This is a genomic window from Noviherbaspirillum malthae (genome assembly GCF_015352985.1).
In the GTDB taxonomy this organism is placed as follows: Bacteria; Pseudomonadota; Gammaproteobacteria; order Burkholderiales; family Burkholderiaceae_D; genus Noviherbaspirillum; species Noviherbaspirillum malthae.
In genome coordinates, this window is record NZ_JACYXF010000008.1 from 1 (window position 1) to 57671 (window position 57671).

Here is a 57671-nt window from a genome sequence, read left to right on the forward strand (position 1 = left end):
GACGACTCGCTGGCGCTGCGCCGCTCCTGCCGCGAAGGCGTGTGCGGCTCGGACGCGATGAACATCAACGGCAAGAACGGACTGGCCTGCACGACGAACCTCAACGAGCTCTCCGAGCCGATCGTGCTGCGGCCGCTGCCGGGACTGCCGGTGATCCGCGACCTGATCGTGGACATGACGCAGTTCTTCAAGCAGTACCACTCGATCAAGCCGTACCTGATCAACGAGACGATTCCGCCGGAGAAGGAGCGTCTGCAGACGCCGGCCGAGCGCGAGGAGCTCGATGGCCTGTACGAGTGCATCCTGTGCGCCTGCTGTTCGACGTCGTGTCCGTCGTTCTGGTGGAACCCGGACAAGTTCGTGGGCCCGGCGGGACTGCTGCAGGCGTACCGCTTCATTGCCGACAGCCGCGACCAGGCGACCAATGAGCGGCTGGACAACCTGGAAGATCCGTACCGGCTGTTCCGCTGCCATACCATCATGAACTGCGTGGATGTGTGTCCGAAGGGCCTGAACCCGACACGCGCCATCGGCAAGATCAAGGAACTGATGGTGCGTCGTACTGTATAAATAGCCTCGTCGAGGCGGAGGCAGACCTGCTTCCGCCTTGTTTTTTGCTGTATTCCATCAATTCATTGCCCGAACATTGCCTGGGCGCATGCAGGACAGTGGATTGACGAAATAGAGTGAACGGGAAATCCATGTCCAACAATCATCAAGCCGATCCGGCCAAACGTGCACGCCTGCGCTGGCGGGCGCGCCGCGGTTTGCTGGAGAACGATCTGATCGTGACGCGTTTTCTGGATGCGCACGAGGCGAACTTGACCGACGAGGAAGTCGATGCCTTTTCCAGGCTGATGGACTTGTCGGACAATGAACTGATGGACTTGCTTTTGGCGCGTAAGGAACCCGTGGGCGAAGTGGATCTTCCGCACGTCCATGCGTTGCTGGCGAGACTGCGCGCAGCCTGAGAACAACCGGGAAAAGGTTGAAGCAGGCGTGGAGCGGCTGACGGAATGCTGCCCTGACGGACGCATTGCGATACTGCAGAATCAGCATCTTCTGCGGCGTCGCGTGTGAACGGTAGCGGCGGCATTTGCTTCGGCAGGCGCATCTGGAATTCGGTTTTTTTTACAATCGACTCACCCCTCCTCACTAGAAGGAAGAGACATGACAAACTCTGAAACCAAAGCAACCCTTTCGTTCTCCGACGGCTCGCCGTCGCTGGACCTGCCCATCTACAAGGGCACCATCGGCCCGGACGTCATCGACATCCGCAAGCTGTACGGCGCCACGGGCCGGTTCACTTATGATCCGGGTTTCATGTCCACGGCAGCCTGCAACTCCTCGATCACCTACATCGACGGCGACAAGGGTGAACTGCTGTACCGCGGCTATCCGATCGAGCAGCTCGCCGTCAACTGCGACTTCCTCGAAACCTGCTACCTGCTCATGAACGGCGAACTGCCGAACGCCGAGCAGAAGCAGAAATTCGTCGCTACCGTGACCAACCACACCATGGTTCACGAGCAGATGCAATTCTTCTTCCGCGGTTTCCGCCGCGATGCGCACCCGATGTCGGTGCTGGTCGGTACGGTCGGCGCCTTGTCGTCCTTCTATCACGACTCGCTCGACATCAACGATCCGCATCACCGCGAAGTCTCCGCGATCCGCCTGATCGCCAAGCTGCCGACTCTCGTCGCGATGGCCTACAAGTACTCGATCGGCCAGCCGTTCGCCTATCCGCGCAATGACCTGTCCTACTCGGCCAACTTCATGCGCATGATGTTCTCCAACCCGTGCGAAGAGTACAAGGTCAACGACGTGCTGGTGCGCGCTCTCGACCGTATCCTCATCCTGCATGCGGACCACGAGCAGAATGCGTCGACATCAACCGTCCGTCTGGCCGGTTCGTCGGGCGCCAACCCGTTCGCTTGTATCGCAGCCGGCATCGCCTGCCTGTGGGGCCCGGCGCACGGCGGCGCAAACGAAGCTGCGCTGACCATGCTGCAGGATATCCAGCGGCAGGGCGGCGTCGAGCGCATCGGCGAATTCATCGCCCAGGTCAAGGACAAGAACTCCAACGTCAAGCTGATGGGCTTCGGGCACCGCGTGTACAAGAACTACGACCCGCGCGCCAAGCTGATGCGTGAAACCTGCTATGAAGTGCTGAACGAACTCGGCCTGCATGACGATCCGCTGTTCAAGCTGGCAATGGCGCTCGAGAAGATCGCACTGGAAGACGATTACTTCGTTCAGCGCAAGCTCTATCCGAACGTCGACTTCTACTCCGGCATCGTTCAGTCCGCGCTCGGCATCCCGGTATCGCTGTTCACTGGTATCTTCGCGATGGCACGTACCGTCGGCTGGATCGCCCAGTGGAACGAGATGATCTCCGATCCCGAGCAGAAGATCGGCCGTCCGCGTCAGCTGTTCATCGGTTCGCCGCGTCGCGACGTCCCGACCATGGCCCAGCGCGGCTGATCAGGGAACCGATCGGCTTCGGCATCAGCGCCGGCCGATCGGGATTCGCTGAATTTCGAACTAAGTTTCGAAGGTTGAAAGGCGAGCTCCTTTGGGCTCGCCTTTTTTATTTCGAAAGCTGCCCAACGGGGGCAGGGCGGGGGGCTGCATTGATATACACATTCTTGCGACACTGCATCAATGCCCTTATTGGCGGCTGGAGTTCTATGCTATGCTAGCGTTTCCAAAAAATGGAACCGCCTCAGGTCGTCACGTAGCCCTTCCCCCCACAACTTGATGTGCGATCCGCTAACCGGTCAGGCCGTGTCGCGGAAGGTTATATAAACCCGCTAATCTCGCGAAACGCGAAGAAAGGTGAGCAAGATATGCAGCAGTACTTCTCCAATTCCTATCTGTTTGGAGGCAACGCACCGTACGTCGAAGAACTGTACGAAGCGTACCTCAACAATCCCGGCTCCGTACCCGACAACTGGCGCGCATACTTTGATGCGATGCAGCATGTTCCTGCCGTCGACGGTTCGAACAAGCCGGACGTAGCGCACGCACCCGTGGTCGCATCCTTCGCCGAGCGCGCGAAGCAGGGCCCGATCCGCACCGTCGTTGCCTCGCAGGACGTTGAAATGGGCCGCAAGCGCGTCGCTGCCACGCAGCTGATCGCCGCCTATCGCTTCCTCGGCAACCGCTGGGCCAATCTCGACCCGCTGCAGCGCCAGGAGCGCCCCGCGATCCCTGAACTGGATCCGAGCTTCTACGGCTTCACCGATGCCGACATGGACATCGTGTTCAACATCAGCAATACCTACTTCGGCCAGGAAACCGCGACGCTGCGCGATCTGCTGCAAGCCTTGCGCGACACCTACTGCCGCTCGATCGGCGCCGAATTCATGTACATCAGCGATCCTGCGCAGAAGCGCTGGCTGCAGGAACGCCTCGAGTCCGTACGCTCGACCCCCAGCTTCACCGCTGAAAAGAAAAAGCACATCCTGGATCGCCTGACCGCAGCCGAAGGCCTCGAGCGCTACCTGCATACCCGCTATGTCGGCCAGAAGCGCTTCTCGCTCGAAGGCGGCGAAAGCTTCATCGCCTCGCTCGACGAATCGATCCAGCGCGCAGGCGAGAAGGGCGTGCAGGAAATCGTCATCGGCATGGCCCACCGCGGCCGTCTGAACGTTCTGGTCAATACGCTCGGCAAGATGCCGCAGGACCTGTTCGCGGAATTCGAAGGCAAGCACGCCGACGATCTGCCGGCCGGCGACGTCAAGTACCACCAGGGTTTCTCTTCCGATATCTCCACCCCCGGCGGTCCGATCCACCTGTCGCTCGCCTTCAACCCGTCCCACCTCGAGATCGTCAATCCGGTCGTGGAAGGTTCGGTCAAGGCCCGCATGGAGCGCCGGGGCGACAAGGACGGCTCGCAGGTCATGCCTATCCTGGTTCACGGCGATGCCGCGTTCGCAGGCCAGGGCGTTGTCATGGAAACGCTCAACCTGGCGCAGACCCGCGGCTACGGCACGGGCGGTACGCTGCACATCGTGATCAACAACCAGATCGGCTTCACCACATCCGATCCGCGCGACTCGCGTTCGACGCTGTACTGCTCCGACGTCGTCAAGATGATCGAGGCACCGGTGCTGCACGTGAACGGCGACGATCCCGAAGCCGTGGTATTCGCAACGCAGATGGCTCTCGATTTCCGTCTCGAGTTCAAGAAGGACATCGTCGTCGACATCATCTGCTTCCGCAAGCTTGGCCACAACGAGCAGGACACGCCTGCACTGACCCAGCCGCTGATGTACAAGAAGATCGGCCAGCATCCGGGCACGCGCAAAGTCTACGCCGACAAGCTGGCCACGCAGGGCACGATTGCGGCGGACGCCGGCGATGCGATGGTCAAGGCGTATCGCGATGCGATGGACGCCGGCAAGCATACCGTCGACCCCGTCATCTCGAACTTCAAGAGCAAGTATGCGGTTGACTGGATGCCTTTCCTCAACCGCAAGTGGACCGATGCGGCCGATACCGCCGTTCCGCTAGCCGAACTCAAGCGACTGGCCGAACGCATCACCAAGGTCCCGGAAGACTTCAAGGTGCACCCGCTCGTCGAGAAAGTGCTCGGCGACCGTGCAAGCATGGGCCGCGGCGAGCTCAATCTCGACTGGGGCATGGGTGAACACCTCGCGTATGCATCGCTGGTCGCCTCCGGTTACGCAGTCCGCCTGACAGGCCAGGACGCAGGCCGCGGCACTTTCGTGCACCGTCACGCCGTGCTGCACGACCAGAAGCGCGAGCGCTGGGACGCCGGCACTTACCTGCCGCTGCAGAACGTCTCGGAAAACCAGGCGCCGTTCACCGTCATCGACTCCGTTCTGTCGGAAGAGGCTGTCCTCGGCTTCGAATACGGCTATTCGACTGCCGAGCCGAACACGCTCACCATCTGGGAAGCCCAGTTCGGCGATTTTGCCAACGGCGCCCAGGTCGTCATCGACCAGTTCATCAGTTCCGGCGAAGTGAAGTGGGGCCGTGCATCCGGTCTCGTGATGATGCTGCCGCACGGCTATGAAGGCCAGGGTCCGGAGCACTCGTCGGCCCGCCTCGAGCGCTATCTGCAGCTGTGCGCGGACAACAACATGCAGGTCGTTCAGCCGACCACGGCCGCACAGATCTTCCATCTGCTGCGCCGTCAGATGATCCGTCTGTTCCGCAAGCCGCTGGTCATCATGACGCCGAAGTCGCTGCTGCGTAACAAGGATGCCGGCTCGCCGCTGTCCGAACTTGCCAAAGGCCAGTTCCAGACCGTCATCGGCGAGGTCGACGAGAAGATCGATCCGAAGAAGGTCAAGCGCGTACTCGCCTGCTCGGGCAAGGTCTATTACGACCTGGTCAACGCACGCAAGGAGCGCGGTGTTTCCGACGTGGCGATCCTGCGTATCGAACAGCTGTATCCGTTCCCGCACAAGGCATTCGCCGCCGAGCTGGGCAAGTTCCCGAACTTCGCCGAACTGGTCTGGGTACAGGACGAACCGCAGAATCAGGGCCCTTGGTTCCAGATCCAGCACAACATCTTCGAAAACCTCGGGGACGGCCAGAAACTCGCCTATGCAGGCCGCCCGGCCAGCGCATCGCCCGCAGTCGGCTACTACGACAAGCACTATGCGCAGCAGAAGGCATTGATCGACACCGCGTTCTCGAAGCTCAAGGGCTTCGTGCTGACCAAATAAAGACCCGTCGGCGCGCTAGAAGCTGGCGCGCCGATCGAACACACCGAAACGGAGAGTTACATGGCAATTATTGAAGTAAAAGTCCCGCAACTGTCGGAATCCGTCGCAGAAGCGACCCTGCTGGCATGGCACAAGAAGGTCGGCGAAGCCGTCTCGCGCGATGAGAACCTGATCGACATCGAGACCGACAAGGTCGTGCTCGAACTGCCGGCACCGGACTCCGGCGTAATCGTCGAAGTCATCAAGGGCGACGGCAGCACCGTTGTCGCAGGCGAAGTCATTGCAAGGCTCGACACCGAAGCCAGCGCAGGCACCGTTGCAGCGCCCGCAGCCGCTCCCGCACCGGCAAGCACGCCGGCCGCAGCCGCTGCCCAGGCCCAGGGCGACCCCGTTGCTGCTGCCATTTCGGCACTGGCATCGAATGCATCCGCCGGCGTGGCAATGCCCGCCGCTGCAAAAATGCTGGCTGACAATAACATGTCCGCCGCCCAGGTTTCCGGCACCGGCCGCGACGGCCGCGTCACCAAGGGCGACGTGATCAATGCCCTCGAAACCAAGCCTGCCGCTGCTCCCGCACCTGCACCCGCAGCCGCTCCCAAGCCGGCGCTGCAGCAGGTCGCGGCTCCCGGCGCCGTCAACCTCGGCAACCGTCCGGAAGAGCGCGTGCCGATGAGCCGCCTGCGCGCACGTATCGCCGAGCGCCTGCTGCAATCGCAAGCGACCAACGCGATCCTGACGACCTTCAACGAAGTCAACATGCAGCCGGTCATGGACCTGCGCAACAAGTACAAGGACAAGTTCGAGAAAGAGCACGGCGTCAAGCTGGGCTTCATGTCCTTCTTCGTCAAGGCCGCCGTCGCCGCACTGAAGAAGTATCCGGTTATCAATGCCTCCGTTGACGGCAACGACATCGTCTACCACGGCTATTTCGACATCGGTATCGCAGTCGGTTCGCCGCGCGGTCTGGTGGTGCCGATTCTGCGCGACGTCGACCAGATGACGATCGCCGAAATCGAGAAGAAGATCGCCGAATTCGGCGTCAAGGCCAAGGACGGCAAGCTGACGCTCGACGAACTGACCGGCGGCACATTCTCGATCTCCAACGGCGGCGTGTTCGGTTCGATGCTGTCGACACCGATCATCAACCCGCCGCAATCCGCGATCCTGGGCGTTCACGCCACCAAGGAGCGTGCTGTCGTCGAGAACGGCCAGATCGTCATCCGTCCGATGAACTACCTGGCCATGTCCTATGACCACCGCATCATCGACGGCCGCGAAGCCGTGCTGGGCCTGGTCGCGATGAAGGAAGCGCTGGAAGATCCGGCCCGCCTCCTGCTCGACCTCTAATAGGCGCGCTGAAGCGATGCCGGCGCTGCCGATCAGGCCGGGATCGCTCCGAATGCACACGGAACGCGGAGCACCGCCTCCGTGTGCGTTGTCCATCCTGCGGATAATAGGTTACGTATATGTCGAAAAATTTTGATGTGGTTGTTATCGGCGGCGGCCCTGGTGGCTATATCGCCGCAATTCGGGCTGCCCAGCTCGGTTTCAGCACCGCCTGCATTGACGAGTGGAAGAATGCGAAGAACGGCCCGGCACCGGGCGGTACCTGCACCAACGTCGGCTGCATTCCTTCGAAGGCACTGCTGCAGTCGTCGGAACATTATGAGCATGCTGGCCATGCATTTGCCGACCATGGCATCGAAGTCAAAGGCCTGAACCTGAACCTCGGCCAGATGCTGGCACGCAAGGACACGATCGTCAAGCAGAACAATGACGGCATCCTGTACCTCTTCAAGAAGAACAAGGTCACGTTCTTCCATGGCCGCGGCTCCTTCGTCAAGGGCGACGCCAACGGCTACGAGATCAAGGTGGCCGGTGCCGCGGAAGAGTCCATTACCGCCAAGCACGTCATCGTGGCGACCGGCTCCAATGCGCGCGCTCTGCCGAATGCTCCCTTCGATGAAAAGCTGATCCTGTCGAACACCGGCGCACTGGCAATCGATTCCGTACCGAAGAAGCTCGGCGTTATCGGCGCAGGCGTCATCGGTCTCGAAATGGGCAGCGTATGGCGCCGCGTCGGTGCGGAAGTGACCGTGCTCGAAGCACTGCCGGGCTTCCTGTCCGCCGTGGACGAGCAGATCGCCAAGGAAGCGTTCAAGCTCTTCACCAAGCAGGGCCTGTCGATCAGCCTCGGCGTCAAGATCGGTGCGATCACGCCCGGCAAGAAGGACGTCACGGTCGAGTACACCGACGACAAGGGCAATGCGCAGAAGGCCGTGTTCGACCGCCTCATCGTCTCCATCGGCCGCGTGCCGAACACCATCGGCCTCAATGCCGAAGGCGTGGGACTGAAGCTCGACGAGCGCGGCTTCATCGCCGTCGACGGCGACTGCAAGACCAACCTGCCGAACGTCTGGGCGGTGGGCGACGTGGTGCGCGGCCCGATGCTGGCGCACAAGGCGGAAGAAGAGGGTGTTGCCGTCGCGGAACGTATTGCAGGTCAACATGGCCATGTGAACTTCAATACAATTCCCTGGGTCATATATACATCTCCGGAAATTGCCTGGGTCGGCAAGACCGAACAGCAGCTCAAGGCCGAAGGCATCGCCTACAAGGCCGGCAGCTTCCCGTTCATGGCCAACGGCCGCGCCCGCGCGCTCGGAGATACCTCAGGCATGGTGAAGTTCCTGGCCGATGCCAAGAGCGACGAAATCCTGGGCGTGCACATCATCGGCCCGATGGCATCGGAACTGATCTCCGAAGCGGTCGTGGCGATGGAATTCCGTGCATCCTCGGAAGACATCGCGCGCATCTGCCATGCGCATCCTTCGCTGTCTGAGGCGACCAAGGAAGCGGCTCTCGCCGTCGACAAGCGTTCGCTCAACTTCTAAGGAGTTTTCATGCGCCACCTGATCCTGTTGCTGCCGATTGCGCTTGCCGCGTGCGCCACGACAGGATCCGGGGGCACCGCCATCGCAGTCGATACGGCAAGCCGCGGGCAGGCCCTTACCGGCGCGAGCTGCATCGTGCAGACCGGCGCCGGAAGCTGGAACATCACGACGCCGGCCACGGTGGATGTGGGCGCTCCGAGCGGAGACCTGCGCATCGTGTGCAACAGGCCCGGTTACCGGACTTCCGAAACGCTGTATCGGCCTTCCAGGCCGCTCGGTTCCAATGTCGGCCTGGGCGCCGGCGGCGGCGGCGGCCATGTCGGGGTGGGCGTCGGCCTGAACTTTCCAATCAGCGTCGGCGGCGGGCGGTATCCCTCCAGGGTGACGGTCGAAATGAATCCGGAATAGAGAAGCAGACTGTCCTTGGAATCACGGCGTGAAGCCGGGGCAGGCAGGACAGAGTAATGGGCGAGCGAGTCTCGCCCATTTTTACGTCGGGTCGATAGGCCGGTTCGGTGGCTGCCGTGGATGCGGCAGGACAGGAAACCGATCGGCGCACATGAGCGAACAAACATATGAACGTCAGGGAGTTTTACGAGCATGCGCTGGCGCAGCGCGGCTACAAGTCGGATGAGGCGCAGCAGCGCGCCGTCGATCGCCTGCAGCAGGCCTACGACGAGTGGGTGGCATACAAGGCGCAGCGGTCCAACAAGTTCAAGCGCCTGATCAGCCGGCCGGCGGTGCCGCGCGGCGTTTATATGTGGGGCGGCGTTGGGCGCGGCAAATCGTTCCTGATGGACAGCTTCTATTCCGTCGTCCCGGTCGTGCGCAAGACCAGGCTGCATTTCCACGAATTCATGCGTGCGGTGCATCACCAGCTCGACGACCTGAAAGGCGTCGCCGATCCGCTGGATGAAGTGGCGCGCCGCATTGCCAAGAAGTACCGGCTCATCTGCTTCGACGAGTTTCATGTCTCCGACATCGCGGATGCCATGATCCTGTACAACCTGCTCAAGGCTCTGTTCGACAACGGCGTGTCGTTCATCATGACATCCAACTATGTGCCGGATGCGCTGTATCCGGATGGCCTGCATCGCGACCGCATTCTGCCGGCAATCGGACTCATCAAGGACAGGCTCGACGTGCTGAACGTGGATGCGGGGCTCGATTACCGCAAGCGAGCCCTGGAGCAGGTAGAGGCTTACCATACGCCGCTGAGCGCAGCGGCGAACGATGCCTTGCGCGCGGCATTTGCCAAGGTTGCCGAAACTGCAGATGAAGATCCGCGGATTCATATCGAGGCCCGGGAAATCCGTGCGCTGCGGCGTGCCGGCGGCGTCGTGTGGTTCGATTTCGCCACCCTGTGCGGGGGACCGCGCTCGCAGAACGACTACCTGGAGCTCTCGAGCCGGTTCCACACGGTGATTCTGTCCGACATACCGAGGATGTCGGCGGCAATGTCCTCCGAAGCCCGCCGCTTTACCTGGCTGATCGATGTATTCTATGACCACAAGGTAAAGCTGCTGATGTCGGCCGAAGTGGAACCCGACCAGCTTTATACTGAAGGCATGCTTGCCAATGAATTCCATCGCACCGTGTCCCGCATCATCGAGATGCAGTCGTCGGAATACATGAAGAGCGAGCGGCGCGATGTTGCCGGCTCGATTGCCTGACATCCTGCCCGACACGATTCCATGAAAGAAGCGCAGCCGATGATTCCAGAATTGAAGCAGATTTGCCTAACACCGCGACCAGGCGGAATCGGAGCAGGGGCCTTGCTGCTTGCGGCGCTTGCCTTCGGCGGCGTGAATGCCGCATCGGCGCAGGAGACTCGGATTGCGCAAGCCGCGCAGGGCACCCAGACAGCCGAAATCGGTGCCGTTGCCAAGCGTTATCCGCCGGGCTCCATCAGCAGCGTCGAAATCGCCGACAGGGCACTCGCCGAAGTCGGCCGCGAGCGCAATGCAGTGCAGGCCCGCTATGCCCAGGAAGAGCAGAACTGCAATCCGAAATTCTTCTCCAGTTCCTGCATGGAAGCCGCCGACGATTCACGCCGGCAGGCCTTGCGGCAACTGCGGGCCGTCGAGGTCGAGGCCAACACGGTCAAGCGCCAGGCAAAGGCGACCGCCCGCGACGAGGAACTGGCCGTGAAGCGGGAAAAGGAAGGTGCAAGCCGCGAGGAAAGGGACGCGGCGCGCAATGTGCCCGTGCCTAACTCCGGCGCGCAGGACGCAGCGCCCCAGCCTACGGACAAACCTTTGCCTTCAGGCAGGCCGCGCAGCGGCGATCGCGTCGCCGAGCATGAAGAAAAGATGCGCGCGATCAGGGAAAAGGAGGCGTCGGAAGCCGACAAGCGTGCGAAGAGTGTCGCCAACTATGAGCGCAAGGTAAAAGAGGCGGAAGCCCGTCAGCAGGAAGTCGCCAAGCGCAAGGAAGAAAAGGCGCGCAAGCTCGAGGAGAAGAGGCAGCGCGCCGAGGCGGCACAGAAACCTCTGTAGTTTCTCTGTAATTTTCTTGACCCTATATCACCGCCTAGTGGGGGTGAGTTGGAAATTTGTTGAAGGCAAATATGGCGAAATCGGGTCGAGACGAGGAAACAAGCACAGCAAGGTCGAGGCCTTACGCGCATTGTTGACGCGGTATCGGCACGATTCTCGTCCACTATTTGACCAACAAATTTTTAATACGCACCACTAGAGACCTCGGCCGTGCCGCGTTCAACGGCACCAGCCTTGAGCGTATATGGCGCTTATGCGGCGCTCATACGGCGCGTCGCATCCGGTCCACGGTATAGGACTTGGTTTCGGAAGCGGGTTCCACCAGCTTGATGATTGCCATCGTGCAGTTGTCGGCCTCATGACCTTGCGCACGTTCCCGTACCTTGGCAATCAGCATTTCGGATGCCTGCCGCGGCGAGTTCATCGCAATTGCAGCGCCAAGTTCCACACGGGAGAAATATCGCCAAAGCCCGTCGGAACATAGCAGAAAGGCATCGCCGGCCTTGAGATTGGCATGTTTGCCGACCGTGATCTCCGGCTCGCTTTCTGGTGAGCCAAGTGCGCTGTACAAGACGTGAGGCATTTTCTGCTCGCGTGCCTGCCCGTAGGTGAGCTTGCCTTGCTGGACCAGATTCTCTACTTGGGAGTGATCGACGGTGCGTTCGGCGCAGTTCGGCCCGTCGAAGCGGTAGAGGCGGGAGTCGCCGACATGCGCCCACACCGCAGAGCGTTCCGGCGTCAGTACCAGGATCGCCATGGTGCTGTGCGGCTTCTTTTCGGAGGAAATCGAATTGAGCTTGATGAGGGTATGTGCATCCCGGGCAATCGTCCGGAGCAGGGTGACAAGATCTTCGGTCTGGGGCGAGTAGAGATCGAAAGCCTGTTTGGCAGTACGAAGCACCTGCTCGGCCGCCATCGCGCCGACGTTCAAACTTCCCATGCCGTCCGCCACGACGGCCATCATGTAGCCGGGAGCCTTCGGCGCGGTCAGCAGAGCGACGCGGTCCTGTTGCTCGGCGCGGTCCCCAATATGCTGCGCCGTACCTGCCTCGATTTTGTAATGGCTCATGGAATTAGGTCGTTGTACTCCTCGCGGAAATTATTGCATGGCTAAAATATCTTCCGAATTGTTGTAGGTTTTTGTTACATCTCTTCAACAAGATGCCCATGTTGTCCCGAAAACGGCGATACTTGTTTCAAGTCCGCATCGCACATGCAATTTCCGGCGCGGCATGCCAAGCTTTTCCACGCGGCGGTGCTTTTCCCTCTTAAAATAACGGGTTATCGAACTCCAATTGCCGTCCATGATTCCGACAGAAGACATACAGCGACGCATTATCGAGCTGGAAGTAGAGCATCGCGACCTCGATGCCGTGATCGACCTGATGTCGCGCGATGTGCTGCACGACGAATTGCAGCTGCGCCGGCTCAAGAAGCGCAAGCTCCAGCTCAAGGACCATATCACGTTATTGAAAATGCAACTCATCCCCGACGTGCCAGCCTGATGCACCGGGGACCGTTTTCCGATTGCCCGCTTTGACAGAAATCACCGCACCGTCGCCCGTTCCCGAAAACCACGATACCGACATTGATCAATTGTTCAATGTGAATGGCCCCCTCAGCGAGGCGGTTCGCGGTTTTCGTCCCCGCCAGTCGCAAACCGAGATGGCCAAGGCCATCGCCAACGCCATTGCCAACCGGCAGACCCTGATCGCCGAAGCCGGCACGGGAACCGGAAAAACCTTCGCCTACCTGGTTCCCGCTCTGCTCTGGGGCGGCAAGGTCATCCTGTCCACCGGCACCAAGAATCTTCAGGATCAGCTCTACCTGCGCGATATTCCCACGGTACGCAAGGCGCTCAGCGCGCCGGTGTCCGTGGCGCTGCTGAAGGGCAGGGCGAACTACGTCTGCCACTTCCATCTCGAGCGGACCCTGCAGAACGGCCGGCTGACCGCCCGCGAGGATGTCGGCTACCTGCGCGAGATCTCCCGTTTCGTCAAGACCACCGGCTCCGGCGACAAGGCCGAACTGTCGAAGGTGCCGGAAACGGCATCGGTCTGGAATCTGGTGACCTCCACGCGCGATACCTGCCTCGGCAACGAATGCCAGTACTATCAGGACTGCTTTGTCATGAAGGCGCGCAAGGAAGCGCAGCAGGCCGACGTGGTGGTGGTCAATCACCATCTCTTCTTCGCCGACGTCGCATTGAAGGACACCGGCGTTGCCGAGCTTCTTCCGACGGCCAATACCGTCATCTTCGACGAGGCTCACCAGCTTCCCGAGACCGCCACCCTGTTTTTCGGCGAAACCATCTCCACCTCGCAGGTGCTGGAGCTTTGCCGCGACGTGCTGGCCGAAGGTCTGGCACATGCACGAGACGGAGCGGACTGGGCCAAGGTGGTCGCCACCGTCGAGCGCGCCGCGCGCGACTTGCGGCTGACTTTTTCGCAAGATATCGTGCGCTTGGCGGTTAATCAGATCGCGCCGTCGAGCCCGTTCTTCCCGGCGCTGGACAAGCTCAGGGAAGAGCTCGACATCATGATCGGCATCCTCGAGGGCCAGGCCGAGCGCGCCGAAACGATAGAGCAGTGCCGCACCCGCGGACTTGAACTGGCAAAGAAGCTGTCGGACTGGGAAGCTGCACGCCATCCGACGAAGGAGAGCACCGAATATCCGCAGGACTACGTGTTATGGGTGGAGGCGTTCACGTCTTCGCTGCAGCTGCACAGGACACCGCTATCGATTGCACCCATATTCAGCAAGCAGCGCGAGGGCACGCCGCGGTCATGGATCTTCACCTCGGCCACGCTGGCCGTGAAGAACGACTTCAACCATTATGCGTCGCAGATGGGATTGTGGAACGAGCCTGCGCATTCCTGGCCCAGCCCCTTCGATTACGTCAACCAGGGGCTGCTCTACGTGCCGGACAATCTGCCGCAGCCGAATTCCTTCGACTACACCGATGCCGTCATCGATACCGCCCTGCCCATGATCGAAGCGGCCGGCGGTCGCACCTTCCTGTTATGCACGACGATACGCGCGGTGAACCGTGCCGCCGAACGCCTGCGCGAGGAGTTCGAAAAGCGCGGCCTGCCGTTCCCGCTGATGGTGCAGGGCGAAGCGGGGCGCACCGAACTGCTCGATCGCTTCCGGGCCGCAGGCAATGCGGTGCTGATCGGCAGTCAGAGTTTCTGGGAAGGCGTCGACGTGCGCGGCGACGCGCTTTCGCTGGTCATCATCGACAAGCTGCCATTCTCACCGCCCGACGACCCGGTGCTCGCAGCGCGCATCGAAGCGCTCGAGCGCAAGGGATTGAACGGCTTCGTCCATCATCAGCTGCCATCCACCATCATCAACCTCAAGCAGGGCGCCGGACGCCTGATTCGCGACGAGACCGACCGCGGGGTGCTGATGATCTGCGATCCGCGCTTGATCACCAAGCCCTACGGACGCCGCATCTGGCAGAGTCTTCCTCCGTTCAAGCGGACCCGGGATGCCGCGGTTGCAAGGGCGTTCTTTGAGAGGGATCATGTCGCTCAGCTTGAGGATCATGCGGCTTGAACTGAATGCCGGTGCCGCATTGCGATGTTGCATGAATTCTCTCTATACTTGCAGCGTTGAGGGCATCTTGCTCTCGCATGAGAGGTCCCATGTCTGAACCCGTCGTTTCTTTGGTGCCGGTGCGTGCCGCCGATCTAACTGTCGGCGAGCCGCTGTCGCGTCCGGTCTACGACTGGCACGGCAATATGCTGCTCGCACAGGGCAGTGTGATCGAAAATCAGCAGCAGCTGGAGGATTTGCTCGACAACGGGTTCATAAACGACTCGACCTGGGATTTCCCTTCCATACCCATTCCAAGTGTGCCGACCCAGCCAGCGGCCACGGCGGCACCTCCCGTTCGTGAAGCGGCCCGGGCACCAGCACCCATCGAAGACAATACGGTGAAGGACGTTGTGGTCGGCATGGACGATGTGCGGTGGTATGTGGGTGAAACCATGTATCTGCAGCAGATCGACAACCCGTCGATGCGCTATACGGTGCGCCTGATTGGCTTCGTCAGGAACAAGACGGTATTCGTAACGGCGCCGAGCACGGACGGCAAGCTGGACTTCATCCGCGACGGACAGACCTTCATCGTGCGGGCCTTTTCAGGCAAGAAGGCGTATGCCTTTGTGGCGTCGGCCGTCAAGTCCGTCCACACGCCGCATCCTTATCTGCATCTCTCCTACCCGAAGGAAGTCCGCTGCACCGTCGTGCGCAAGGGCGTGCGCGCGGAAGTCAAAATCATCGCTGCGGTTTCGCTCGGTTCCGGAGACAGAACAGGCGCGGCAACGCTGACCGACCTGAGCATGGGCGGCACCTCGGGGACCATCAAGCAGGTGCTGGGTGGGAAAGGCGAGGAAGGGTACATCAAGTTCAAGGTGCGCGCCGCCGGACAGGATGAATTTCTGAACCTGCGCATGGTCTTGCGCTCGGTGGCACCGTCGGAACACGGGGACGGTTTCAAGCACGGCTTCGAGTTCATCGACGTCTCGATTCATGACCGCCTGATTCTCTCGGCCTTCGTGCATCAGACGCTGGCCGAGAGAGATTGACGAGACTGACCCGCTTCACTTCGGCTGTACGCGTCAATCAAAAATATGGTGACGACAGTGTCGGAGGGCCGGGCCGCATGCCGAAAGCAAGGCGGCCCGCAAGACGATTTTACTTCTGCGGCTGTATCACGACCTTGCCGGTGACCTTGCGTGCGGCCATGTCGTTGAGTGCCTTCGGCGTGTCGGCCAGTGCATAGCGTCCCGAGATGTGGGGCTTGATCTTGCCCTGGGCCATCCACTCCATCAATTCACGCATCGCAGCCGCGTTCACCTTCGGTTCGCGCCGTGCGAATTCTCCCCAGAATACGCCGACCAGTGATGCGCCCTTGAGCAGTGCGAGGTTGAGCGGCAGCTTGGGAATCTCGCCGTTGGCAAAGCCGACCACGAGATAACGGCCGCGCCACCCGATCGACCGGAATGCGGGCTCTGCGTAAACGCCCCCGACCGGATCGTAGATCACGTCCGGACCCTTCCCGCCGGTCTCCGCCTTGATCGCTTCACGCAGATCCTGCGTCGTGTAATTGATCGTCGCGTCTGCACCGTGCTCGCGGCAGACGGCAAGCTTTTCGTCGGTTGATGCTGCGGCAATGACCCGAGCTCCCAGCGCCTTGCCGATTTCGATCGCGGCGAGGCCCACGCCGCCGGCCGCACCGAGCACCAGCATGGTTTCGCCGGCCTTCAGCTGGGCGCGGTCGACCACGGCATGATGCGAGGTGCCGTAAGTGAGCGTGACGGCTGCGGCAGTATCGAAGTCCAGACCCGGCGGCATGGGCATGACCGCTTGCGCCGGTACTGCGATCTGCTGCGCGAAGGCGCCCTGGCTGACGAAAGCCAGCACCTTGTCGCCGACCTTGAGGTTGGTGACGCCTTCGCCGACCGCGGTAATCACGCCTGCCAGCTCGCTGCCGGGCGTGAAAGGTAGTTCGGGCTTGAACTGATATTTGTTCTGGATGATGAGCACATCGGGGAAATTGACGCCGGCCGCTTCCACCCTGATTGCAACCTGGCCGGCAGCAGGAACGACATCCGGCAGCTCCTCTACAACCAAGGTATCGGGAAGTCCCCACGTCTTGCAGAGGATGGCTTTCATGCTGTCTCCTTATTGTCAATGATGGTAAAAAAGAACGGTCGTTTTATTCTAGGCTTATGCCGCAAAATGTCAACATCGTCCCGGCACCGTGCTGGAAGACTGAATGGCATCGGGTAGAATTCCGGTATGAAAATTCTTGTTAGTAACGACGACGGTTACCTTGCCCCAGGCATTATCGCGCTTGCAAATGAAATGCGTACATTTGCGGAAGTGATGGTGGTGGCACCGGACAGCAACCGGTCCGGAAGTTCCAATTCCCTGACGCTGGACCGTCCATTGACCGTCTACCGCGCTGATAACGGATTTTATTTCGTCAATGGCACGCCTTCCGACTGCGTGCACATCGCGCTGACCGGCGGGCTGCCGTTCCGCCCCGACCTCATCGTGTCCGGCATCAACCAGGGCCAGAACATGGGCGATGATACGCTTTATTCCGGTACGGTCGCGGCCGCCACGGAAGGCTATCTGTTCGGCATTCCGGCGATCGCCTTTTCGCAGGTGGAAAAGGGATGGGCGCATGTGGATGCGGCGGCGCGCATCGCTCGCGAATTCGTGCAGCGTGACTTCGACCTGCTGGACAAACCCTATCTCCTGAATGTCAATATTCCCAATCTGCCTTATGAGGAAATCAAAGGCCTGCGCGCGACGCGTCTCGGCAAGCGCCACGAGTCCGAGCCCGTGATCAAGACGCTCGATCCTCAGGGACGCGAGATCTTCTGGATCGGCCCCGCCGGCAAGGCCAAGGATTCGGGCGAGGGTACCGATTTTCATGCCGTGGCCAACGGCTGCGTGTCCGTCACGCCGCTGCAGGTCGATCTCACCCATGCCGCGCAGCTCGATGCGCTCAAGCGGAGCATGGCATGAGCGGCAAGGACAAGCGTTTTCCCTTGCCGCTGTCTTCCGTGGTCGACAAGTCGTCGGGCAGGGCGCAGCCTTCCAGGCAGCCGCAGCCTCGCGTCGCAACGCCGCAGACCGCAACGCAAAACGCGACGCTTAACGCGGCGCTGAACGCAGCGCTCAGCCTGAGCAGGTCGGCGCCGGTTGCCGATGCAGTGCAGACGCGCGCCGCATCCCGAACAGCACCCGCGAGTCCGGAGCGCACTGCGCGTCCCGAGCCCATGGTGTCCGATGCGGTGCGCTCGGCCATGGTGGCGCGGGTCGCGAAGCAAGGTGTAAAGGACGCCAAGGTGCTGGCTGCGATGTCCGCCGTGCCGCGCCATCTCTTTGTCGAACCCGGACTCTCGGGGCAGGCCTACATCGACGCATCGCTGCCGATCGGACATCACCAGACCATCTCCCAGCCCTATATCGTCGCGCGCATGATCGAAGTCATGCGCGCCAATGCCAACGGCGGCGCGCTCGACAAGGTACTTGAAATCGGCACCGGCTGCGGCTACCAGGCCGCGGTGCTGTCGCTGGTGGCGAAGGAGGTGTATTCCATCGAGCGCATCAAGCCGTTACATGAACTCGCCAAATCCAACCTGCGCCCGCTGCGCATCGCCAATATCCGGCTGCAGTATGGAGATGGTATGCTTGGCCTGCCGCAAGTGGCACCGTTCGATGGCATCATCCTCGCGGCTGCAGGATTGGAAGTGCCGCAGGCGCTTCTGGATCAATTGAGTATCGGCGGCAGGCTGGTCGCCCCGGTCGGCGCACAACGCCAGGTACTGCAGCTCATCGAGCGCGTCAGCAAGTTCGAGTGGACGAATACGACGCTGGAGGACTGTCATTTCGTTCCCTTGCGTCCGGGCGTCGTCTGAACTTTCCGCCTCCGGCACTGACTGCCGCGAGCTGTCGCCAAATGTAAATTGTATGAGAATGAGAACAACACAATCCCTGTTTATCGCAGCGCTTTCGATGTGGATCGCCGCATGTACGACGCCGCAAGGAACCGCGCCTGTGATCGACCGTCCGGTCGGGCCGAGAGCGGCGGAGGCGCCGAGGCCTGCTGCACCGCCGCCCGCGCAGCAGGCCGCACCAGCCACGCGCACCGACACGCGAGGTTTTTACACCGTGCGCAAGGGCGACACATTGATCCAGATCGCACTCGACTTCGGCCAGAACTACCGCGACATCGTTGCATGGAACAACCTTGCCAATCCGAATGACATCAAGGTCGATCAGGTCCTGCGCGTCCTGCCGCCCGAAGGCGCTCCGCAAACCGGCAGCGTCGCCCCATCGCAGGGCACCGAAGTACGCCCGCTGACGCCGTCCCAGCCGACAGCCGGCGCCGTGCCCAACAAATCCGGACCGCGCGGCGAGAAGCGCCCGTATTCCGACGGCGTACTGGCGGAACTGCAGAAGCCCGATTCGACAGGCGCCGTGCCGGCCGCTCCCGCCGCAGGCACGCCTGCCCGCACCGAGCCGCCCAAGGCAGCGGAGAAGACTCCGGAACCTGCGTTGTCGGGGGACGACGAGAATATCGCGTGGATCTGGCCTGCCGAAGGCAGGATCATTTCCCATTTCAGCGAAGGAAAGAGGGGAATCGATATTGCCGGAAAGATGGGGCAGCCTGTCGTTGCGGCGGGCTCGGGCAAAGTGCTGTATGCTGGCAGTGGCATTCGCGGTTACGGCAATCTTGTCATCGTCAAGCACTCCAACAACCTGCTATCGGCTTATGCCCATAACAAAACCATCTTCGTGAAAGAAGATCAAAATGTTACCAAGGGTCAGAAGATCGCAGAGATGGGAAATTCCGATACCGATGAGGTAAAACTGCATTTCGAAATACGTCAGCAAGGAAAGCCGGTCGATCCGTCAAAATTTCTGCCAAGCCGCTAAATGAATCGCACTCCTCACGATCCCATGGACGACGACGCTTCTTCGGACGGTCTTTCCGAAGACATGCCGCTCAATGTCGCAGAAGATGCCGACGAACTGATGGATGACGCGGAACGCGGGGAGGATGTCATCACGCCGGCGGCAGATCCTGTTGATGAACTGAAAACCGTCCTGGCGGCGGAGCTTTCCACCGACACGACGCAGCATTACCTCAACCAGATCGGCGCGCGGCCCCTGCTGACGGTAGAGGAAGAGGTGCATTACGCAACGCTGGCCAAGCAGGGGAACTTCGAAGCCCGGCAGAAGATGATCGAGCACAATCTTCGGCTGGTCGTCTCGATTGCCAAGCATTACATCAACCGCGGCGTGGTTCTGCTCGACCTGATCGAGGAAGGCAATCTCGGCCTGATGCGCGCGATTGACAAATTCGAACCGGAGCGCGGTTTCCGTTTTTCCACCTATGCCACGTGGTGGATACGCCAGAGCATCGAACGCGCCATCATGAACCAGGCGCGCACCGTGCGCCTGCCGGTTCACATGGTGCGCGAGCTGAACCAGATTCTCCGGGCCAAGTATCACCTCGAAGCCCAGCATCATGACGGCAAGGATGCGACGGCGGAAGACATTGCCCATCTCGTCGACCGGCCGGTCGAAGACGTGCAGGACATTCTTGCCTTGTCCGAACATGCGACGTCGCTCGACGCCCCGCTCGACAACGATCCGCAGGCGAGCCTGATGGACATGCTGCCGGGCGATGCGGAAGACGGTCCGGACTCACGCGCCGAACATCATGAAATGATGGGACTGGTACGCGACTGGCTGAAGAAGCTTCCGGACAAGCAGCGCGTCGTCATCGTGCGCCGTTTCGGCCTCGACAACGATGACCCCGCCACACTGGAAGAACTTGCCGCGGAAATGAGCGTCACTCGTGAACGGGTGCGCCAGATACAGCAGGAAGCCCTGGTCAAGCTGAAACGGGCGCTGACGGCGCGCGGCGTGGGCAAGGACGCCTTGTTGTGATCCCCGTTCTCGTATTCGACATCGAGACGATTCCCGATGTCGCGGGCTTGCGTGCACTGAACCGCGAGCTCTTGAACCTGACCGATGCAGACGTGGCCGCCGCCGCCTTTGCCGCCAGACGGGAAAAGACGGGTTCGGAATTTCTCCAGCATCATCTGCATCGCGTCGCCGCGATTTCCTGCGTGTTCCGCGACGATGACGGCTTTCGCGTCCGATCCCTCGGCACCCTGGATGACCAGGAGCCGAAACTGATCCATGATTTTTTCCGCATCATCGATCGTTACACGCCGCAATTGATATCCTGGAACGGCGGCGGCTTCGACCTGCCGGTATTGCATTACCGTGCGATGGTCCACGGCGTTTGCGCTTCCCGCTATTGGGAAATGGGAGACGAAGACCGCGATTTCAAATGGAACAACTATTTGAGCCGGTATCACACGCGGCATATGGATCTGATGGATTTGCTGGCGCTGTACACCGGACGCGCCAATGCGCCCCTGGATGATCTCGCCAAGCTGTGCGGTTTCCCCGGGAAAATGGGAGTCGACGGTTCCCAGGTATGGACGCTTTTCCAGGAGGGACGCCTCAAGAAAATCCGCGATTACTGTGAAACCGACGTCGTCAATACCTATCTCGTTTACTGCCGCTTCCTGCTGATGCGCGGCGTCATGAGCAAGGCCGCGTACGAGGAGGAAATGGCCATGGTGCGGGACGCACTGGCGCTGCAAAGCGGCGAGCACTGGAAGGAATACCTCGCCGCGTGGTAGATTGCACGGTTTTCCACCGATTTTCCTGAATTCCCACGCCGGTTTCCATCTCATCTTGTCTTTCGTATAACGGACGGCAAAGTACGGATTGCGTCCGGCAATTCAAATTTTCTATGCAGCAGAGCACTATTGTTATCGAATCCCTCGACATGGAGGGACGCGGCGTCGGCCACTTGCAGAACGAAGACGGCACGCCCGGCAAGGTCATTTTCGTCGAAGGCGCCTTGCCCGGCGAGCGCGTCGGCTTCCAGTCCTTCCGCAAGAAGCCGAAGTGGGAAGCCGCAACCCTGACCGAAATTCATAATGAATCGGCATTGCGGGTAAAGCCCAAGTGCACTTATTTCGGTACTTGCGGCGGCTGCGCGATGCAGCATCTGGAGCCGTCGGCGCAGGTGGCGATCAAGCAGCGCGTGCTGGAGGACAATCTCTGGCACATCGGCAAGGTGAAGGCGGAGCGCATGATGCGGCCGATCTACGGGCCGACATGGGGCTATCGCTACCGCGCCCGCCTGTCGGTGCGCAACGTGCAGAAAAAAGGCGGCGTGCTGGTCGGATTCCACGAGCGCAAATCCTCGTTCATTGCCGACATGAAGACCTGCGAGATCCTGCCGCCGCATGTGTCCGCAATGCTGGTGCCATTGCGCCGCCTGGTTGAAACATTGTCGATTTTCGATCAGATGCCCCAGATCGAGCTGGCGGTAGGCGCAAGCGTCACGGCGCTCGTCATGAGAAACATGGCGCCGCTGACGGCCGAGGATGAATCCAGGTTGAAGGCATTTGCCGATGAGTACGGCATCCAGTGGTGGCTGCAGCCGAAAGGCCCGGACACGGTCTATCCGTTCTATCCCGCCGCTGTGCAGCTCGATTACGTGCTGCCCGAGTTCGGCATCACGATGCCTTTCAAACCGACGGATTTTACCCAGGTCAATCACCATATCAACCGCGTGCTCGTGGCCAAGGCCCTGCGGCTGCTCGATGCACAGCCGGACGACAGGGTGGCCGACCTGTTCTGCGGGCTTGGCAACTTCACGCTGCCCATCGCCACCCAGGTCCGCGAAGTCGTGGGTATCGAGGGCAGCACCGCCCTGACCGAACGCGCGCTCGGCAATGCAAAAATCAACGGCGTCGCGGAAAAGACCGCGTTCCATTGCCGAAATCTGTTCGAGGCGAAAACGGAAGATTTCATTGCCCTGGGCAAGTTCGACCGCATGCTGATTGATCCGCCCAGGGAAGGTGCGATCGACGTTTGCCAGGCCATTGTTGGCCTGGCGGAAACGCATGCGGACTTGCGGCCCAAGCGCATCGTGTACGTGTCCTGCAGTCCTTCGACCCTCGCACGCGATGCAGGCTACCTGGTGCATCAGGGCGGATATCGCCTGACGCAGGCGGGCGTGGTCAACATGTTCCCGCATACGGCGCATGTGGAATCCATTGCCGTGTTCGATCTGCCCTGAATGTCCTGGCTGCCGCCTTGAAATAGGAGGGCATGCCTGCAAATAAAAAGCCGACCTGTTGGTCGGCTTTTTTGCTCATGGCTCAGCGCTTGCTGCCCATTCAGTCGCGGCTGCCTCCGACGAAGCCCAGCAGGGCAAGCAGGTTGGTGAAGATATTGTAGACGTCGAGATAGATCGCCAGCGTTGCCGAAATGTAATTGGTTTCGCCGCCGTTGATGATCTGCTGTACGTCGAACAGGATATAGGCCGAGAAGATCGCGATCGCCAACACGGAAATTACCAGGTACAGCGCCGGCAGTTGCAGGAAGATGTTGGCCAGCGCGGCGACGAGAAGCACCAGCACGCCTGCGAACAGCCATTTGCCCAGACCGGAGAAGTCGCGCTTGGATACGGTGGCGATAGTCGCCATGCCGGCGAAGATCACGGCGGTGCCGCCGAACGCCGTCATGATCAGCGATGCGCCGTTCGAAAAGCCGAGGATGTGGCCGATCAGGCGTGACAGCATCAGGCCCATGAAAAAGGTGAAGCCGAGCAGGATGGCGACCCCGAGTCCCGAATTCTTCGTCTTTTCGATTGCATAGAAAAAACCGAATGCAATTGCAAGGAAGGCAACGAAGCCGAAGACGGGGCTGCCCGAGAAGAAAGTGAACTGGAATTGCACGCCCAGCCATGCGCCAAGGACGGTCGGCACCATCGAAATGGCGAGCAGCCAGTAGGTATTGCGCAAGACCCGGTTGCGGACAACCAGCGCTTCGCTGGCGGCGGAAGGGGGGTAAGTCTGCTGCAGTTGACGATCCATATGAACCTCCTGAAAGGGGCACGTGCTACCGATGTGCATATTGACAGCATAGCATGCTGATTTAGGCTTTAGGATACGTGGAACCTATAAAGGTTCTGCCGCGTCAAAACGCGCTGGCCATGGAAGGCTGTAGGGAAATTCTGAGTTCAAATGCTTTCGTGCTAAAATTGAAGGTTAGTTGATTTCTCGATTTTCAACCTTAACCCTTTCTTTTTATTGGAGTTTTCACAGATGGCAATTGAACGTACCCTGTCGATCATCAAACCGGACGCTGTAGCGAAGAATGTTATCGGTCAAATCTACACCCGTTTCGAAAACGCCGGTCTGAAGGTCGTCGCAGCCCGCATGGCCCAGCTGTCCCGCGCTGAAGCCGAAGGCTTCTATGCCGTGCACCGCGAGCGTCCGTTCTTCAAGGATCTGGTCGACTTCATGGTTTCCGGCCCGGTGATGATCCAGGTCCTGGAAGGCGAAGGCGCCATTGCCAAGAACCGCGAACTGATGGGCGCAACCGACCCGAAGAAGGCAGACAAGGGCACCATCCGCGCCGACTTCGCCGACTCCATTGACGCCAACGCCGTCCACGGCTCCGATGCAGTGGAAACAGCCCAAGTGGAAATCGCTTATTTCTTCCCCGCGCTGAACGTCTATTCGCGCTAATCGCAACCCCGTTTGCCCTTGATCGACTATTGAGGCGAACATCACTTATGAAGACTTGTCATGAAGGAATTCACCAATCTGCTGGATCTTGATCCCGCGCAGCTCATTGCCTATTGCGGAGAGTTGGGTGAAAAACCATTTCGTGCCAAGCAATTGCAGCGCTGGATTCATCAATTCGGCGCCAGCGATTTTGATTCAATGACGGATCTGGCGAAATCCTTGCGTGATAAGCTCAAAGCCCATGCAAGGATTTCGGCGCCTGCGGTGATCAGCGATCACACCTCGGCCGACGGCACGCGCAAGTGGCTGCTGGACGTGGGGCAGGGCAATGCTGTCGAAACCGTTTTCATTCCCGAGGAAAACCGCGGAACGCTGTGCATTTCCACCCAGGCCGGCTGCGCGGTGAACTGCCGTTTCTGCTCCACAGGCAAGCAGGGCTTCAGCCGCAATCTGACTGTCGGCGAAATCATCGGCCAGCTGTGGATGGCGGAATTCGAGCTGCGGCGCACCAAGGGCATCGAGCCCGGACCCAAGGGCGAGCGTCAGATTACCAATGTCGTGATGATGGGAATGGGCGAACCGCTGCTGAACTTCGAGCCGACCGTGACCGCGCTCAAGCTGATGCTGGACGATAATGCCTACGGCCTGTCGCGCCGGCGCGTTACCGTTTCCACGAGCGGCGTCGTGCCGATGATGGACAAGCTTTCCCAAGAGTGTCCCGTGGCATTGGCGGTGTCCGTGCATGCGTCGAACGACGCATTGCGCGACGGCCTGGTGCCGCTCAACAGGAAATATCCGCTGGCCGAACTCATGGCCGCCTGCCGGCGCTACCTCGAATTTGCGCCGCGCGATTTCATCACTTTCGAATATTGCATGCTCGACGGCGTCAATGACTCCGATGAACATGCGCGGGAATTGATTGACCTGGTGCAGAACGGGCCGGAGCCAGTGCCTTGCAAGTTCAACTTGATTCCTTTCAATCCTTTTCCAGAATCCGGCCTCAAGCGCTCCAACAATGTGCGCATCAAGGCCTTTGCGCAGATCCTGATGAATGCCGGCATTGTCACGACCATCCGCAAGACGCGCGGTGACGACATCGATGCGGCCTGCGGACAACTGGCGGGCGAGGTGCAGGATCGTACCCGCGTGCAGGAGCGCATGCAGAAAATGGCGGAATACCAGAAAAAATTCGGCGAGAATTTTGGCCGTATCGTCGAGGTGCCACGGTGATCCATCGCAGGACAGGCGCACTGTGCCTGACGCTTCTTTCCGCTTTCGCTTCACTCGCATTTCTGACGGGTTGCGCCACCACTGCCGGCAGCGGAACGCAGGGCGAGCTGCCCACGCTTTCCGACCAGACCGACAACCAGAAGCGGGCACGCATCCGCCTGCAGCTTGCGGTGGGTTACTACGAGCAGCGCCAGATGGCGGTTGCTCTCGACGAGATCAAGCAAGCCTTGGCGGCGGATCCGAATTTCGCGGAAGCCTACAGCATGCGCGGCTTGATCTACATGGACATGGGCGAGGTCCGGCTTGCGGAGGAAAACTTCCAGCAGGCGATCCGCCTGGCGCCCAATACGCCGGATTTCAACAACAACTACGGCTGGTTCCTGTGCCAGAACGGCAGAGAGAAGCAGTCCATCCAGTATTTCGAGGCGGCGCTGAAGAACCGTGCCTACCAGTCGCCGGCAAAAGCCCTGAACAATGCGGGCTTCTGCAGCATGAAGATGAATGACAAGGCGGCTGCCGAGCGGTATTTCTCCCAGGCGTTTCAAGCCGATCCCGGCAATCCGTCCACCAATGTCAATCTCGCCCGCCTGTATTTCGAGCGCGGCGATCACGAGCGGGCGCGTTTCTATGTGAATCGGGTCATGAAAGCCGAGATCATGACCGCCGATGTCCTCTGGCTGGCGATACGCATCGAGCGCAAGCTGGGCGACCGCGCTGCAGAAGCCAGTCTCGCAAACCAGCTGCGCCGCCGCCACGCCGGTTCGGCCGAATATGCCGCCTATCAACGTGGAGCCTTTAATGAGTGAGCCAGGATTGAATGATCAAGCCATGCCCGGCGATGCCGACAAGGAAGCGCCGATTGCGGTGTCTCCCGGAGCGCGTCTGGCGGCCTGCCGGCAGGAGCGCGGCTGGACGATCGAACAGGTGGCGGGCCAGTTGAATCTGGCCCCCAGGCAAGTGGTTGCCATTGAAGCCGACGACTATCCTTCCCTGCCTGGCATGGCAATCGTGCGCGGCTTCGTGCGGCAGTATGCAAAGCTGCTCAAGATCGATGCGGCACCGCTGCTGGCTTCGCTCGGCGGAGAGACGGTGCTTGCTCATGAACCGATACGGCCGCGCCAGAACCTGTCGACACCGTTTTCCGAAGCGCGCCTGCCATCCATGACGAATTCGCGTTCGAAGGTGTCCGCCAAATGGATCATGGCGGGCATCGTGGTGGTAGCCGTCGGCGCCGTTGCCTACGGCTTGCGCCAAGGCGTGGATTTCGCCGGCCTGACGCAATCGGCCGGCTCCCAGGTCAAGGAAGGCGCCTCCCAGATCATCACGCCCTCGGCGCCGGCGTCCCAAGGCGACGCTGCTCCCGCGGCGTCCGATTCGGCGGCCGCGCCCGAGCCGGTGAACGCCCAGCCGCCGGTGGAACCTTCGGCACCATCAGCCGGGCAGCCCGGCGAAGCGGCGAACCCGCAGGCTGCTGCGCCTGCCGTACCTCCTGCGCCGGCGACTCAGCAAGGCGGTGCTGCAACTTCTCAGGCCGCAGGAACGCCTGCTGCAACTGGGGCGGCGGTGCCTGCTCCGGCTGTACCGGCTTCCGCGGCACAGCCGCCTTCCCCGTCCGCGCCGGCAGCCGCCGCAGTGCCGCAGGCAGCGCCCGCGAACACCGGCAATACCCTGGTCATCAAGGCGCGACAGGATTCGTGGATCGAGATCAAGGCGGCCGGCAGCGCCAGACCCGTCATCTCCCGCGTCGTGAAGGCGGGAGAAACCGAAAGCTTTGAAGTCACCGATACGGTCGCAGTGGTGGTCGGCAATGCATCCGGCGTCGACGCCACGCTGCGCGGCAATCCGGTCGATCTCAAGGCGACAGGCAATGGCAATGTCGCCCGCATAACCCTGAAATAATCATTCCATGTCGACAGCCAATTCTCCTATTGCTTCGGGGCCGCTTCCCAAGCGCAGCACCCGCGGTGTCTCCATACGCTACGGCACGAAGGAAGTGCTGGTGGGAGGCGCGGCGCCGGTCGTCGTGCAATCGATGACCAATACCGATACCGCCGATGCCATCGGCACGGCGATCCAGATCAAGGACCTCGCGCGTGCCGGTTCCGAACTCGTCAGGATCACCGTCAATAATCCGGAAGCCGCTGCGTCGGTGGTTGCCATCCGCGAGCAGCTCGACAGGATGGGCATCGACGTTCCTCTGGTCGGCGATTTCCATTACAACGGGCACAAGCTGCTGACCGATTTCCCGGAATGTGCGCAGGCATTGTCGAAGTACCGCATCAACCCCGGCAACGTCGGACAGGGTGCCAAGCGCGACACCCAGTTCGCACAGATGATCGAAGTCGCCTGCAAGTACGACAAGCCGGTTCGCATCGGCGTCAACTGGGGCAGCCTGGACCAGTCGCTCCTGGCCCGCATCATGGACGAAAATGCTAGCCGGCCGGAGCCATGGACAGCGCAGGCCGTCATGTATGAGGCCCTGGTAACCTCGGCAATCGAAAATGCCCAGCGCGCGGAAGAGCTGGGACTGAAGAGCGACAAGATCATTCTCTCCTGCAAGGTGTCGGGTGTGCAGGACCTGATCGCGGTGTACCGTGAACTGGCCCGCCGCTGCGATTACCCGCTGCATCTCGGCCTGACCGAAGCAGGCATGGGTAGCAAGGGCATCGTCGCCTCTACGGCGGCGTTGTCGGTGCTGCTGCAGGAGGGCATCGGCGACACGATCCGCATTTCCCTCACGCCCGAGCCGGGCGGCGACCGCACCAAGGAAGTCGTGGTTGCGCAGGAAATCCTGCAAACCATGGGATTGCGCAAGTTCACGCCCATGGTCATCGCCTGTCCCGGCTGCGGAAGAACGACATCGACCGTGTTCCAGGAGCTTGCCGACAGAATCCAGACCTATCTGCGCGAGCAGATGCCCGTCTGGAAAAAGGAATATCCCGGTGTCGAGAACATGAATGTCGCCGTCATGGGCTGCATCGTCAACGGACCGGGCGAATCCAAGCATGCCAACATCGGCATCAGCCTTCCCGGCACTGGCGAATCGCCGGCCGCTCCGGTGTTCGTGGACGGCGAGAAGAAGGTAACCCTGCGCGGCGAGCATATCGCCGAAGAATTCCAGGCCATCGTCCTGGATTACGTTAAGACCCGTTACGGGAAAAATGCGGTTGCTATCTAAAGCGCCGTACACTGAGTAAAAAGCATGTCAGAAAATAAAAAAGCTGAAAAGATCGTCGGCGTGAAAGGGATGAACGACATCCTGCCCGCCGATGCGCCTCTCTGGGAGCTGTTCGAAAATACCGTGCAGTCGGTACTGAAGAGCTACGGCTTCCAGCAGATCCGCACGCCGATCGTCGAGCCGACAGCGCTGTTCGCACGCGGACTCGGCGCTGTCACCGATATCGTCGAAAAGGAAATGTATTCCTTCGTCGACTCGATGAACGGGGACCAGCTCACCCTGCGCCCGGAAAGTACCGCGGGCGTGGTGCGCGCTGCGCTCGAGCACAATCTGACCTATGACGGACCGAAACGCCTCTGGTACGTCGGCCCGATGTTCCGCCATGAAAAACCGCAGCGCGGACGCTATCGCCAGTTCCATCAGGTCGGCGCGGAAGCCCTCGGCTTTACCGGCCCCGATATCGATGCCGAACTGATCATGCTGTGCCAGCGTCTGTGGGACGATCTCGGACTCGACGGCATCAAGCTCGAGCTCAATTCCATCGGCAATGCGGACGAGCGCAATCGCCATCGCAACGACCTGGTTGCCTATTTCGAGCAGCACAAGGAACTGCTGGATGCGGACGCGCAGAGGCGCCTGCATTCCAACCCGCTGCGCATTCTCGATACCAAGAATCCGGCAATGCAGGAAATGGTCAACGGCGCACCCAAGCTGCTCGATTATCTCGGGGAAGAGTCGCGCTCCCATTTCGAAGGCGTGCAGAAAATCCTTCGTCACAACAATATCCCTTTCACCATCAATCCGCGCCTGGTTCGCGGCATGGACTACTACAACCGCACCGTGTTCGAATGGGTGACCGATCAGCTCGGCTCACAGGGAACGGTATGCGGCGGCGGCCGCTATGATCCGCTCATCGAAATGTTCGGCGGCAAGCCGACGCCGGCCTGCGGATTCGCCATCGGCGTGGAGCGCCTGCTCGAACTGCTGAAAGCCAACGGCGAACAGTACACGCCCAATCAGTGCGACGTATATGTCGTTCACCAGGGAGAAGACGCCCAGCTTCAGGCCTTCGTGGTCGCCGAGCGCCTGCGCGACTCCGGCCTGGACGTCGTACTGCATTGCGCTTCCGCCAGCGGCGGCGGCAGCTTCAAGGCCCAGATGAAACGCGCCGACGCCAGCGGTGCAGGCTTCGCCGTCATCATCGGCGAAGACGAAGTGGCGAAGTCGGTTGCCTCCGTCAAGAACATGCGGGCTGAAGCGACCGACAACAATCAGGTCACCGTTCCTCTCGAAAATGTCGCCACCTACGTCCTGGACCAGATCGTCTGCGGCGATGAGTGCGATGATCCCACCCACCATCATCATTAATCCGGAAGCATCATGGCATACGATCACGAAGAACAGGAACAGTTGGCGACGTTGAAGTCGTGGTGGAAGCAGTACGGCAATCTCGTCACCTGGGTTCTCATCATTGTCCTTGCAGCCTATGCGGGCTGGAACGGCTGGAACCTGTATCAGCGCAACCAGGCAGCCCAGGCCGGACAGCTCTACGAGGAACTGCAGAAGGGCGTCGCAGCCAAGGACAACCAGAAAGTGCAGCGCGCCGCGGCCGACCTCCAAGGCAAATTCGGCAAGACTGCCTATGCGCAGATGGGCGCGCTGGCGGCCGCAAAAAGCGCCTTCGATACCAATGACCTGAACACCGCGAAAACGCAATTGCAGTGGGTGGCCGACAACGGCAGCGAAGCGTTCAAGGCGATTGCAAAGATCCGTCTCGCCGGCGTGCTGCTCGATGAAAAGGCGTTCGATCAGGGCTTGAAGCTGCTCGAGGGACAATTCCCCGAGCAGTTCGCCGGCGCCGTGGCCGACCGCAAGGGCGACATCCTCGTCGCCCAGACGAAAATCGAAGAAGCACGCGCAGCCTACAAGCTCGCACTCGAAAAAACCGACGAAAAGAACCCGGCACGCCAGCTTATCCAGTTGAAGCTGGACGCGATCGGCGGCGCAGCCAAGGCTGCGGCATAACTGCAAACACTGCAGCGCAGAAAAACAGAAAAAAGGGGAATCCATGCATACTGCTGTAAAGCTCACTTGTGCCGGACTGGTTGCGTTGCTGACCGGATGTTCGTCGCTCAATCCGTTTGCCAGCAAGGCGGCGCCGCGTAACCCGCCGGCCGCGCTCGAGAACTTTCAGCAGACGATGGCAGTACGCACTGCATGGACAAGCAACATCGGCAGCGCAGGCACTTTCGTGTTTTCGCCGGCCGTGGCGGATGGCAGCGTCTACGTTGCCGCAGCGGACGGCGCAATGGCGCGCATCGAGGCCTCATCCGGCCGCACGTTGTGGCGCATCAACGCGGGCATGCCCCTGACGGCAGGTGTCGGCAGCGATGGCAATACCGTCGCGGTCGTCGGAGAAAAAGGCATGCTGCTTGCCTTCGACGCCCAGGGCAAGCTGCGCTGGAAAGTACAGGCTTCCAGCGAGATTCTTTCTGCGCCGGCGGTGGGGCAGGGCGTGATCGTCGTCCGAAGCGTCGACAACCGGATTGCCGCCTATGAAATCGAAAACGGCAACCGGCGCTGGGTTGCTCAGCGCCAGTCGCCGCCCCTCACACTGCGCACGGCGCCGGGTATCGTCATTTCCGGACCAACCGCTTATGTGGCGCTTCCCGGCGGACGTCTTTCGGCGCTGGCGCTGACCAACGGCGGTGCGCGTTGGGAAGCTGCCGTCGGCGACCCGCGCGGCACGACTGAACTCGAGCGCATTGCCGACTTGTCGGGTGCGCCCGTGATTGCCGGCAGCGATGTCTGCGCCGTTGCCTATCAGGGACGCGTGGCCTGCTTTGATGCAGTGAGCGGCGCGGCACGCTGGGGCAAGGAAGCGTCGAGCGAGGTCGGCGTCGCACTCGACGAGCGCTTCGTCTACGTTGCCGATGAACGCGGCGCCGTGACTGCGCTCTCCCGCGATTCCGGCAGCGGCGCATGGCGCAATCCGAAGCTTGCCTATCGCAGCCTGTCGACTCCTGTCGTCGCCGGACGCGCCGTCGCGGTAGGTGACGGCCAAGGTTATGTTCACTTTCTGTCGCGCGATGACGGCGCTTTCCTGGCCCGCGTCGGCACCGACGGCAGCCCCGTAACGGGTACGGCTTCCGTTGCCGCCGCGACGGCACTTTTCCAAACTCAAGCAGGTACAGTGGTTGCGCTGGCAACCGAGTAAGAATTCAATGAAGCCGGTAATCGCATTAGTAGGCCGACCCAATGTCGGCAAATCCACATTGTTCAACCGGCTCACCCGGTCGCGCGATGCTCTGGTCGCCGACCTTCCCGGTCTCACCCGCGACAGGCATTATGGCGAGGGCAGGGTCGGGGAACGTCCCTTCCTGGTGATCGATACCGGCGGTTTCGAGCCGGTCGCCAAGGATGGGATCATGCATGAAATGGCCAAGCAGACCAAGCAGGCGGTCGCGGAAGCCGACGTCGTGGTCTTCATCGTCGATGGGCGGCAAGGCCTGACGCCGCATGACAAGACCATCACCGATTTCCTGCGCAAGTCGGGACGGCAGGTCATGCTGGTCGTAAACAAGGCGGAAGGCATGAAATATACTTCCGTCACCGCGGATTTCTACGAACTTGGCCTGGGCGATCCGTATGTCATTTCAGCCGCACACGGCGATGGCGTGGTCGACCTGGTCAACGAGTCGCTTGACATCGCTTTTGCGCAGCGCGCGCCGGAGCCCGAGGCCGAAGCGTCTCCGACCCGCGGCATCAAGATCGCGATCGTCGGACGGCCGAACGTCGGCAAGTCCACACTGGTCAATACCCTGCTCGGCGAAGACCGCGTCATCGCGTTCGACATGCCGGGCACGACGCGCGACTCGATTGAAATTCCCTTCGAGCGCGAAGGCAAGCATTACACGCTGATCGACACGGCGGGCATACGCCGGCGCGGCAAGGTGTTCGAGGCGATCGAGAAGTTCTCGGTGGTCAAGACCCTGCAGTCAATCTCGGAAGCCAACGTGGTTCTTCTGCTGCTCGATGCGCAGCAGGATATTTCCGAGCAGGATGCCCATATTGCCGGCTTCGTGCTGGAGTCGGGCAGGGCCCTGGTAGTCGGCGTGAACAAGTGGGACGGCCTTGACAGCGACCGGCGCGACGAGATCAAGATCGACATGGAGCGCAAGCTCAGCTTCCTGTTCTTTGCCAAATTCCATTTTATTTCGGCGCTGAAGGGAAGCGGCATCGGTCCGCTGATGAAGTCGATTGATTCTGCGTACGCAGCGGCCATGGCCAAGCTGTCCACGCCGCGACTGACGCGTGCGCTGATCGAAGCGGTCGAGCATCAGCAACCGCGCCGCAAAGGCTCAATTCGGCCCAAGCTGCGCTACGCGCATCAAGGCGGCCAGAACCCGCCTATCGTCGTTATTCACGGCAATGCATTGGAAGCGATCGACGACAATTACAAGCGTTACCTGGAAAAACACTTCCGTGAAACTTTTTCACTAGTCGGGACTCCATTGCGTATCGAGCTGCGTTCTAGCAAAAATCCCTTTACAAAGGATCAAAAATAATCTTTCCAAGATGACTACACGCTTGGCAAGTTACGCAAAAATCGATAAAGTCTTAAAGCAATATTATCAGAGAGACACTTGAAATCCGTCCAGGTGTCTCCAACTCCACATCACAACAACACCATGGAGCTGTCATGAGCAATAAAGGGCAACTGTTACAAGACCCCTTCCTCAACGCCTTACGTAAAGAGCACGTTCCCGTTTCCATCTATCTCGTGAACGGCATCAAGCTTCAGGGGCATATCGAATCGTTCGACCAGTACGTCGTCCTGCTTCGCAATACCGTGACCCAAATGGTCTACAAGCATGCAATCTCGACCGTCGTACCGGCCCGTGCGGTAAACATCAATCTTGAATCTGATTCGGAATAAGAGATCGTTACCACCTCCACTCCACTCATGCGCGCTGCCCTAGTCGGCGTCGATTTCGGCAAGGGCGACTTTGCCGCTAGTCTGGAAGAGCTGTCACTGCTGTCCAAATCAGCCGGTGCCGACCCAGCCATCACGATCACAGCAAAACGCTCGAGTCCCGATGCCGCCCTGTTTGTCGGATCCGGCAAGGCGGATGAAATCGCGGCAATCGTGGCCGCAGAGCGCCTCGAAATCGTCATCTTCAACCACGCCTTGTCGCCTGCGCAGCAGCGCAATCTTGAACGTCACCTCAAGGTACGCGTCATCGATCGCACCAGTTTGATCCTCGATATTTTTGCCCAGCGTGCGCAAAGTCACGAGGGTAAGGTTCAGGTCGAACTTGCACAGCTCCAGCATCTGGCAACCCGCCTGATTCGCGGATGGACTCACCTTGAACGGCAAAAAGGCGGTATCGGCTTGCGCGGGCCGGGTGAAACCCAGCTCGAAACCGACCGCCGGCTTCTCGGTGATCGCGTCAAGGCACTGCGCATCAGGCTGGATAAACTGCATAAGCAGCGCGAGACCCAGCGCAGGGCCCGTGGCCGTAACAATACGTTTTCCGTGTCGCTGGTCGGCTATACGAACGCCGGCAAATCCACCCTGTTCAATGCATTGACCAAGGCGCAGGCTTATGCCGCCAACCAGTTGTTTGCCACGCTGGATACAACCTCCCGCCGCATCTATCTTGGCGAGGCCGGCAACGTAGTGATCTCCGACACCGTGGGATTCATCCGGGAGTTGCCTCACCAGCTGGTTGCTGCATTCAGAGCCACGCTGGAAGAAACCATTCATGCGGACCTGCTGCTGCATGTTGTCGATGCGGCAAGTCCGGTGCGCATGGAGCAGATCGAACAGGTCAATGATGTGCTGGCCGAAATCGGTGCCGATCACATTCCACAGATTCTCGTCTGGAACAAGATTGATGCAGCCGGGCTAGAGCCGGGTGTGGAACGTGATGAATATGATAAAATCCGCCGTGTTTCAATTAGCGCCCAGACCGGTGCCGGCCTTGATCTACTCCGTGAGGCTGTAGCCGAATTTGCAAAAGAGAACGCGGTGGCGCATCTTGATCCCCTGCCGGTCCGGGAACAACACAACGAATCGCGACCGGTGTCTTTTGCCCGAGGCATCCACGATACCTGAATTGCAAACCATTAACATAAGCCGGATGGCGAGAGAATGCCTATTCCTCTAATCAAAAAAATCGGCCTTAAATTTTCTCTGAATGACCCGAGATGGGGACGGGGGTCACAAGACAACAACGGCCAAAACCAAAACCAGGATGGAAAACGGCCCAATGACGGTCCTCCGGATCTCGATCAGCTATGGCGCGAGTTCAATCAGCGCCTCAATCGCCTGTTCGGAAACCGGGGCGGTGGTCGCGGCGACGGCAATTACAGCCCTGACATGAAAGGCGCAGGAATCGGCGTCGGCCTGATTGCGGTCATTGTCGCCTTTCTCTGGCTCGTCAGCGGCTTCTTCATCGTTCAGGAAGGCCAGACTGCCGTCGTTACGACGTTCGGAAAATACAGCCATACAACACCGGCGGGCTTCAACTGGCGCTGGCCTTATCCGATCCAGAGCCATGAAGTCGTCAATGTCTCGCAGGTGAGGACGGTGGAAGTCGGTTATCGCTCCAACGTCAGGAACAAGCAGCCGCGCGAGTCGCTGATGCTGACCGACGATGAGAACATCATCGACATCCAGTTCGCCGTGCAATACAAGCTCAAGAATGCTGCCGAGTGGATCTTCAACAACCGGGAGCAGGACGAGATGGTGCGCCAGGTGGCGGAAACATCGATCCGCGAGATCGTCGGACGCAGCAAGATGGATTTCGTTCTCTACGAAGGTCGCGAGAAGGTGGCTTTCGACGTCAGCCAGCTGATGCAGCAAATCACCGACCGTTACAAAGCCGGCGTGCAGATCACCAATGTCACCATGCAGGGCGTGCAGCCTCCCGAGCAGGTGCAGGCGGCGTTCGACGATGCCGTGAAGGCAGGCCAGGATCGCGAACGCCAGAAGAACGAAGGCCAGGCTTACGCGAACGATGTCATCCCCCGTGCACGCGGTGCTGCATCGCGTCTGTTGCAGGAAGCGGAGGCCTACCGTGCACGCGTGCTCGCCAACGCGGAAGGCGATGCCTCGCGCTTCAAGCAGGTGCTGGTTGAGTACCAGAAGGCACCGGCCGTCACACGCGACCGCATGTATATCGAAACCATGCAGCAAATCTTCTCCAATACCACCAAGGTGATGGTGGACAGCAAGAACGGCAGTAATCTGCTGTATCTGCCTCTGGATAAATTGATTTCCCAGGCAGCCAGCGAAACTGCGCCGGGCAAACCCGGTATCGGCGCTGCCCAGCAATCTTCCGGCAGTTCGCCGGCAGGGGAGCCCATGCCGGCCAATGAAGCGCAGCGGCAGCGGGACTCGCGTACCAGGGATAGCAGAGATTTGCGTGATCGGGAGACTCGATAATGAATCGCCTCGTTTCTTATTCGATTGCGGGCCTGATTCTGCTTTCGGTACTGATGTCGACCTTGTTCGTTGTGGATCAGCGGCAATATGCGATCGTGTTTGCTCTGGGTGAGGTGAAAAAGGTCATCAACGAACCCGGCCTGCATTTTAAGCTGCCTCCGCCATTCCAGAATGTCCTGTTTCTCGACAAACGCATCCTGACGCTTGACACACCCGAGGCGGACCGCTTCATCACGGCCGAGAAGAAAAACATTCTTGTCGATGCCTATGTAAAATGGCGGATTACCGACCCGCGACTTTACTTCGTCAGCTTTACCGGAGAAGAGCGTCGTGCGCAGGACCGGATGTCGCAGATCATCAAGGCGGCGTTGAACGAGGAAATCACCAAGCGCACCGTGCGTGAAGTCATTTCCGGGGAACGCGGCAAGGTCATGAGCGCCATCCAGAAAAAGGTCACGGAAGAGGCGAAGCAGATCGGTGTTGAAATCATCGATGTGCGTCTCAAGCGCGTTGACTACGTGGAGCAGATCAATAATTCGGTCTATGACCGGATGAAGGCCGAACGTGTCCGCGTCGCCAACGAACTGCGCTCGACCGGCGCCGCCGAATCCGAAAAAATTCGGGCCGATGCCGATCGTCAGCGCACGGTGATATTGGCAGAAGCCTATCGTGATGCGGAGGCGATCCGCGGCGAAGGCGATGCGAAGGCAACTCAGGTATATTCTCTGGCTTTTGGCCAGAATCCGGAGTTCTACAAGTTCTATCGCAGCCTTGAGGCCTACCGCGCCAGCTTCAAGAACCGCAGCGACATGATGGTGGTGGATTCCAACTCCGAATTCTTCAAGTATTTCAGGAATACGGGTGGCACAGGCGGTGCAAGCAGCGTCGCATCACCGGCGCCGGCACCGGCGAAAAAGTGAGTTAAGCGCGTTCTTCGGAATGCGCTTTCAAACACAACAAGAATAATGCCTGTTTCAGGCATTATTCTTTTCGCCTTTTTCGAACTTGAAAGGCAAATGTTGTGCTGCCATGAACAATCAGTGAGAAAATACGTATTTCCCTAACGCATTAACTATTGCATTAACTATTCATGGCGGTATTCACCGCTGTATGAACGTCGATCGCATATCCGTCCGGCCTCATCTTTTCATTTTCTTTCTTTAAGCAGTACCACGTCTGTCATGCCGAATTGGCTTCTCCCTGAAAACATTGCCGATGTCTTGCCTTCAGAAGCGCGCAAGATAGAAGAACTGCGCCGCAAGCTTCTCGACAGATTTCGTTCGTACGGTTACGAACTGGTCATGCCCCCCATGCTCGAGTATCTCGAGTCTCTGCTCACGGGAGCAGGGCAGGACATGGACCTGCGGATCTTCAAGCTGGTGGATCAACTGTCGGGACGCACGATGGGTGTACGCGCCGACATGACGACGCAAGTCGCACGGATCGATGCCCACCTGCTGAACCGGCGTTCGGTCACCAGGCTCTGCTATGCGGGAAGCGTGCTTCATACCAGGCCGTCGGGCTTGCATGCCACGCGGGAACCCTTGCAGATCGGTGCGGAAATCTATGGCCATGCCGGACTCGAGGCCGATGCAGAGATCCAGGAACTGGTCCTGGCATCGCTGAAGCTCGCCGGCATTACCAAGGTGCGGCTCGACCTATGCCACGTCGGCGTCCTGCGTGCCATCATCGCAGAGGATGAACTTGCGCGGAAATGCGATGCGGAACTGTTCGGGCTGCTGCAAGCCAAGGATGTTCCGGGCCTGCAAAAGCTGACGGCCGGCTTCCAACCGGTGACTCGCGAAGCGCTGCTTGCCTTGCCCTCACTATACGGCGATGCCTCGATCATTGCGCAGGCGCGCGAAGTCCTGCCGAAGATGCCGGGCGTCACGCGTGCGCTGGACGAACTCGATCTGCTCATCCGCCAGGTAGGCAATGCCGATGTGACCGTGGATCTGGCCGACTTGCGCGGCTACCATTATCACAGCGGCGTCATGTTCGCCGCCTATGTCCCCGGTCTGCCCAATGCAGTTGCGCGCGGCGGACGCTACGATCATGTCGGCGAGGCATTCGGCCGCGCGCGGCCGGCAACCGGTTTCTCCCTGGATCTCAGGGAGCTGGCACGCCTGCTGCCGGTGGCGGAGCGCAAGAGCGCCATCAGGGCGCCGTGGGGTACCGAGCCGGCGTTGCGACAGAAAATCAATGAATTGCGTGAAGCCGGGGAAGTCGTCATTCAGGCGCTGCCCGGACACGAAAACGAGCAGGACGAATTCGATTGCGATCGTGCAGTCGTATTCGACAATGGAAACTGGATTCTTCAATCACTAGGTTAATAGCATGGCAAAGAATGTCGTTGTCATCGGCACCCAATGGGGCGATGAAGGTAAGGGTAAGATCGTCGATTGGCTGACCGATCACGCACAAGGCGTTGTGCGCTTTCAGGGTGGACACAATGCCGGCCATACGCTGGTCATCGGCGGCCAGAAAACCGCCTTGCAGCTGATTCCGTCTGGTATCATGCGTCCCGGGGTTGCCTGCTATATCGGCAACGGCGTCGTGCTGTCGGTGCCTGATCTTCTGCGCGAGATCGACAAGCTGCAGGCCAATGGCGTCGAAGTGGCGTCGCGGCTCAAGGTCTCCGAGGCGTGCCCGCTGATTCTGCCGTACCACACGGCCCTGGATGCAGCGCGCGAAGCCGCGCGTGGCGCCGCCAAGATCGGCACCACCGGCAAGGGCATCGGTCCCACCTATGAAGACAAGGTGGCACGCCGCGCGATCCGTGTCGCGGATCTGCTCAATGAAGGCCGCTTTGCCGAAAAGCTGAAGGAAAACCTGGACTACCACAACTTCGTCCTGGCGAATTACCTGAAGGCCGACACCATCGATTATCAGAAGACCCTCGACGACGCGCTGGCTACCGTGCCGCGCATCGCCCCGATGGTCGCCGACGTCTCCAGCGCCCTGTATGCGGCGCACAAGGCGGGCGGCAACCTGCTGTTTGAAGGCGCCCAGGGCAGCCTGCTTGACGTCGACCACGGCACGTATCCCTTCGTTACCTCAAGCAACTGCGTGGCCGGCAATGCGGCTGCAGGCTCGGGCGTCGGCCCCAATATGCTGCATTACATCATGGGAATCACGAAGGCCTATACCACGCGTGTCGGCTCCGGTCCTTTCCCGTCCGAGCTGCCGACCGATCAGGGCATCGGCAAGCATCTCGCCAGCGTCGGCCATGAATTCGGTACGGTGACCGGTCGTGCCCGCCGCTGCGGCTGGTTCGATGCCGCGCTGCTGCGCCGCTCCGTCCAGATCAACGGCGTGTCGGGCATGTGCCTCACCAAGCTCGATGTGCTCGATGGCCTGGAGTCGCTCAAGCTTTGCACCGGATATATGCTTGACGGCAAGAAGGTCGACATTTTCCCGGTCGGCGCCGAGGATGCATCGCGCTGCGAACCGATCTACGAAGAAATGCCCGGATGGAGCGAGTCGACAGTCGGTGCGAAAACGCTGGAAGCTCTGCCCGCAACGGCACGTGCCTACATCAAGCGCATTGAAGAGCTGGTCGGTGTGCCTGTCGACATGATTTCCACGGGTCCGGACCGCGAAGAAACAATTGTCCTTCGTCATCCGTTTGCATGAACCTGGATAGCGAGAAAGAAGACGTTATGTCGAGCGAAAAGGATCTTTGGGTTTCCTGGGAAGACTATAACCGCGGCGTTGTCGAGTTGGCGCGCATGGTATATGAGTCAGGGTGGCAATTCGATCAGGTGCTGTGCCTGGCCCGCGGCGGCCTGCGCCCTGGTGATGTGTTTTCACGTATCTTCGATGTGCCGCTGGCCATTCTGTCGACGAGTTCTTACCGCGAAGAGGCAGGAAAGGTCCAGGGCAACCTGGATATAGCGAAGCACATCACGATGACAAGGGGAAGCCTGTCGGGCAAAGTGCTCCTGCTGGACGATCTGGTCGATTCCGGCGTGACCCTGGAGCGCGTGCAGCACCACCTGCGGGAAAATTTCCCGGCCGTCAGCGAAGTCAGGTCGGCGGTTATCTGGTGCAAGGCCTGCTCCTCGGTGCGGCCGGATTACTACCTGCAGTATTTGCCGAATAATCCCTGGATTCACCAGCCCTTTGAAGAGTACGACAGCTTGCGGCCCCACCAGCTGGCTGCGTGGCTGAAAAAGGGCGAGACCGCCTGACAGGCCGGAGCGAACTTGGTACCTGATTCACACTCAAAAACGCAATCGCAGAGTGTAACAGGGCAGGAAATCACCTAGCAGGAAGCCAAAGCCCGTTGCAATGCCAACGGGCTTTTGTTTTCAACTTTGCTTTTCGGTTCTGCGTTCGAACGCTTGGTAACGAGTAGATGAATGCAGGCGAAGCCTGGCTGTGAAGCAGACAGTGAAAGGGCAGATGAATTGAACGGGATGAAGCGGCAGCGAATGTGCCTTGGAAGGGTTGAAAAGAAAAAGGCCCGCGAATGCGAGCCTTTTTCAACAACCTGGTGCCCAGAAGAGGACTCGAACCTCCACAGTGTTGCCACCGCTAGGACCTGAACCTAGTGCGTCTACCAATTCCGCCATCTGGGCTGCGAAAGACCGAAAGTATAGCTGAAAAATGGAATATGTCAATTCGACGATCAAAACTCCCGATTGGCGATTTCAAAGAAGCCCGAGTGCGTTAGGTAAATACCTGATGACTCCGTTACACTTACTCTCTAAATAATCTAACAATGAACTGAAGTACCCATTTGAGCCAATTTTCCTACACCATTCCCAGCCGGGAGGAGATTCTCGGCATATTGCGCACGGCATCGAGCCCGCAGGACCTGCAAACCCTTGCGGCGGCGCTCAACGTCAAGCCCGAAGAGATCGAAGGGCTGACGCGGCGCCTGAATGCCATGGAACGTGACGGGCAGATCAAGCCCAACCGCAACGGACACTACCAGCTTGCGCATCAACCCAACTTCATCGAGGGGCGCGTTCTCGGTCACCGGGAAGGCTATGGCTTCCTCGCACCCGACGACGGCAGCGACGATATCTTCCTGCCCGAGAAGGAAATGCAGAAGGTATTGCATGGCGACCGCGTGCAGATCCGTATCGTCGGCACCGACCGGCGCGGACGTCCGGAGGGCACGATCGTTGAAGTGATCGAGAGGGCCAACACCCACGTCATCGGCCGCCTCCTCAATGAGAACGGTGTCTGGGTGGTCGCGCCGGAAGACAAGCGCATCGGCCAGGATATTTTGCTGCATGGCACGCCGGGTCAGGCGAAGACCGGGCAGGTGGTCAGCGTGGAGCTGGTCGAGCAGCCTTCCCGCTATACCCAGCCGGTCGGCAGGATAGTCGAAGTCCTCGGCGATATCGACGACCCCGGCATGGAGATCGAGATCGCGGTACGCAAGTATGGCGTGCCGCATGAATTCTCGGAAGCGGCGAAGAAACTAGCGGCGAAATTGCCCAATGAAGTACGCGCCGCCGATCTCGGCGATCGCGTGGACCTGCGCGACGTGCCCTTGGTCACGATAGACGGCGAGGATGCGCGCGATTTCGACGACGCGGTGTATTGCGAGCCGATCAAGATCGGCCGCAGCAAGGGCTTCCGCCTGCTGGTGGCGATCGCTGACGTCAGCCATTACGTCAAGCCGAACGACGCGCTCGACAAGGATGCGCTGGAGCGCAGCACCTCGGTCTATTTCCCGCGCCGCGTGATTCCCATGCTGCCGGAGAAGCTGTCGAACGGGCTCTGCTCCCTTAATCCCGCAGTGGACCGATTGACGCTGGTCTGCGATGCGGTAATTACCGCCAAGGGCGACATCAAGGCATATCAGTTTTATCCGGCGGTCATCCATTCGGCGGCACGCCTGACCTATACCGAAGTCGCCGCCGTGCTGGCCAATACCCGGGGACCAGAGGCGGCGAAGCGGCAAGAACTGGTGCCGCATCTGCTCAATCTTTATGAAGTGTTCCAGGCCTTGCTGCAGGCCCGGCAAGCGAGGGGGGCGATCGATTTCGAGACTACCGAAACCTACATCGTCTGCAATGCGGCCGGCAAGATCGAGAAGATCATTCCACGCACCCGCAATGACGCACATCGCGTGATCGAGGAATGCATGCTCGCGGCCAATGTGTGCGCAGCCGACCTGCTGGCGCGTCACAAGCATCCCGGCGTCTATCGCGTGCATGCCGGTCCGTCGAAGGAAAAGCTGAACCAGGTCCGTACCTTCCTCAAGCAGATGGGGCTGCATCTCGGCGGCGGCGACACGCCGGCTGCATCGGACTATGCGGAACTCATCCCCAAGATCAAGCTGCGCCCCGATGCCGTGCTGCTGCAGACCATGCTGCTGCGCTCGATGCAGCAGGCGGTCTACAGTCCGGACAATATCGGACACTTCGGCCTGGCGTATGAAGCCTATGCGCACTTCACCAGCCCGATCCGGCGTTATCCCGACTTGCTGACCCACCGCGCGATCAAGGCCATCCTGCAAGGGAAGCGCTACGAACCCAAGGGCATCGAAACCAGCGAGCTCAACACCATGCTGTCGCCTGCGGCACGCAGAATGGCAGCCGAGGACAGGGCCAACGGCAAGAAAAAGAAGGAAGGCGATCTGGCCGTCTGGGAGGCACTGGGCATTCACTGTTCAGCGAATGAGCGCCGCGCCGATGAGGCGTCGAGGGATGTCGAGGCATGGCTGAAATGCTATTTCGTGCGCGACAAGCTGGGCGAGGAATTTACCGGCACGATTTCGGGCGTCACGCCTTTCGGCATCTTCGTGCAGCTCGATGCCTTGTTCATCGAAGGCCTGGTGCACGTCACCGAACTGGGCGCAGACTACTTCCAGTATGACGAGGTACGTCACGAGTTGCGGGGAGAGCGTACCGGCATCCGCTATCAGCTGACAGACCGCGTTACCGTGCAGGTCAGCAGGGTGGACCTCGATGCAAGGAAGATCGATCTGCGTCTCGTAAACGAACCGGATATCCGCACCACGCTGAAGAACGAGGCGCGCCGGGCCGAGCAGGAACACGGCAAGGAAAGAACGCCGAAGAATGCCGCGAAATCCAAGCCGGCAGCGAAAAAGACGAAACCGGCCGGCACAGCCAAAGGGAAAACCTCAAAGACGGCGAGTGCCGGCAAGACCGCACGTTCAAGCAGGACAGCTGCAAAAACGGGCAAGAAGAAAAGATAAAGATGAAAAGCAAGATGATTTTCGGCTTTCACGCCGTCACCTCGAGGCTGCGTCACGACGCTTCGTCGATCGAAGAAATTTATGTGGATGCCAGCCGCCATGACCGGCGCATGCAGGATCTGCTGCGGGCAGCCGAAGATGCCAAGGTCAGAATCATTCAGGCGGATGACCAGCGTCTCGACGGCATGGTCGGCACGCGGCGCCATCAGGGCGTGGTGGCGAAGGCGGGTGAACTGTCGCTGGCCCGCAATCTCGATGAACTGCTGGATGCCATCGAAGGGCCGCCGCTGCTGCTGATTCTCGACGGCATCACCGATCCTCACAACCTCGGGGCCTGCCTGCGCGTCGCTGACGGCGCAGGCGCACACGCAGTCATTGCACCCAAGGACCGCGCGGTGGGCCTGAATGCCACTGCCGCCAAGGTAGCCAGCGGCGCCGCCGATACCGTGCCCTATATCACGGTGACCAATCTCGCCCGGACGCTGCGCGAGCTGAAAGAGCGTGAGATCTGGGTCATCGGCACGACGGACGATGCGGAAAAAGGCTTGTATGAAGCGGACTTCGTCGCGCCGACCGCGCTGGTCATGGGTTCGGAAGGCGAGGGAATGCGGCGGCTGACGCGCGAGAACTGCGACATCCTGGTCAGCATTCCCATGCAGGGCGCAGTGGAAAGCCTGAACGTATCCGTCGCCTCCGGCGTTTGCTTGTATGAGGCAAGGCGCCAGCGTCTGATGAAGGGCTGATATCAATTCCAAGCCATGGCATGGCTTGGAATTGATACAAGGCGCTATTTTCCGCTGCCGGCGGTTATTGCACATGTGCCTTCCGCCGCCGGCAGCATGAAAACTTCATTCCGAGCCATTTCGATTTCTTTCGCTTCATGTTCAACCGCCTTCGCGAAGACATTGCCAGCATCATTGAACGCGATCCCGCCGCGCGCACTTCCTGGGAGGTGCTGACCTGCTATCCCGGCTTGCATGCGATCGCCATGCATCGCTGGGCCAGCTGGTGCTGGCGGCATGACATGAAATGGCTCGGGCGTTTCATCTCCCATCTGGCGCGGTGGTTCACCGCAATTGAAATCCATCCGGGCGCAACCATGGGGCGGCGGGTTTTCATCGACCATGGTTTCGGCGTGGTCATCGGGGAAACCGCAGTAGTCGGCGACGACTGCACCATCTACCAGGGTGTTACTCTGGGCGGCACCTCGCTCAGCAAGGGTGCGAAGCGTCATCCGACGCTAGGCAGAGGCGTCATCATCGGTGCCGGCGCCAAAGTGCTGGGCGGCTTCACCGTCGGCGACGGCGCCAAGGTCGGTTCCAACGCCGTTGTGGTCAAGGAAGTGCCCGAGGGTGCGACTGCGGTCGGCAATCCGGCGCATATCGTGCAAAAGGATGCAGGCAAGCAGAGGGAAGAGGCGACCGCACGCGTGTTTGCTGCCTATGGCGTCACCTTGAGCAGCGGCGAGGATCCGCTCGCGACCGCGCTGCACAGGCTGATCGATCACGCTGCCTCCCAGGATCAGCAGATGCAGACGCTGATTGCGGCGCTGAAGCAGGCCGGCGTGGATTGCGGACAGGTGCCGGAGGCCGGCCGCATCGATCCTGCCCAATTGAATAAATTAGTTGAATGAAGGCGAAGCCGTGAGTGACAACATCGAAAACATGCAGCCGCAGCGGGATGGCGGAGAACTGCTCGATCCCTACGAAATACGCGTGCTCTCGGTGCTTGCCGAGAAGGAAGCGCTGACGCCGGACAATTATCCACTGTCCTTGAATGCGTTGACGAACGGCTGCAATCAATTGTCGAGCCGCGATCCGGTCATGTCGATTTCCGAAGACACCGTGATGGATGTGCTGCAGCGATTGATGCAGAAAAAGCTGGTTTCCGAAGTCCGGCAGGCCGGCGGGCGCGTCGCCAAGTACGAGCATCGCATGCGCATGAAATGGTCCCTTGAGCAGGACAAGCTGGCGGTGCTGACCATCCTGATGTTGCGCGGCGTGCAGACGGCGGGAGAGATCCGCGTGCGTACCGGTCGCCTGCATGAATTTGCCAGCGTTCCCGACGTGGAAACGGCATTGCAGTTCCTGATCGACAAATATCCGCCGGTAGTGGCCAAGCTTGCCCGCGCGCCGGGCACCAAGGAAGGGCGTTACGCGCACCTGCTCTCGGGAGAGGAAGTGCTGGCCCGCCACGAGTCGGCAGCCAGTTTCTCGGCCCAAGTGGAAACGCCGAGGCAGGACAGGATCTCGCAGCTGGAGAATGAGGTCGCGCAGCTGCGCAGCCAGGTGGAAAGCCTGACTGCGCAATTCCAGGAATTCCGGAAGCAGTTCGATTAGGCGAGAGCGCGTCAGTGCATCGCATGGTGCACGTGTGACTTTCGTACAGGCTTGAGCGTGGACGGGCGAGTATCCATCCACGTTGCAATCCGCATGAATCAGAACAGATCGGGCAGCACGCTGCTCGTCATGAACTGGCCTGCAATCCCTCCAGGCCGAAGCATTCGATCGTTCCGTCTTCCGCGATTGCCAGCCATCCTCCGCGCGGCGTTCCGGCATCGCAGTCCCAATCGGGCAGAACGTATCTTGTCCTCGCAATGCCATTCACATCGTGTTCATGCACTGCAGGGCGGTGCGTGTGGCCATGGATCATCACCCTCGCATCGGTGCCGGCGAAGACTGCATCAATGGCACCGGGATTGACATCCATGATCTCGTAGGATTTGCCTTGCTGGGCATCCTTGCTGCCGGCGCGCATGCCGTCGATGACAGCCTTGCGCTGCGCAAGCGGCATGGCCAGGAATTGGCGCTGCCACTGCTCTTGCCGCACCATTGCGCGAAACTGCATGTAACCCTGGTCGTCCGTGCACTGCGCATCGCCATGCAGCAGCACCAGCGAATGTCCAGCAATGTTCGTCAGATAGGGCTCCTGAAGGAGTCGGGTGCCGGTCGCATCGGCAAAGCCTTGCCCTACCAGGAAATCGCGGTTTCCCGCTATCCAGAAGAGCTGGACGCCGGCATCGCTGACCGTGCGCAGCGCGCCGGCGATCTCATGCAGGTAAGGCGTCTCGAGATCGTCGTCGCCGGCCCAGTATTCGAACAGGTCACCGAGCAGAAACAGCTGTCTGGCACACGGCGCTGCCTGGCGCAGGAACTGTAAGAAAGCCTCTGTCGTACGCGGCAGCCCGGGCTGCAAATGTATGTCAGAAACAAAAAGCGCAACCGGTGCCGATTGCGCTTTTGCTGATGAAGTCATCATGATTGCTTCAGGTCAGTGCCGGAAATTTCCGACGTGTCTCTTAGACTTCTTCCGCCTTTTCGATCACGACGTCTTCCACGGGCACGTCGGCGAACATGCCGGTGCGGGTCGTCTTGACCGCCTTGATCTTGTCGACCACGTCGGTGCCTTCCACGACCTTGCCGAAGACGCAGTAGCCCCAGCCGTCCTGGCCCGGATAGTCGAGGAAGCTGTTGTTCTTCACATTGATGAAGAATTGCGCGGAAGCCGAATGCGGGGCGGAGGTGCGTGCCATGGCGAGCGTATAGGGCTCGTTCTTCAGGCCGTTCTTTGCTTCGTTCTCGATCGGCTCATTGGTCGGCTTCTGCTTCATGCCCGGTTCGAAGCCGCCGCCCTGGATCATGAAACCGTCGATGACGCGATGGAAGACCGTGCCGTTGTAATGACCGGAACGCACATAGGCGAGGAAGTTCTCAACGGTCTTCGGTGCCTTCGCAGCGTCGAGTTCGATCTTGATCTTGCCGTGATTGGTGGTGAGAAGGACAGCCATGATATTCCTTTATGAAGTGGTTTATTTGACGATGGATGCAGATTCGATGACAACCGCCTTGGCCGGAACGTTCGCATGCATGCCGTTGCTGGTGACGTCGACCGTCTTGATCTTGTCGACGACTTCCGTGCCCTTGACGACCTTGCCGAAGACGGCATAACCCCAGCCGTCGCGGCTCGGATAGTCGAGGAAGGCGTTGTTGTTGACGTTGATGAAGAACTGTGCGGTGGCCGAATGCGGATCCGAGGTACGCGCCATGGCGAGGGTGTAAGGCTCGTTCTTCAGGCCGTTCTTTGCTTCGTTTTCGACGGGCGCCTTGGTGGGCTTCTGCGACATCGACTTGTCGAAACCGCCGCCCTGGATCATGAAGCCGTCGATGACGCGATGGAAGATCGTTCCGTTGTAATGGCCGCTTTTCACATAGTCAAGAAAGTTGGCGACGGATTTGGGAGCTTTCTCGGGATAGAGTTCCACCACGATGCTGCCCATGCTGGTTTTCAGCGCAACCTGCGGATTGTCGGCCGCGAGGGCAGCATGCGATGCGCCGGCGATGGACAGGGCGGCAAGCAATCGGATGAAAGTTCGGCGTGACGAAGACATTGCTGGTTTCCTTCTCTTTTCTCTTTACAGGAAAATTCCGATTGTGTATCTTCCATGACCCTTGCCGGCCGGGAGGCACGCGGAGCGGCAGGGCATCAATGTTATACTGCGGCGAAACTGTGCATTTTATCAAAATAAGCATCGAAGAAGGGTTTCGGCAGCGCTGTTGCATGTTGTCATTTGCGCCAGAGCGCGACGACATGCGCAGGCGAGCCAGTCGCCACACCAGCCACTCTGCAGCCGAAACGGAAAACCGCTCATGACCGCACTCAAGATCTACAACACGCTCGCACGCGACAAGCAGACCTTCGTCCCGATGCAGGACGGCAAGGTGCGCATGTACGTTTGCGGCATGACCGTCTACGATTACTGCCATCTCGGACATGCGCGGGTCATGGTCGTGTTCGACATGGTGCAGCGCTGGCTGCGTGCATCGGGTTATGCAGTCACCTATGTGCGCAACATCACCGACATCGATGACAAGATCATCAAGCGCGCAGTCGAAAACAAGGAAACCATTTCACAGCTGACGTCGCGCTTCATCCAGGCAATGGATGAAGACGCAGCGGCGCTCGGCGTCCAGAAGCCGGATCATGAACCTCGTGCGACCGCTTACGTCCCGCAGATGCTCGGCCTGATCGACAAGCTGGAAGCGCGCGGCCTTGCCTACAAGGCATCGGACGGCGACGTCAATTATTCGGTGCGCGATTTCGCCGGCTACGGAAAACTCTCCGGCAAGTCGCTCGACGATCTGCGGGCGGGCGAGCGCGTCGAGCTCAACACCGGCAAGCGCGATCCGCTCGACTTCGTGCTCTGGAAAGCCTCGAAGGAAACCGAGCCCGAGGAAGTGAAATGGGATTCGAAATGGGGCAAGGGCAGGCCGGGCTGGCATATCGAATGCTCCGCCATGAGCAACGAGCTTCTGGGCGAGCAGTTCGACATTCACGGCGGCGGCGAAGACCTGCAGTTTCCTCATCATGAAAACGAGATCGCCCAGTCCGAAGGCGCGCACCAGCATGCCTTCGTCAATTACTGGATGCATAACGGCTTCATCCGCGTCGACAATGAAAAGATGTCGAAATCGCTCGGCAACTTCTTCACCATCAGGGATGTGCTGAAGAAGTATGACGCCGAAGTCGTGCGCTTCTTCATCCTGCGTGCCCATTACCGCAGTCCGCTCAACTATTCCGATGCGCATCTCGACGATGCAAGGCATGCCCTGACGAGGCTATACACAGCCCTCAAGGACGTGCCGGGCGACGGATTGCCGCTCGACCGCGACGAGGCGCATGCCAAGCGCTTCGCCGAAGCGATGAACGACGACTTCAATACGCCGATCGCAATTTCCGTGCTGTTCGATCTTGCCAACGAAGTCAACAAGACGCATTCCGCGGCGCTGGCGCGCCAGCTCAAGGCGCTGGCCGGCATCGTGGCCCTGCTGCAGCGTTCGCCGCAGGAGTTCCTGCAGGCGGCACCGGCATCCGGCGGCGAGGATGCACTCTCCGAAGATCAGATTGCGGAGCAGATCGCAGCGCGCGCAGCCGCAAAGAAAGCGAAGAATTTTGCCGATGCAGACCGTATACGCGCCGAGCTGCTGGCAGCTGGCATCGTTCTCGAGGACAAACCCGGCGGCATCACCGAGTGGCGAAGGGCTTGAGCAGCATGGCAACATCTTTGCAGGCGGCAGGCCGCGGCGTGCCCGTCTACTGGCATGATGCCAAGGAAGAGCTGATGAAGCGCGACCGCATCATGCGCAAGCTCATTCCCCAGTTCGGCGACATGCATCTGATCGGCCGCAGCGAGGCGTTCAATACGCTCGCGCGGTCCATCGTCAGCCAGCAGATTTCGGTCAAGGCGGCCGAAGCGGTATGGCAGCGCTTCCTGGAAGAATGTCCGAAATGCACGCCGGCCCAAGTCATCAAGGCAGGGCCGGAAAAGCTGGCCGCCTGCGGATTGTCCAAGCGCAAGGCGGAATACGTGCTCGATCTCGCCGAGCATTTCAAGGCCAAACGCGTCCATGCGGACAAGTGGTCCGACATGGAGGACGAGGAAGTCATCTCGGAACTGATACAGATCCGAGGAATCGGACGCTGGACAGCGGAGATGTTTTTGATATTTAATTTGCTCCGGCCCAATATTTTGCCGCTGGATGATGCAGGCTTGCTGAAAGGAATCAGCATCAACTATTTCTCCGGCGAGCCGGTGACCCGCAGCGACGTGCGCGAAGTGGCCGCCAATTGGGAGCCGTGGCGCACCGTGGCGACCTGGTACCTGTGGCGCAGCCTGGACGCCGCGCCGGTCGTCTACTAGTCCCTACGGCCAATAACGGAATTTGCCGCGATCTGGCATGGCGGCATGACATATTCACCTCGTGTTGATATAAGGAGGCACGATGAGCAAAACAACGTTTCTTGGATTTGAGCAGCCCATTGCCGAACTCGAAGGAAAAATCGAAGAACTGCGTTTCGTGCAGGACGACTCGGCCGTGGACATTTCGGAAGAGATCGACCGCCTGTCCAAGAAAAGCCAGCAGCTCACCAAGGACATCTATGCCAAGCTGACGCCCTGGCAGGTATCGCAGATCGCGCGTCATCCGCAGCGTCCCTATACGATGGATTACGTGAAGGAGATCTTCACCGATTTCCACGAACTCCATGGCGACCGCAGCTATGCGGACGACCTCTCCATCGTCGGCGGACTTGCCCGCTTCAACGGCCAGGCCTGCATGGTGATCGGTCATCAGAAGGGGCGCGACACCAAGGAACGCGCGATGCGCAATTTCGGCATGCCCAAGCCGGAAGGCTACCGCAAGGCGATGCGCCTGATGAAGCTGGCCGAAAAATTCAATCTGCCCATCTTCACCTTCGTCGATACGCCGGGCGCGTTTCCCGGCATCGATGCGGAAGAGCGCGGACAATCCGAAGCGATCGGCCATAACCTGTATGTGATGGCCGAACTGAAGGTGCCTCTGATCGCCACCATCATCGGTGAAGGCGGCTCGGGCGGCGCACTTGCCATTGCAGTAGGTGACGCCGTGCTGATGCTGCAGTATGCAACTTATTCGGTCATCTCCCCGGAAGGCTGCGCATCGATCCTGTGGAAGACTTCCGAACGCGCCGCCGATGCAGCGGATGCCCTCGGCCTGACTGCTCATCGCCTCAAGGCGATGAACCTGATCGACAAGATCGTCAATGAACCCCTGGGTGGCGCACACCGCGATCCGAAGCAGATGGCGGTGATGCTCAAGCGTGCGCTGGCCGATTCCCTGCGCCAGTTCCAGGGCATGAAGACGAAGGACCTGCTGGCCGCGCGCCATGAAAAGCTCATGAGCTATGGCCGCTTCAAGGAAATCTCTTCGCCTGAATAACCGTGCCAGACAAGCAGTCCGCGTCGCCTGAAGCCGGTCTCAACGCGGAATTCGAACGCGCGCTCGGAGCGATCCGGGCGCGCGTTTCCGCATGGGCTTCGGAAGAAAGCGGCAATGCGCCGGCGATGTCTGTTGCTATTGCCTACAGCGGCGGTTTGGACTCCGCGGTGCTACTGCATCTTGCGCACGCATATGCCGCAAGCCGCGGCCTGCAACTGCATGCCTTTCATGTTCACCATGGACTGAGTCCGAACGCTGATGAGTGGCTCCGGCATTGCGATCAGCAATGCACTCGGCTTGGTGTCCCGTTTGAAGCCCGCCGTGTTACGCTGGACGGCATGCGCGGGCAGGGTGTCGAACAGGCCGCGCGGACAGCGCGTTATGCGGCGCTCGGCGAGCTTTGCCAGTTCCACTCCATACCGCTTCTGCTCACGGCGCACCACCTCGACGACCAGGCGGAAACCGTGCTGCTCCAGCTGTTCAGGGGATCCGGCGTCGCCGGCTTGTCCGGAATGGAGGAGGCAAACAGGGCGCCTGGACTGCTCGGCAATGCGCGCCTCGTCGTGGGCCGTCCCCTGCTCGGCATGACACGCGCAGCTCTTGAAGAGTTCGCTGCAGCGCACGCCGTCAGTCATGTCGACGACGAATCGAATGCGGATCCTCGTTATGCGCGCAATGCGCTGAGGCACCGTGTGATGCCGACAGTGGCAAAGCATTTCAGCGGTTACCAGGAACGCATTGCGCGGTCCGCGTCTCACGCCCGCGCGGCGCAGCGCATCCTCGACGAGGTTGCCGTGCAAGATCTGGAACACTGCCGTGATGGTGAATCCTTGCGCTTGTCCTCCCTGCGAAGCTTGAGCGAGGACCGGTGCAACAACCTGCTGCGCTACTGGTTCGCATCACAGGGCCTGCGCATGCCTGCGTCTGCCTGGCTCGATGAAATGCGCATCCAGCTGTTCAATGCCAAGGATGACGCCCGCATCCGGGTCACGCATGCGGATGGCGAAATCCATCGCCATCGCGACCGCATCGTTCTCACGCGCCGTTTCGACGACCGCGATCTGCAAATGCCCGCCATCGATTTCCGCTGGAACGGGGAAGATCATCACAGGTTCGACCGCTTTCACGGCACGCTGCACTTCGAGCGAACACACCGCGGACTTGATCCGGCATGGCTGCGCCAACAGGCGCTGCAGTTGCGCTTTCGCCGCGCGGGCGACAAGCTCAAGCTGGCCGGCAACCGCCCGACACGCTCGCTCAAGCAGCACTACCAGGCGCTCGGCATACCGCATTGGGAGCGTGAGAGACTGCCTATCGTGACTGTAGAAGACCGCATGCTGTACGTCGCCGGCATCGGCATGCACTGGCAAGGGCCGCATAGCGAATCTGGCGACGGTATTGCGCTGCGCTGGGTGCCTGACCAGGTTTAAGCGTCACGCACATCACTTCGACCGGATTTTCAATGGTTTTTTCATTTCATTAACGTTATTTCTACGGCGCGGTCTTGCCTTTGAAGCGAGCAGAGGGTAAAGTAAAGGGTTGATTTTTATCAAAAATTTCTTTTTCTTCGTTCAGCGTATCTCTCCCACCTTATGGCTTTAATCGTCCACAAATATGGCGGCACTTCCATGGGCTCGACCGAGCGCATCAAGAATGTCGCCAAGCGCGTCGCCAAATGGCACGACGCAGGTCATCAAATCGTTGTGGTGCCGTCAGCAATGTCCGGCGAAACCAACCGTCTGATCGGGCTTGCGAAGGAAATCATGCCGCAGCCGGATCCGCGCGAGCTCGACATGCTGGCTTCCACCGGCGAGCAGGTTTCGGTGGCATTGCTGTCCATGGCGCTGCAGACCATCGGCAAGCAGGCCGTCTCCTATGCCGGCTGGCAGGTTCCCGTCAAGACCGATTCCGCATTCACCAAGGCCCGCATCCAGTCCATCGATGACCAGCGCGTGCGTAAGGATCTCGGCGAAGGAAAGATCGTCATCATCACCGGCTTCCAGGGCGTGGATAACGGCGGCAATATCACGACCCTCGGCCGCGGCGGTTCCGATACCTCCGCAGTGGCGGTTGCAGCCGCGCTGAAGGCTCAGGAATGCCTGATCTATACCGACGTCGACGGCGTCTACACCACCGATCCGCGCGTCGTTTCCGAAGCGCGCCGTCTCAAGACCGTGACTTTCGAAGAGATGCTCGAGCTGGCCTCGCTCGGCTCGAAGGTGCTGCAGATCCGCTCGGTGGAGTTTGCCGGCAACTACAAGGTCCCGACGCGCGTGCTGTCGTCGCTGACCGATCCGCTCATGCCGCTGGAAGAGGAAGCCAATTCCGGCACCCTGATTTCGTTTGAGGAAGATACACACATGGAACAAGCCGTTATTTCCGGTATCGCGTTCAACCGCGATGAAGCAAAGATCACCGTGCTGGGCGTGCCGGACAAGCCGGGCATTGCCTACCAGATCCTCGGCCCGGTGGCGGACGCCAATGTCGAAGTCGACATGATCATCCAGAACCAGTCGGTCGAAGGCAAGACGGACTTCACGTTCACCGTGGCGCGCGGCGAATACGCGAAGGCGATGGACGTGCTCAACAAGAGCGTGCGCGAGCACATCGGCGCAGGCAACATCGTCGGCGATACCAAAGTGTCCAAGGTCTCCGTGGTCGGCGTCGGCATGCGCAGCCATGTCGGCATTGCTTCGCAGATGTTCCGCACCCTGTCGGAAGAGGGCATCAACATCCAGATGATCTCGACATCGGAAATCAAGATTTCCGTTTTGATCGACGAGAAGTACATGGAACTGGCCGTGCGCGCACTGCACAAGGCGTTCGATCTGGAAAAAGCTTGATCCATCTCGACTGATTGCATTGTTCCATTGACCAATCCCGCTTGAGCAGCTATCATGCGGGACTTCAGTGAAGCAAGCGCAAGCGGGCTTCATGTGTGGAGACGTGGCCGAGAGGTCGAAGGCACTTCCCTGCTAAGGAAGCATATGGGCTTAAACCTGTATCGAGGGTTCGAATCCCTCCGTCTCCGCCAAAGATTTAAAAATGCCCCGCAAGGGGCATTTTTTTTGGCGGTGCGGGAGCGCGCACTGCGCGCGATCGGGATTCGAAGGGCTGGGTCTGCACGCCCAGCCGCGGCCTGCGGGTGCAATCCCTTCCATATCCGCCAAGGATTCTAAATGCACGTTAGGGGCATTCTTTGGCCGGGTGAGAGCGCGCAATCAATGCGTCCCGATCCGGCGCCGCCGCACTGCAGCGGGTACGGAAAGTGTCATTCCACGCCCTTGATCAATCCTTCAATCGTATGCGCCTGAACGACATGCTCGAGTTCATCGACAATGCGGCAGGTCAGGTGCGCCTTGGCTTCCTGCGGCAAGGCGTCGTAATAGCGGCGGGTGAACTGCATGTCGTGGTGCTTTGAATTCGTTGCATCAGGCGCGTCGACGCCGAGCACGAACACCGGACGCGACTTGTTGGAACGGTTGGCGGTGCCGCGGTGTATCGTCAGTGCGGAGCGTGCTGAAATGTCTCCCATCTTCGGGTACTTGCGCTGTGCGCGTGCCTCGTAGCGGTGGTAATGCGATGGAGGCGGGAACATGCCTTTTTCGCAGCCTTCGAAGACATCCCACTGTGTGCCGGGCGCAATCTCGAACGGCCCCATGTCCTCTTCGACATCGACGGTGGTGATGTTGAAGGCGAGCGAGTTGAGGCGCCGGCCGACGCGCGTGGCCTCGGGCATCGGAAAGTCGCGGTGCCATGGCTGGTTGGCAGCACCCGGGCCCGGCACATCGAAGCCTGCTTCGACGATGCGGTATTCCGGGCCGAGAACCGCCGTACAGACTGCAACGACCCAGGGATGCGTGATGAGGTCGGCAAAGCCGCGGATGCGTTCCGGATGCACTTCGACATAGAAGCGGTTCGGCCCGCGTCCCAGTGCGCCTCCCGGGCGCTGCAGCGCTTCCTGGAACAACATGTCGATATCCTGCCTCAGGCTTTCCACCCAGCTGCGTTCGAATGCGCCCTTGAGGCCGATGATGCCGTCACCATAAAGGCCGCGCATGATATCGGAAGTGTCGAAATGATCAAATCGGGGTTGCAGTACTGCGCTCATGTCTCTTCCTTGAATGGCTGGGCGGCGCGTCCGGGCAATGTGAGCCGCAAGACGGAGCCGGGGTAATCTCTGTAATGGAGCCTTCAGTTTGGCTGAAGACGTTGCAGGAGAGTGGCGGGACGCGGGGAAAGTGCCCATTGCGGCACAAATATTTTTCCGTTTTGCATCTTTGGCAATGGCAATGGTGAACGCAATGCATCACCCAAGTGCTAGCGGAAAATTTTGGGCTTGCCCTAAATAGGCGGGGCCGCCGTCCGATAAAGAACTGGAGCGCAGAAATTTTTAAAAAATTTTTTACGCCGACCCTAAAGTCGGCACGTAGTGCTGCCGTAATACAACAAAGTCGATCGGCGAAGAACGCTGGCAGCTGGCAAAGGCATGGCTTTTTGCCAGTTACTAGCAGGTGCCGCCGACAAGTTTTTTAAAAATTTTCCCTTCGGCAAAGGTGCTGGAGATGTGGCCAGTTCGGCTGCAACCTAGACGCCAAGCCATGTTCCGGGCTTCGAAAGAGGCGCGGGATTCATCATGCCCGCCGTTTGTAGGACAAATGCCGACAAGCCTTGTCGCCCTGCGTCCGACGCAAAATATGGGCGTGCTCCGATTTTCCCAATTTTTGACCGCGTTCAGAATCGCTCTCAATGCAGTGCCAACAGGAAACTGCGACCAAGTTGATAGGGGTTCATGATGACGACGAACGATATGCTGGCAGAAATCCGGGATGCCAATTTGAGTTACCTCATGCTGGCTCAGCAGATGATTCGTTCCGACAAGGCGGCCGCGGTATTTCGGCTCGGAATCAGCGGCGAAATGGCGGACCTGCTCGAAGGGTTGAACAATGCCCAGATCCTGAAGCTGGCCGGGACCAACATGATGCTGGCGCGCTTCCGCTTCGATGACGGTGCGATCCTGGGCATGCTGACGAATTACACCAAGGACCGCGGCCTGTCGCAGACGCACGCCGCGATCCTGATGGCAGGGCAGAAGATCGAGGAATTGTCCTGATCAGCATTGCCGATTCGGGTGGTAATAGATCCGGCCTCAAAATATGTTGAGTCGGATTCCTCACCCCGGCCCTCTCCCAGAGGGAGAAGGTGAGATCAGCGGGCCGGAAGATGAGCCATTTTTCGGCCCGAATCAATAGGATGACAAGAGGAAAACATGGCGAAGAAGAGCGTGGTGACGGAAGCCCAGGAAATCCAGCTTGCGATCGAACTGATCAATCTGGGTGCGCGCTTGCAGCTGCTCGAATCGGAGACATCGCTTTCGCGTGAACGCCTGCTCAAGCTCTACAAGGAACTCAAGGGCGTGTCGCCGCCCAAGGGCATGCTGCCGTTCTCGACCGACTGGTTCATTACCTGGCAGCCCAACATCCATTCCTCGCTGTTCATCAACATCCACAAATACCTGGTCGAGCATGCGCAGATCTCGGGCGTCGAGGCGGTCATGAAGGCCTACAAGCTGTATCTCGAACAGGTGGAGCCGGATGCATCGGGCGAACCGGTGCTCTCGCTCACGCGCGCCTGGACCTTGGTCCGCTTCTTCGAAAGCAAGATGCTCGAGACAGCCTGCTGCAGCAAGTGCGGCGGCGACTTCGTCGTGCATCGCCTCGATCTGCACAACGACTATATCTGCGGCCTCTGCCACATGCCCTCGCGCGCCGGCAAGACCAAGAAGCTGAAGGAAGAGGGGGCAGCCGCCAGCGCCGGTTCTTCCGCCCCGCTGTTCCAGGCCTGATCCTTCGATTCCATTTCCTCACGTTTCATGTACGGCAGGCGCTCGCAGCCGGGCGCCTCGCCGCGCCGGCCGCTTTCCATTCCTCCGGCGGTCCAGGCATTGCTGATCCAGTGCCTTGCGCTGTTGATGACGCTGGTCCTGGCCTTCCTCGTGCTGCCTCTGTGGCAGGTGCAGGCCAATGTCGCGATGGCAGTGCTGCTGCAGGGCGGCATTGCCGGCGCACTGACCCGCTGGCGGCGACTCGCGCCGTGGTGGCTGCTCATCCAGTGCCTGTTTCCCGCCGCGCTGGTGCTGGTTCTGTCGTTCGGACTGCCGTCGTGGATTTTCCTCTCCGCCTTCGGCCTGCTCCTCATTCTCTACTGGAGCACCTTCCGCACGCAGGTTCCTTACTATCCCTCCAGTCCGGCCGTCTGGCATGAAGTGGAGCGCCTGCTGCCTGCCGACCGTCCGCCGCGCTTTATCGACATCGGCAGCGGCTTCGGCGGGCTGACGATGCATCTCGCCCGATGCCGGCCCGACGGCGACTACGCCGGTATCGAACTGGCGCCGCTGCCGTGGCTGGCGAGCCTGGTGCGGGCGAGACTGAACGGCAGCCGCGCGCGCTTCCTGCGCGGCGACTATGCCGATCTCGACTTCGGCGACTACGACGTGATCTTTGCCTATCTGTCACCGGCGGCCATGCCTGCGCTCGTCGCCAAGGCGCAGGCCGAGATGAAGCCCGGCTGCCTGCTGCTGAGTCATGAATTCGCGATTCCCGGCGTCGAACCTCAG

General features: G+C 59.9%; 53 protein-coding genes and 2 tRNA genes (1 of these 55 running past the window's edge). 47 read left to right on the forward strand and 8 right to left on the reverse strand.

From position 1 onward, the window contains the following. From IGW03_RS12995 to IGW03_RS13035, 9 genes are all read left to right on the forward strand, one after another. Positions 1–570: succinate dehydrogenase iron-sulfur subunit (locus IGW03_RS12995; RefSeq protein WP_194723001.1), on the forward strand; the 570-nt coding region annotated here is incomplete at its 5' end. 131 nt (positions 571–701) lie between these two features. Continuing rightward, complete coding sequence (locus IGW03_RS13000; RefSeq protein WP_194723002.1) at positions 702–971, forward strand: FAD assembly factor SdhE; 270 nt, start codon at positions 702–704, stop codon at positions 969–971. 199 nt (positions 972–1170) lie between these two features. Then, a complete protein-coding gene (gene gltA / locus IGW03_RS13005; protein WP_194723003.1) occupies positions 1171–2484 on the forward strand; it encodes a citrate synthase in 1314 nt (437 codons plus the stop codon). Between the two features lie 365 nt (positions 2485–2849). After that, positions 2850–5702 carry a 2-oxoglutarate dehydrogenase E1 component gene (locus IGW03_RS13010; RefSeq protein ID WP_194723004.1) on the forward strand — a complete coding sequence of 951 codons (2853 nt, stop codon included), beginning with the start codon at positions 2850–2852 and terminating at the stop codon, positions 5700–5702. A 60-nt stretch (positions 5703–5762) separates the two neighbouring features. Continuing rightward, a complete protein-coding gene (odhB, locus tag IGW03_RS13015) occupies positions 5763–7049 on the forward strand; it encodes a 2-oxoglutarate dehydrogenase complex dihydrolipoyllysine-residue succinyltransferase (RefSeq protein ID WP_194723005.1) in 1287 nt (428 codons plus the stop codon). A gap of 119 nt (positions 7050–7168) precedes the next feature. Continuing rightward, positions 7169–8596, forward strand: a complete 1428-nt coding sequence (lpdA, locus tag IGW03_RS13020) for a dihydrolipoyl dehydrogenase (RefSeq protein WP_194723006.1) — start codon at positions 7169–7171, stop codon at positions 8594–8596. 9 nt (positions 8597–8605) lie between these two features. Then, positions 8606–9004 (forward strand): hypothetical protein, encoded by a 399-nt coding sequence (locus IGW03_RS13025; protein ID WP_194723007.1) that lies wholly within the window; start codon positions 8606–8608, stop codon positions 9002–9004. Between the two features lie 167 nt (positions 9005–9171). Next, positions 9172–10269: a cell division protein ZapE gene (zapE, locus tag IGW03_RS13030; protein WP_194723008.1), complete on the forward strand. Its 1098-nt coding sequence runs from the start codon at positions 9172–9174 to the stop codon at positions 10267–10269. Between the two features lie 102 nt (positions 10270–10371). Next, positions 10372–11094, forward strand: coding sequence for a hypothetical protein (locus tag IGW03_RS13035; protein ID WP_194723009.1), 723 nt, complete (start codon positions 10372–10374; stop codon positions 11092–11094). Between the two features lie 262 nt (positions 11095–11356). Here IGW03_RS13035 and IGW03_RS13040 read toward each other — a convergent pair whose 3' ends face one another. After that, positions 11357–12163, reverse strand: coding sequence for a PP2C family protein-serine/threonine phosphatase (locus tag IGW03_RS13040; RefSeq protein ID WP_194723010.1), 807 nt, complete (start codon positions 12161–12163; stop codon positions 11357–11359). Between the two features lie 235 nt (positions 12164–12398). Here IGW03_RS13040 and IGW03_RS13045 point away from each other — a divergent pair, with 235 nt between their 5' ends. The 3 genes from IGW03_RS13045 (at position 12399) to IGW03_RS13055 (ending at position 15689) form a co-directional block, all read left to right on the forward strand. Further along, positions 12399–12599 (forward strand): YdcH family protein, encoded by a 201-nt coding sequence (locus tag IGW03_RS13045; protein ID WP_194723011.1) that lies wholly within the window; start codon positions 12399–12401, stop codon positions 12597–12599. Between the two features lie 22 nt (positions 12600–12621). Then, positions 12622–14655 (forward strand): DNA repair helicase YoaA, encoded by a 2034-nt coding sequence (gene yoaA / locus IGW03_RS13050; protein WP_228535456.1) that lies wholly within the window; start codon positions 12622–12624, stop codon positions 14653–14655. A gap of 89 nt (positions 14656–14744) precedes the next feature. After that, the gene (locus IGW03_RS13055) at positions 14745–15689 is read left to right on the forward strand and encodes a flagellar brake protein (RefSeq protein ID WP_194723012.1); all 945 of its coding nucleotides are present in this window, start codon (positions 14745–14747) and stop codon (positions 15687–15689) included. A gap of 109 nt (positions 15690–15798) precedes the next feature. On the opposite strand, the gene IGW03_RS13060 is transcribed toward IGW03_RS13055, so the two are convergent. Further along, positions 15799–16779, reverse strand: a complete 981-nt coding sequence (locus IGW03_RS13060) for an NADPH:quinone oxidoreductase family protein (RefSeq protein ID WP_194723013.1) — start codon at positions 16777–16779, stop codon at positions 15799–15801. A 126-nt stretch (positions 16780–16905) separates the two neighbouring features. Between IGW03_RS13060 and surE the strand changes: the two genes are divergently transcribed. The 6 genes from surE to rlmD all read left to right on the forward strand — a co-directional run bounded on the left by surE (position 16906) and on the right by rlmD (position 22801). Beyond that, the gene (gene surE, locus IGW03_RS13065) at positions 16906–17643 is read left to right on the forward strand and encodes a 5'/3'-nucleotidase SurE (protein WP_194723014.1); all 738 of its coding nucleotides are present in this window, start codon (positions 16906–16908) and stop codon (positions 17641–17643) included. Beyond that, complete coding sequence (locus IGW03_RS13070; protein ID WP_194723015.1) at positions 17640–18539, forward strand: protein-L-isoaspartate(D-aspartate) O-methyltransferase; 900 nt, start codon at positions 17640–17642, stop codon at positions 18537–18539. Before surE ends, IGW03_RS13070 begins: the two co-directional genes overlap by 4 nt. A 58-nt stretch (positions 18540–18597) precedes the next feature. Beyond that, on the forward strand, positions 18598–19560 hold the full coding sequence (locus tag IGW03_RS13075; RefSeq protein ID WP_194723016.1) for a peptidoglycan DD-metalloendopeptidase family protein: 963 nt from the start codon (positions 18598–18600) through the stop codon (positions 19558–19560). Positions 19561–19659: 99 nt separating this feature from the next. Then, positions 19660–20580, forward strand: coding sequence for an RNA polymerase sigma factor RpoS (rpoS, locus tag IGW03_RS13080; protein WP_438943643.1), 921 nt, complete (start codon positions 19660–19662; stop codon positions 20578–20580). Next, positions 20577–21347 carry a 3'-5' exonuclease gene (locus tag IGW03_RS13085; RefSeq protein WP_194723018.1) on the forward strand — a complete coding sequence of 257 codons (771 nt, stop codon included), beginning with the start codon at positions 20577–20579 and terminating at the stop codon, positions 21345–21347. The genes rpoS and IGW03_RS13085 overlap by 4 nt, the downstream gene beginning before the upstream one ends. Positions 21348–21460: 113 nt before the next feature. Further along, a complete protein-coding gene (rlmD, locus tag IGW03_RS13090) occupies positions 21461–22801 on the forward strand; it encodes a 23S rRNA (uracil(1939)-C(5))-methyltransferase RlmD (protein ID WP_194723019.1) in 1341 nt (446 codons plus the stop codon). 100 nt (positions 22802–22901) lie between these two features. Here the strand turns inward: rlmD and IGW03_RS13095 are convergent, their stop codons facing one another. After that, positions 22902–23600, reverse strand: coding sequence for a Bax inhibitor-1/YccA family protein (locus IGW03_RS13095; RefSeq protein ID WP_194723020.1), 699 nt, complete (start codon positions 23598–23600; stop codon positions 22902–22904). Positions 23601–23831: 231 nt separating this feature from the next. Between IGW03_RS13095 and ndk the strand changes: the two genes are divergently transcribed. From ndk to IGW03_RS13175, 16 genes are all read left to right on the forward strand, one after another. Next, the gene (ndk, locus tag IGW03_RS13100; RefSeq protein WP_194723021.1) at positions 23832–24257 is read left to right on the forward strand and encodes a nucleoside-diphosphate kinase; all 426 of its coding nucleotides are present in this window, start codon (positions 23832–23834) and stop codon (positions 24255–24257) included. A 60-nt stretch (positions 24258–24317) separates the two neighbouring features. Beyond that, the gene (rlmN, locus tag IGW03_RS13105) at positions 24318–25487 is read left to right on the forward strand and encodes a dual-specificity RNA methyltransferase RlmN (RefSeq protein WP_194723022.1); all 1170 of its coding nucleotides are present in this window, start codon (positions 24318–24320) and stop codon (positions 25485–25487) included. Further along, positions 25487–26293, forward strand: a complete 807-nt coding sequence (pilW, locus tag IGW03_RS13110) for a type IV pilus biogenesis/stability protein PilW (protein ID WP_438943644.1) — start codon at positions 25487–25489, stop codon at positions 26291–26293. The genes rlmN and pilW overlap by 1 nt, the downstream gene beginning before the upstream one ends. After that, complete coding sequence (locus tag IGW03_RS13115) at positions 26286–27386, forward strand: helix-turn-helix domain-containing protein (RefSeq protein WP_194723023.1); 1101 nt, start codon at positions 26286–26288, stop codon at positions 27384–27386. The genes pilW and IGW03_RS13115 overlap by 8 nt, the downstream gene beginning before the upstream one ends. Before the next feature lie 7 nt (positions 27387–27393). Then, the gene (gene ispG / locus IGW03_RS13120; RefSeq protein ID WP_194723024.1) at positions 27394–28665 is read left to right on the forward strand and encodes a flavodoxin-dependent (E)-4-hydroxy-3-methylbut-2-enyl-diphosphate synthase; all 1272 of its coding nucleotides are present in this window, start codon (positions 27394–27396) and stop codon (positions 28663–28665) included. Between the two features lie 24 nt (positions 28666–28689). Beyond that, positions 28690–30033 (forward strand): histidine--tRNA ligase, encoded by a 1344-nt coding sequence (hisS, locus tag IGW03_RS13125; protein ID WP_194723025.1) that lies wholly within the window; start codon positions 28690–28692, stop codon positions 30031–30033. Between the two features lie 12 nt (positions 30034–30045). Then, entirely contained in the window at positions 30046–30690 is a 645-nt protein-coding gene (locus IGW03_RS13130) for a YfgM family protein (protein WP_194723026.1), read from the forward strand. 43 nt (positions 30691–30733) lie between these two features. Next, the gene (bamB, locus tag IGW03_RS13135) at positions 30734–31882 is read left to right on the forward strand and encodes an outer membrane protein assembly factor BamB (protein ID WP_194723027.1); all 1149 of its coding nucleotides are present in this window, start codon (positions 30734–30736) and stop codon (positions 31880–31882) included. Between the two features lie 7 nt (positions 31883–31889). Next, positions 31890–33233: a ribosome biogenesis GTPase Der gene (der, locus tag IGW03_RS13140; RefSeq protein WP_194723028.1), complete on the forward strand. Its 1344-nt coding sequence runs from the start codon at positions 31890–31892 to the stop codon at positions 33231–33233. A 134-nt stretch (positions 33234–33367) separates the two neighbouring features. Beyond that, positions 33368–33604, forward strand: a complete 237-nt coding sequence (gene hfq / locus IGW03_RS13145; RefSeq protein ID WP_151636316.1) for an RNA chaperone Hfq — start codon at positions 33368–33370, stop codon at positions 33602–33604. A gap of 27 nt (positions 33605–33631) precedes the next feature. Continuing rightward, positions 33632–34786, forward strand: a complete 1155-nt coding sequence (gene hflX / locus IGW03_RS13150) for a GTPase HflX (RefSeq protein ID WP_228535458.1) — start codon at positions 33632–33634, stop codon at positions 34784–34786. Positions 34787–34822: 36 nt separating this feature from the next. Further along, a complete protein-coding gene (gene hflK, locus IGW03_RS13155) occupies positions 34823–36118 on the forward strand; it encodes an FtsH protease activity modulator HflK (protein ID WP_194723029.1) in 1296 nt (431 codons plus the stop codon). Further along, on the forward strand, positions 36118–37038 hold the full coding sequence (gene hflC, locus IGW03_RS13160) for a protease modulator HflC (RefSeq protein ID WP_194723030.1): 921 nt from the start codon (positions 36118–36120) through the stop codon (positions 37036–37038). The genes hflK and hflC overlap by 1 nt, the downstream gene beginning before the upstream one ends. A 261-nt stretch (positions 37039–37299) precedes the next feature. After that, positions 37300–38451, forward strand: a complete 1152-nt coding sequence (locus IGW03_RS13165; RefSeq protein WP_194723031.1) for an ATP phosphoribosyltransferase regulatory subunit — start codon at positions 37300–37302, stop codon at positions 38449–38451. A 4-nt stretch (positions 38452–38455) separates the two neighbouring features. Then, positions 38456–39754 carry an adenylosuccinate synthase gene (locus IGW03_RS13170; protein ID WP_194723032.1) on the forward strand — a complete coding sequence of 433 codons (1299 nt, stop codon included), beginning with the start codon at positions 38456–38458 and terminating at the stop codon, positions 39752–39754. 26 nt (positions 39755–39780) lie between these two features. Further along, a complete protein-coding gene (locus tag IGW03_RS13175) occupies positions 39781–40311 on the forward strand; it encodes a phosphoribosyltransferase (protein ID WP_194723033.1) in 531 nt (176 codons plus the stop codon). Positions 40312–40614: 303 nt separating this feature from the next. Here IGW03_RS13175 and IGW03_RS13180 read toward each other — a convergent pair. Then, positions 40615–40701, reverse strand: a tRNA-Leu gene (locus IGW03_RS13180). 161 nt (positions 40702–40862) lie between these two features. Between IGW03_RS13180 and rnr the strand changes: the two genes are divergently transcribed. The 4 genes from rnr (at position 40863) to IGW03_RS13200 (ending at position 45640) form a co-directional block, all read left to right on the forward strand. After that, positions 40863–43301, forward strand: a complete 2439-nt coding sequence (rnr, locus tag IGW03_RS13185; RefSeq protein ID WP_194723034.1) for a ribonuclease R — start codon at positions 40863–40865, stop codon at positions 43299–43301. Between the two features lie 2 nt (positions 43302–43303). Continuing rightward, positions 43304–44044 (forward strand): 23S rRNA (guanosine(2251)-2'-O)-methyltransferase RlmB, encoded by a 741-nt coding sequence (gene rlmB / locus IGW03_RS13190; RefSeq protein WP_194723035.1) that lies wholly within the window; start codon positions 43304–43306, stop codon positions 44042–44044. 137 nt (positions 44045–44181) lie between these two features. Continuing rightward, on the forward strand, positions 44182–44934 hold the full coding sequence (gene cysE / locus IGW03_RS13195) for a serine O-acetyltransferase (protein WP_194723036.1): 753 nt from the start codon (positions 44182–44184) through the stop codon (positions 44932–44934). A gap of 31 nt (positions 44935–44965) precedes the next feature. Next, positions 44966–45640 carry a YceH family protein gene (locus IGW03_RS13200; protein ID WP_194723155.1) on the forward strand — a complete coding sequence of 225 codons (675 nt, stop codon included), beginning with the start codon at positions 44966–44968 and terminating at the stop codon, positions 45638–45640. Between the two features lie 127 nt (positions 45641–45767). Here the strand turns inward: IGW03_RS13200 and IGW03_RS13205 are convergent, their stop codons facing one another. The 3 genes from IGW03_RS13205 to IGW03_RS13215 are packed head-to-tail and all read right to left on the reverse strand — an operon-like array spanning position 45768 to position 47688. Continuing rightward, on the reverse strand, positions 45768–46556 hold the full coding sequence (locus tag IGW03_RS13205) for a UDP-2,3-diacylglucosamine diphosphatase (protein ID WP_194723156.1): 789 nt from the start codon (positions 46554–46556) through the stop codon (positions 45768–45770). A gap of 43 nt (positions 46557–46599) precedes the next feature. Beyond that, positions 46600–47088, reverse strand: coding sequence for a peptidylprolyl isomerase (locus IGW03_RS13210; RefSeq protein WP_194723037.1), 489 nt, complete (start codon positions 47086–47088; stop codon positions 46600–46602). Positions 47089–47109: 21 nt separating this feature from the next. After that, on the reverse strand, positions 47110–47688 hold the full coding sequence (locus IGW03_RS13215) for a peptidylprolyl isomerase (RefSeq protein ID WP_194723038.1): 579 nt from the start codon (positions 47686–47688) through the stop codon (positions 47110–47112). A 259-nt stretch (positions 47689–47947) separates the two neighbouring features. On the opposite strand from IGW03_RS13215, the gene cysS reads away from it, so the two are divergent. From cysS to IGW03_RS13245, 6 genes are all read left to right on the forward strand, one after another. Beyond that, positions 47948–49345, forward strand: coding sequence for a cysteine--tRNA ligase (cysS, locus tag IGW03_RS13220; RefSeq protein WP_194723039.1), 1398 nt, complete (start codon positions 47948–47950; stop codon positions 49343–49345). Positions 49346–49350: 5 nt separating this feature from the next. Beyond that, the gene (locus IGW03_RS13225) at positions 49351–49998 is read left to right on the forward strand and encodes a DNA-3-methyladenine glycosylase family protein (protein ID WP_194723040.1); all 648 of its coding nucleotides are present in this window, start codon (positions 49351–49353) and stop codon (positions 49996–49998) included. A gap of 82 nt (positions 49999–50080) precedes the next feature. Further along, positions 50081–51055, forward strand: a complete 975-nt coding sequence (locus IGW03_RS13230) for an acetyl-CoA carboxylase carboxyltransferase subunit alpha (protein WP_194723041.1) — start codon at positions 50081–50083, stop codon at positions 51053–51055. Positions 51056–51057: 2 nt separating this feature from the next. Further along, positions 51058–52485, forward strand: coding sequence for a tRNA lysidine(34) synthetase TilS (gene tilS, locus IGW03_RS13235; RefSeq protein ID WP_194723042.1), 1428 nt, complete (start codon positions 51058–51060; stop codon positions 52483–52485). A 162-nt stretch (positions 52486–52647) separates the two neighbouring features. Then, positions 52648–53898 (forward strand): aspartate kinase, encoded by a 1251-nt coding sequence (locus tag IGW03_RS13240; protein WP_194723043.1) that lies wholly within the window; start codon positions 52648–52650, stop codon positions 53896–53898. A gap of 97 nt (positions 53899–53995) precedes the next feature. Beyond that, positions 53996–54089, forward strand: a tRNA-Ser gene (locus tag IGW03_RS13245). 237 nt (positions 54090–54326) lie between these two features. On the opposite strand, the gene IGW03_RS13250 is transcribed toward IGW03_RS13245, so the two are convergent. Further along, the gene (locus IGW03_RS13250; protein ID WP_194723044.1) at positions 54327–55166 is read right to left on the reverse strand and encodes a phytanoyl-CoA dioxygenase family protein; all 840 of its coding nucleotides are present in this window, start codon (positions 55164–55166) and stop codon (positions 54327–54329) included. Positions 55167–55850: 684 nt separating this feature from the next. Between IGW03_RS13250 and flhD the strand changes: the two genes are divergently transcribed. The 3 genes from flhD to IGW03_RS13265 form a co-directional block, all read left to right on the forward strand. Next, entirely contained in the window at positions 55851–56168 is a 318-nt protein-coding gene (flhD, locus tag IGW03_RS13255) for a flagellar transcriptional regulator FlhD (RefSeq protein WP_194723157.1), read from the forward strand. A gap of 156 nt (positions 56169–56324) precedes the next feature. Further along, a complete protein-coding gene (flhC, locus tag IGW03_RS13260) occupies positions 56325–56900 on the forward strand; it encodes a flagellar transcriptional regulator FlhC (RefSeq protein WP_194723045.1) in 576 nt (191 codons plus the stop codon). Positions 56901–56927: 27 nt separating this feature from the next. Beyond that, positions 56928–57671: the 5' portion of a class I SAM-dependent methyltransferase gene (locus IGW03_RS13265; RefSeq protein WP_194723046.1), read on the forward strand. 54 nt of this gene lie beyond the right edge of the window; the window shows 744 of its 798 coding nt (coding positions 1–744); the start codon lies at positions 56928–56930; its stop codon lies off the right edge, out of view.

Coding starts and splice junctions, on each gene's coding strand:
- IGW03_RS13000 (WP_194723002.1), top strand. CDS start 702: ATGTCCAACAATCATCAAGCCGATCCGGCCAAACGTGCACGCCTGCGC.
- gltA (WP_194723003.1), top strand. CDS start 1,171: ATGACAAACTCTGAAACCAAAGCAACCCTTTCGTTCTCCGACGGCTCG.
- IGW03_RS13010 (WP_194723004.1), top strand. CDS start 2,850: ATGCAGCAGTACTTCTCCAATTCCTATCTGTTTGGAGGCAACGCACCG.
- odhB (WP_194723005.1), top strand. CDS start 5,763: ATGGCAATTATTGAAGTAAAAGTCCCGCAACTGTCGGAATCCGTCGCA.
- lpdA (WP_194723006.1), top strand. CDS start 7,169: ATGTCGAAAAATTTTGATGTGGTTGTTATCGGCGGCGGCCCTGGTGGC.
- IGW03_RS13025 (WP_194723007.1), top strand. CDS start 8,606: ATGCGCCACCTGATCCTGTTGCTGCCGATTGCGCTTGCCGCGTGCGCC.
- zapE (WP_194723008.1), top strand. CDS start 9,172: ATGAACGTCAGGGAGTTTTACGAGCATGCGCTGGCGCAGCGCGGCTAC.
- IGW03_RS13040 (WP_194723010.1), bottom strand. CDS start 12,163: ATGAGCCATTACAAAATCGAGGCAGGTACGGCGCAGCATATTGGGGAC.
- IGW03_RS13045 (WP_194723011.1), top strand. CDS start 12,399: ATGATTCCGACAGAAGACATACAGCGACGCATTATCGAGCTGGAAGTA.
- IGW03_RS13055 (WP_194723012.1), top strand. CDS start 14,745: ATGTCTGAACCCGTCGTTTCTTTGGTGCCGGTGCGTGCCGCCGATCTA.
- IGW03_RS13060 (WP_194723013.1), bottom strand. CDS start 16,779: ATGAAAGCCATCCTCTGCAAGACGTGGGGACTTCCCGATACCTTGGTT.
- surE (WP_194723014.1), top strand. CDS start 16,906: ATGAAAATTCTTGTTAGTAACGACGACGGTTACCTTGCCCCAGGCATT.
- IGW03_RS13070 (WP_194723015.1), top strand. CDS start 17,640: ATGAGCGGCAAGGACAAGCGTTTTCCCTTGCCGCTGTCTTCCGTGGTC.
- IGW03_RS13075 (WP_194723016.1), top strand. CDS start 18,598: ATGAGAACAACACAATCCCTGTTTATCGCAGCGCTTTCGATGTGGATC.
- rpoS (WP_438943643.1), top strand. CDS start 19,660: ATGGATGACGCGGAACGCGGGGAGGATGTCATCACGCCGGCGGCAGAT.
- rlmD (WP_194723019.1), top strand. CDS start 21,461: ATGCAGCAGAGCACTATTGTTATCGAATCCCTCGACATGGAGGGACGC.
- IGW03_RS13095 (WP_194723020.1), bottom strand. CDS start 23,600: ATGGATCGTCAACTGCAGCAGACTTACCCCCCTTCCGCCGCCAGCGAA.
- ndk (WP_194723021.1), top strand. CDS start 23,832: ATGGCAATTGAACGTACCCTGTCGATCATCAAACCGGACGCTGTAGCG.
- rlmN (WP_194723022.1), top strand. CDS start 24,318: ATGAAGGAATTCACCAATCTGCTGGATCTTGATCCCGCGCAGCTCATT.
- IGW03_RS13115 (WP_194723023.1), top strand. CDS start 26,286: ATGAGTGAGCCAGGATTGAATGATCAAGCCATGCCCGGCGATGCCGAC.
- ispG (WP_194723024.1), top strand. CDS start 27,394: ATGTCGACAGCCAATTCTCCTATTGCTTCGGGGCCGCTTCCCAAGCGC.
- hisS (WP_194723025.1), top strand. CDS start 28,690: ATGTCAGAAAATAAAAAAGCTGAAAAGATCGTCGGCGTGAAAGGGATG.
- IGW03_RS13130 (WP_194723026.1), top strand. CDS start 30,046: ATGGCATACGATCACGAAGAACAGGAACAGTTGGCGACGTTGAAGTCG.
- bamB (WP_194723027.1), top strand. CDS start 30,734: ATGCATACTGCTGTAAAGCTCACTTGTGCCGGACTGGTTGCGTTGCTG.
- der (WP_194723028.1), top strand. CDS start 31,890: ATGAAGCCGGTAATCGCATTAGTAGGCCGACCCAATGTCGGCAAATCC.
- hfq (WP_151636316.1), top strand. CDS start 33,368: ATGAGCAATAAAGGGCAACTGTTACAAGACCCCTTCCTCAACGCCTTA.
- hflX (WP_228535458.1), top strand. CDS start 33,632: ATGCGCGCTGCCCTAGTCGGCGTCGATTTCGGCAAGGGCGACTTTGCC.
- hflK (WP_194723029.1), top strand. CDS start 34,823: ATGCCTATTCCTCTAATCAAAAAAATCGGCCTTAAATTTTCTCTGAAT.
- hflC (WP_194723030.1), top strand. CDS start 36,118: ATGAATCGCCTCGTTTCTTATTCGATTGCGGGCCTGATTCTGCTTTCG.
- IGW03_RS13165 (WP_194723031.1), top strand. CDS start 37,300: ATGCCGAATTGGCTTCTCCCTGAAAACATTGCCGATGTCTTGCCTTCA.
- IGW03_RS13170 (WP_194723032.1), top strand. CDS start 38,456: ATGGCAAAGAATGTCGTTGTCATCGGCACCCAATGGGGCGATGAAGGT.
- IGW03_RS13175 (WP_194723033.1), top strand. CDS start 39,781: ATGTCGAGCGAAAAGGATCTTTGGGTTTCCTGGGAAGACTATAACCGC.
- rlmB (WP_194723035.1), top strand. CDS start 43,304: ATGAAAAGCAAGATGATTTTCGGCTTTCACGCCGTCACCTCGAGGCTG.
- cysE (WP_194723036.1), top strand. CDS start 44,182: ATGTTCAACCGCCTTCGCGAAGACATTGCCAGCATCATTGAACGCGAT.
- IGW03_RS13200 (WP_194723155.1), top strand. CDS start 44,966: ATGCAGCCGCAGCGGGATGGCGGAGAACTGCTCGATCCCTACGAAATA.
- IGW03_RS13205 (WP_194723156.1), bottom strand. CDS start 46,556: ATGACTTCATCAGCAAAAGCGCAATCGGCACCGGTTGCGCTTTTTGTT.
- IGW03_RS13210 (WP_194723037.1), bottom strand. CDS start 47,088: ATGGCTGTCCTTCTCACCACCAATCACGGCAAGATCAAGATCGAACTC.
- IGW03_RS13215 (WP_194723038.1), bottom strand. CDS start 47,688: ATGTCTTCGTCACGCCGAACTTTCATCCGATTGCTTGCCGCCCTGTCC.
- cysS (WP_194723039.1), top strand. CDS start 47,948: ATGACCGCACTCAAGATCTACAACACGCTCGCACGCGACAAGCAGACC.
- IGW03_RS13225 (WP_194723040.1), top strand. CDS start 49,351: ATGGCAACATCTTTGCAGGCGGCAGGCCGCGGCGTGCCCGTCTACTGG.
- IGW03_RS13230 (WP_194723041.1), top strand. CDS start 50,081: ATGAGCAAAACAACGTTTCTTGGATTTGAGCAGCCCATTGCCGAACTC.
- IGW03_RS13240 (WP_194723043.1), top strand. CDS start 52,648: ATGGCTTTAATCGTCCACAAATATGGCGGCACTTCCATGGGCTCGACC.
- IGW03_RS13250 (WP_194723044.1), bottom strand. CDS start 55,166: ATGAGCGCAGTACTGCAACCCCGATTTGATCATTTCGACACTTCCGAT.
- flhD (WP_194723157.1), top strand. CDS start 55,851: ATGACGACGAACGATATGCTGGCAGAAATCCGGGATGCCAATTTGAGT.
- flhC (WP_194723045.1), top strand. CDS start 56,325: ATGGCGAAGAAGAGCGTGGTGACGGAAGCCCAGGAAATCCAGCTTGCG.